This window comes from Streptomyces sp. SP17BM10 (genome assembly GCF_036322405.1).
Lineage (GTDB): Bacteria > Actinomycetota > Actinomycetes > Streptomycetales > Streptomycetaceae > Kitasatospora.
In genome coordinates this window covers 1-57,395 of the sequence record NZ_JAQYXB010000430.1, presented here as the reverse complement: position 1 = coordinate 57,395, position 57,395 = coordinate 1, and the positions used below count along the sequence as shown (strand labels likewise).

General features: G+C 74.8%; 44 protein-coding genes and 1 pseudogene. 18 read left to right on the top strand and 27 right to left on the bottom strand.

What is annotated here, in order from left to right:
* Together PUR71_RS04785 and PUR71_RS04780 are read left to right on the top strand one after the other, a co-directional pair.
* Positions 1–3,292: type I polyketide synthase (locus PUR71_RS04785; protein ID WP_329925051.1), on the top strand; the 3,292-nt coding region annotated here is incomplete at its 5' end.
* 460 nt (positions 3,293–3,752) lie between these two features.
* The gene (locus PUR71_RS04780; protein WP_329925050.1) at positions 3,753–4,622 is read left to right on the top strand and encodes a N5-glutamine methyltransferase family protein; all 870 of its coding nucleotides are present in this window, start codon (positions 3,753–3,755) and stop codon (positions 4,620–4,622) included.
* Positions 4,623–4,918: 296 nt separating this feature from the next.
* Here the strand turns inward: PUR71_RS04780 and PUR71_RS04775 are convergent, their stop codons facing one another.
* Positions 4,919–5,365, bottom strand: coding sequence for a MarR family winged helix-turn-helix transcriptional regulator (locus tag PUR71_RS04775; RefSeq protein WP_329925049.1), 447 nt, complete (start codon positions 5,363–5,365; stop codon positions 4,919–4,921).
* A 140-nt stretch (positions 5,366–5,505) separates the two neighbouring features.
* Here PUR71_RS04775 and PUR71_RS04770 point away from each other — a divergent pair, with 140 nt between their 5' ends.
* Complete coding sequence (locus PUR71_RS04770) at positions 5,506–5,823, top strand: MBL fold metallo-hydrolase (protein WP_443077356.1); 318 nt, start codon at positions 5,506–5,508, stop codon at positions 5,821–5,823.
* 65 nt (positions 5,824–5,888) lie between these two features.
* Here PUR71_RS04770 and PUR71_RS04765 read toward each other — a convergent pair whose 3' ends face one another.
* The 9 genes from PUR71_RS04765 to PUR71_RS04725 all read right to left on the bottom strand — a co-directional run bounded on the left by PUR71_RS04765 (position 5,889) and on the right by PUR71_RS04725 (position 20,069).
* Positions 5,889–6,737 carry an ABC transporter permease gene (locus PUR71_RS04765; RefSeq protein WP_329925048.1) on the bottom strand — a complete coding sequence of 283 codons (849 nt, stop codon included), beginning with the start codon at positions 6,735–6,737 and terminating at the stop codon, positions 5,889–5,891.
* On the bottom strand, positions 6,734–7,753 hold the full coding sequence (locus tag PUR71_RS04760) for an ATP-binding cassette domain-containing protein (RefSeq protein WP_329925047.1): 1,020 nt from the start codon (positions 7,751–7,753) through the stop codon (positions 6,734–6,736). The genes PUR71_RS04765 and PUR71_RS04760 overlap by 4 nt, the downstream gene beginning before the upstream one ends.
* A 67-nt stretch (positions 7,754–7,820) precedes the next feature.
* The gene (locus PUR71_RS04755; protein WP_329925046.1) at positions 7,821–12,986 is read right to left on the bottom strand and encodes a polyketide synthase; all 5,166 of its coding nucleotides are present in this window, start codon (positions 12,984–12,986) and stop codon (positions 7,821–7,823) included.
* 102 nt (positions 12,987–13,088) lie between these two features.
* Positions 13,089–15,221, bottom strand: a complete 2,133-nt coding sequence (pabB, locus tag PUR71_RS04750; protein ID WP_329925045.1) for an aminodeoxychorismate synthase component I — start codon at positions 15,219–15,221, stop codon at positions 13,089–13,091.
* A 29-nt stretch (positions 15,222–15,250) separates the two neighbouring features.
* Complete coding sequence (locus tag PUR71_RS04745) at positions 15,251–16,009, bottom strand: thioesterase II family protein (protein WP_329925044.1); 759 nt, start codon at positions 16,007–16,009, stop codon at positions 15,251–15,253.
* A gap of 76 nt (positions 16,010–16,085) precedes the next feature.
* On the bottom strand, positions 16,086–16,280 hold the full coding sequence (locus PUR71_RS04740) for a ferredoxin (RefSeq protein ID WP_329925043.1): 195 nt from the start codon (positions 16,278–16,280) through the stop codon (positions 16,086–16,088).
* A gap of 35 nt (positions 16,281–16,315) precedes the next feature.
* Positions 16,316–17,536: a cytochrome P450 gene (locus PUR71_RS04735; protein ID WP_329925042.1), complete on the bottom strand. Its 1,221-nt coding sequence runs from the start codon at positions 17,534–17,536 to the stop codon at positions 16,316–16,318.
* 28 nt (positions 17,537–17,564) lie between these two features.
* Complete coding sequence (locus tag PUR71_RS04730; protein WP_329925041.1) at positions 17,565–18,623, bottom strand: DegT/DnrJ/EryC1/StrS family aminotransferase; 1,059 nt, start codon at positions 18,621–18,623, stop codon at positions 17,565–17,567.
* Positions 18,624–18,683: 60 nt separating this feature from the next.
* Positions 18,684–20,069, bottom strand: coding sequence for a glycosyltransferase (locus tag PUR71_RS04725; protein WP_329925040.1), 1,386 nt, complete (start codon positions 20,067–20,069; stop codon positions 18,684–18,686).
* Positions 20,070–20,458: 389 nt separating this feature from the next.
* Between PUR71_RS04725 and PUR71_RS04720 the strand changes: the two genes are divergently transcribed.
* The 4 genes from PUR71_RS04720 (at position 20,459) to PUR71_RS04705 (ending at position 30,551) form a co-directional block, all read left to right on the top strand.
* Positions 20,459–23,323: a LuxR family transcriptional regulator gene (locus PUR71_RS04720; protein ID WP_329925039.1), complete on the top strand. Its 2,865-nt coding sequence runs from the start codon at positions 20,459–20,461 to the stop codon at positions 23,321–23,323.
* Between the two features lie 74 nt (positions 23,324–23,397).
* Positions 23,398–26,601 carry a helix-turn-helix transcriptional regulator gene (locus tag PUR71_RS04715; protein WP_329925038.1) on the top strand — a complete coding sequence of 1,068 codons (3,204 nt, stop codon included), beginning with the start codon at positions 23,398–23,400 and terminating at the stop codon, positions 26,599–26,601.
* 3 nt (positions 26,602–26,604) lie between these two features.
* Positions 26,605–29,505, top strand: a complete 2,901-nt coding sequence (locus tag PUR71_RS04710) for a helix-turn-helix transcriptional regulator (protein WP_329925037.1) — start codon at positions 26,605–26,607, stop codon at positions 29,503–29,505.
* Positions 29,506–29,897: 392 nt separating this feature from the next.
* The gene (locus PUR71_RS04705; protein ID WP_329925054.1) at positions 29,898–30,551 is read left to right on the top strand and encodes a LuxR C-terminal-related transcriptional regulator; all 654 of its coding nucleotides are present in this window, start codon (positions 29,898–29,900) and stop codon (positions 30,549–30,551) included.
* A 163-nt stretch (positions 30,552–30,714) separates the two neighbouring features.
* Here PUR71_RS04705 and PUR71_RS04700 read toward each other — a convergent pair whose 3' ends face one another.
* Both PUR71_RS04700 and PUR71_RS04695 read right to left on the bottom strand, forming a co-directional pair.
* Positions 30,715–31,107: an effector-associated constant component EACC1 gene (locus PUR71_RS04700; protein WP_329925036.1), complete on the bottom strand. Its 393-nt coding sequence runs from the start codon at positions 31,105–31,107 to the stop codon at positions 30,715–30,717.
* Positions 31,104–31,331 carry a hypothetical protein gene (locus tag PUR71_RS04695; RefSeq protein ID WP_329925035.1) on the bottom strand — a complete coding sequence of 76 codons (228 nt, stop codon included), beginning with the start codon at positions 31,329–31,331 and terminating at the stop codon, positions 31,104–31,106. Before PUR71_RS04695 ends, PUR71_RS04700 begins: the two co-directional genes overlap by 4 nt.
* A 192-nt stretch (positions 31,332–31,523) precedes the next feature.
* Here PUR71_RS04695 and PUR71_RS04690 point away from each other — a divergent pair, with 192 nt between their 5' ends.
* The gene (locus tag PUR71_RS04690; protein ID WP_329925034.1) at positions 31,524–33,944 is read left to right on the top strand and encodes a helix-turn-helix domain-containing protein; all 2,421 of its coding nucleotides are present in this window, start codon (positions 31,524–31,526) and stop codon (positions 33,942–33,944) included.
* Between the two features lies 1 nt (position 33,945).
* On the opposite strand, the gene PUR71_RS04685 is transcribed toward PUR71_RS04690, so the two are convergent.
* Both PUR71_RS04685 and PUR71_RS04680 read right to left on the bottom strand, forming a co-directional pair.
* Complete coding sequence (locus tag PUR71_RS04685) at positions 33,946–35,178, bottom strand: threonine synthase (protein ID WP_329925033.1); 1,233 nt, start codon at positions 35,176–35,178, stop codon at positions 33,946–33,948.
* Positions 35,179–35,235: 57 nt separating this feature from the next.
* Positions 35,236–36,147: a glutaminase gene (locus tag PUR71_RS04680; protein ID WP_443077358.1), complete on the bottom strand. Its 912-nt coding sequence runs from the start codon at positions 36,145–36,147 to the stop codon at positions 35,236–35,238.
* A gap of 248 nt (positions 36,148–36,395) precedes the next feature.
* Here PUR71_RS04680 and PUR71_RS04675 point away from each other — a divergent pair, with 248 nt between their 5' ends.
* The 3 genes from PUR71_RS04675 (at position 36,396) to PUR71_RS04665 (ending at position 39,872) form a co-directional block, all read left to right on the top strand.
* Positions 36,396–37,835, top strand: a complete 1,440-nt coding sequence (locus tag PUR71_RS04675) for a hypothetical protein (RefSeq protein WP_329925032.1) — start codon at positions 36,396–36,398, stop codon at positions 37,833–37,835.
* Complete coding sequence (locus PUR71_RS04670) at positions 37,832–38,989, top strand: ARPP-2 domain-containing protein (RefSeq protein ID WP_329925031.1); 1,158 nt, start codon at positions 37,832–37,834, stop codon at positions 38,987–38,989. The genes PUR71_RS04675 and PUR71_RS04670 overlap by 4 nt, the downstream gene beginning before the upstream one ends.
* 193 nt (positions 38,990–39,182) lie before the next feature.
* Positions 39,183–39,872 carry a TetR-like C-terminal domain-containing protein gene (locus PUR71_RS04665; RefSeq protein WP_329925030.1) on the top strand — a complete coding sequence of 230 codons (690 nt, stop codon included), beginning with the start codon at positions 39,183–39,185 and terminating at the stop codon, positions 39,870–39,872.
* A gap of 67 nt (positions 39,873–39,939) precedes the next feature.
* Here the strand turns inward: PUR71_RS04665 and tsaA are convergent, their stop codons facing one another.
* Positions 39,940–40,356, bottom strand: a complete 417-nt coding sequence (gene tsaA, locus PUR71_RS04660) for a tRNA (N6-threonylcarbamoyladenosine(37)-N6)-methyltransferase TrmO (RefSeq protein WP_329925029.1) — start codon at positions 40,354–40,356, stop codon at positions 39,940–39,942.
* 61 nt (positions 40,357–40,417) lie between these two features.
* Positions 40,418–41,173, bottom strand: a complete 756-nt coding sequence (locus tag PUR71_RS04655) for an alpha/beta fold hydrolase (protein WP_329925028.1) — start codon at positions 41,171–41,173, stop codon at positions 40,418–40,420.
* A gap of 365 nt (positions 41,174–41,538) precedes the next feature.
* Here PUR71_RS04655 and PUR71_RS04650 point away from each other — a divergent pair, with 365 nt between their 5' ends.
* On the top strand, positions 41,539–41,865 hold the full coding sequence (locus PUR71_RS04650; protein WP_329925027.1) for a putative quinol monooxygenase: 327 nt from the start codon (positions 41,539–41,541) through the stop codon (positions 41,863–41,865).
* Between the two features lie 41 nt (positions 41,866–41,906).
* Here PUR71_RS04650 and PUR71_RS04645 read toward each other — a convergent pair whose 3' ends face one another.
* The 3 genes from PUR71_RS04645 to PUR71_RS04635 all read right to left on the bottom strand — a co-directional run bounded on the left by PUR71_RS04645 (position 41,907) and on the right by PUR71_RS04635 (position 44,458).
* Entirely contained in the window at positions 41,907–42,254 is a 348-nt protein-coding gene (locus tag PUR71_RS04645) for a VOC family protein (protein WP_329925026.1), read from the bottom strand.
* A 26-nt stretch (positions 42,255–42,280) separates the two neighbouring features.
* Positions 42,281–43,882, bottom strand: a complete 1,602-nt coding sequence (locus PUR71_RS04640; RefSeq protein WP_329925025.1) for a serine/threonine-protein kinase — start codon at positions 43,880–43,882, stop codon at positions 42,281–42,283.
* Positions 43,883–43,990: 108 nt separating this feature from the next.
* A complete protein-coding gene (locus PUR71_RS04635; protein WP_329925024.1) occupies positions 43,991–44,458 on the bottom strand; it encodes an anthrone oxygenase family protein in 468 nt (155 codons plus the stop codon).
* A 298-nt stretch (positions 44,459–44,756) separates the two neighbouring features.
* Here PUR71_RS04635 and PUR71_RS04630 point away from each other — a divergent pair, with 298 nt between their 5' ends.
* The 3 genes from PUR71_RS04630 (at position 44,757) to PUR71_RS04620 (ending at position 47,650) form a co-directional block, all read left to right on the top strand.
* On the top strand, positions 44,757–45,164 hold the full coding sequence (locus PUR71_RS04630) for a YciI family protein (RefSeq protein ID WP_329925023.1): 408 nt from the start codon (positions 44,757–44,759) through the stop codon (positions 45,162–45,164).
* A gap of 23 nt (positions 45,165–45,187) precedes the next feature.
* Positions 45,188–46,333 (top strand): RNA polymerase sigma factor, encoded by a 1,146-nt coding sequence (locus tag PUR71_RS04625; RefSeq protein WP_329925052.1) that lies wholly within the window; start codon positions 45,188–45,190, stop codon positions 46,331–46,333.
* A gap of 102 nt (positions 46,334–46,435) precedes the next feature.
* The gene (locus PUR71_RS04620; RefSeq protein WP_329925022.1) at positions 46,436–47,650 is read left to right on the top strand and encodes a GNAT family N-acetyltransferase; all 1,215 of its coding nucleotides are present in this window, start codon (positions 46,436–46,438) and stop codon (positions 47,648–47,650) included.
* A 274-nt stretch (positions 47,651–47,924) separates the two neighbouring features.
* Here the strand turns inward: PUR71_RS04620 and PUR71_RS04615 are convergent, their stop codons facing one another.
* From PUR71_RS04615 to PUR71_RS04600, 3 genes are all read right to left on the bottom strand, one after another.
* The gene (locus tag PUR71_RS04615; protein ID WP_329925021.1) at positions 47,925–48,374 is read right to left on the bottom strand and encodes a helix-turn-helix transcriptional regulator; all 450 of its coding nucleotides are present in this window, start codon (positions 48,372–48,374) and stop codon (positions 47,925–47,927) included.
* Between the two features lie 331 nt (positions 48,375–48,705).
* The gene (locus PUR71_RS04605; protein WP_329925020.1) at positions 48,706–49,113 is read right to left on the bottom strand and encodes a hypothetical protein; all 408 of its coding nucleotides are present in this window, start codon (positions 49,111–49,113) and stop codon (positions 48,706–48,708) included.
* Positions 49,114–49,430: 317 nt separating this feature from the next.
* Positions 49,431–50,771: a Tim44 domain-containing protein gene (locus tag PUR71_RS04600; protein ID WP_329925019.1), complete on the bottom strand. Its 1,341-nt coding sequence runs from the start codon at positions 50,769–50,771 to the stop codon at positions 49,431–49,433.
* 471 nt (positions 50,772–51,242) lie between these two features.
* Here PUR71_RS04600 and PUR71_RS04595 point away from each other — a divergent pair, with 471 nt between their 5' ends.
* Positions 51,243–51,557: a hypothetical protein gene (locus PUR71_RS04595; protein WP_329925018.1), complete on the top strand. Its 315-nt coding sequence runs from the start codon at positions 51,243–51,245 to the stop codon at positions 51,555–51,557.
* Between the two features lie 371 nt (positions 51,558–51,928).
* On the opposite strand, the gene PUR71_RS04590 is transcribed toward PUR71_RS04595, so the two are convergent.
* The 3 genes from PUR71_RS04590 to PUR71_RS04580 all read right to left on the bottom strand — a co-directional run bounded on the left by PUR71_RS04590 (position 51,929) and on the right by PUR71_RS04580 (position 54,559).
* A complete protein-coding gene (locus PUR71_RS04590) occupies positions 51,929–52,324 on the bottom strand; it encodes an ArsR/SmtB family transcription factor (RefSeq protein ID WP_329925017.1) in 396 nt (131 codons plus the stop codon).
* A 459-nt stretch (positions 52,325–52,783) separates the two neighbouring features.
* The gene (locus PUR71_RS04585; RefSeq protein ID WP_329925016.1) at positions 52,784–53,110 is read right to left on the bottom strand and encodes a hypothetical protein; all 327 of its coding nucleotides are present in this window, start codon (positions 53,108–53,110) and stop codon (positions 52,784–52,786) included.
* 744 nt (positions 53,111–53,854) lie between these two features.
* Positions 53,855–54,559, bottom strand: coding sequence for a TetR/AcrR family transcriptional regulator C-terminal domain-containing protein (locus tag PUR71_RS04580; RefSeq protein WP_329925015.1), 705 nt, complete (start codon positions 54,557–54,559; stop codon positions 53,855–53,857).
* Between the two features lie 124 nt (positions 54,560–54,683).
* Here PUR71_RS04580 and PUR71_RS04575 point away from each other — a divergent pair, with 124 nt between their 5' ends.
* Complete coding sequence (locus PUR71_RS04575; protein WP_329925014.1) at positions 54,684–55,925, top strand: FAD-dependent monooxygenase; 1,242 nt, start codon at positions 54,684–54,686, stop codon at positions 55,923–55,925.
* Between the two features lie 451 nt (positions 55,926–56,376).
* Here PUR71_RS04575 and PUR71_RS41085 read toward each other — a convergent pair whose 3' ends face one another.
* Both PUR71_RS41085 and PUR71_RS41080 read right to left on the bottom strand, forming a co-directional pair.
* The gene (locus PUR71_RS41085) at positions 56,377–57,021 is read right to left on the bottom strand and encodes a hypothetical protein (RefSeq protein WP_443077351.1); all 645 of its coding nucleotides are present in this window, start codon (positions 57,019–57,021) and stop codon (positions 56,377–56,379) included.
* Positions 56,925–57,206 carry a helix-turn-helix domain-containing protein gene (locus tag PUR71_RS41080; protein ID WP_443077357.1) on the bottom strand — a complete coding sequence of 94 codons (282 nt, stop codon included), beginning with the start codon at positions 57,204–57,206 and terminating at the stop codon, positions 56,925–56,927. Before PUR71_RS41080 ends, PUR71_RS41085 begins: the two co-directional genes overlap by 97 nt.
* 49 nt (positions 57,207–57,255) lie before the next feature.
* Between PUR71_RS41080 and PUR71_RS04565 the strand changes: the two are divergent.
* Positions 57,256–57,395, top strand: a pseudogene (locus PUR71_RS04565) (neutral zinc metallopeptidase); the annotation flags it as partial.

Here is a 57,395-nt window from a genome sequence, read left to right as displayed (position 1 = left end):
GTCGATCGCCGCGATCAACGGTCCGCGGTCGGTCGTCGTGTCCGGGGCGGAGGAGGCTGTCGCGGCGATCGAGGCGCACTTCGCCGAGCGCAGGACGACGCGGCTTCGGGTCTCGCACGCGTTCCACTCGCCGCTGATGGACCCGATGCTGGAGGACTTCCGTGAGGTCCTCGATGGGCTGACGTACAACGCGCCGTCGATCCCGCTGGTCTCCAACCTGACCGGCGCGCCCGCCGAGGGTCTGACAGAGCCCGAGTACTGGGTGCGCCACGTGCGTGAGGCGGTCCGCTTCGCCGACGGCGTCCGCACCCTCCACGAGGCCGGCGTCCGCCGCTACCTCGAACTCGGCCCCGACGCCGTCCTCACCGCCCTCACCGCGAACGCCCTGCCCGAGGACGCCGACACCGTCGCCGCCCCGGCGCTCCGCAAGGACCGCCCCGAGGAGGCGAGCCTCCTCCAGGCCCTCGCCGGCCTGCACGTCCACGGCGCCAAGGTCGACTGGCGGGCCCTGCTCGCCGGTGCCGGCCGGCACCTCGCCGAGCTGCCGACCTACCCGTTCGAGCACCGGGACTACTGGCCGAGCGGCCTGCCCGCCGGCCGCGGCGCCGAGTCCGCCGGGCTCCGCAACGCCCAGCACCCGCTGCTCACCGGCTCGCTGGAGCTGGCCGACAGCGATGGCCTCCTGTTCACCGGCCGGCTCTCGGCGCGGTCCCACCCGTGGGCGGCGGACCACGTCGTCATGGGCTCGGTCCTGGTGCCGGGCACGGCGCTGGTCGAGCTGGCGGTGCGCGCGGGCGACGAGGTCGGCTGCGACGTCGTCGAGGAGCTGACGCTCGCCGCGCCGCTGGTCCTGCCGGGGACGGGCGCGGTCCAGCTCCAGGTGGCCGTCGGGGCGCCGGACGGCGCGGGTCGCCGGCCCGTGAGCGTGCACTCCCGGCCCGGCTCGGGCGGCCTGCACCCGTGGACGCTGCACGCCGGCGGCGTGCTCGGTACGGGCGCGGCGCCGGCGGCCTTCGACGCCTCGGTGTGGCCGCCGGCCGACGCCGAGCCCGTCGACCTGACCGGCCTCTACGACGGCCTGGCGGAGGCCGGGTTCGGGTACGGCCCGGCGTTCCAGGGCCTGCGTACGGTCTGGCGGCGCGGGGACGAGCTCTTCGCCGAGGTTTCTCTGCCCGAGGGCGTCGAGGGTGGCGCCTACGGACTGCACCCGGCCCTGTTCGACGCCTGCCTGCACACGCTCGCCGTGGGCGGCGGGCTCGGCGAGGGCGCGGCCGGGGTGCCCTTCGCGTGGGAGGACGTCGCGCTGCACGCCTCCGGGGCGTCCGCGCTGCGGATCCGGCTGGCGCCGTCGGGGTCCGGTGGGCTGACGCTCGCCGCGGCCGACACGGCGGGGCGGCCGGTCGCGTCGGTGGGCTCGCTCACCGTCCGGCCGATCGCCGCCGAGCAGCTCGGCACGGCCGCCCGCCCGGCGGGCCACGACGCGCTGTTCCGCCTCGACTGGGTGCCCGTGCAGGTGCCCGCCGACGCGGACGTGGCGTTCGTCGCCGTCGAGCCGACCGCGCAGGCGCTGGCCTCGCTCGCCGCGACGTCCGACGTGCCGCCGGTGGTGCTGGCCGAACTCCCGTCCGGCGGAGCCGATTCGGTGCACCTCACGGTGACCTCCGTCCTGGAGCTGGTCCGGACGTGGCTCGCGGAGGACACGTTCGCCGCCTCGCGACTGGTGTTCGTCACGCGGGGCGCGGTGTCCGGCGCGGACCTCGCCGGTGCGGCGGCCTGGGGCCTCGTCCGCTCGGCGGCCTCGGAGGAGCCCGGCCGGTTCGGCCTGCTCGACCTGGCCACGGCCGAGTCGGAGCTCCTGCCCGCCGCGCTCGCCGTCGACGAGCCGCAACTGCTGCTACGGGAAGGCGAGTTGTTCGCCGCCCGCCTCGCGCGGGCGGAGCTCGTGGCCGAGGCCCCGAGCTGGCCCACCGAGGGTGCGGTGCTGATCACCGGCGGCACCGGCGGCCTGGGCCGCCTGGTGGCCAGGCACCTCGCCGCCGAGCACGGCGTGCGCAGCCTGCTGCTCGTCAGCCGCAGCGGCGCCGCCGCCGACGGCGTGGCCGAGCTGGTCGCCGAACTGGCCGACCTCGGCGCGGAGACGGCCGTCGAGGCCTGCGACGTCGCCGACGAGGCCGCCGTCACCGGGCTGTTCGCCCGCCACGACGTCCGCGCGGTGGTCCACACCGCGGGAGTCCTGGACGACGGGACGATCGGTTCGCTCACACCTGCGCGCGTCTCGGCCGTCCTGCGGCCGAAGGCGGACGCGGCCTGGAACCTCCACCGGGCCGCAGAAGGGGTCCAGGCGTTCGTCCTGTTCTCCTCGGCGGCCGGCACGCTCGGCAACCCCGGCCAGGGCAACTACGCGGCCGCCAACGCCTTCCTCGACGCCCTGGCGGTCCACCGCCGCTCGCTCGGCCTGCCCGCCGTCTCCCTGGCGTGGGGCCCGTGGACCGGCACCGGCGGCATGACCGGCACCCTCACCGAGGCCGAGGCCGAACGACTGGCCCGGGCCGGCATGCCGCCGCTGACGCCCGAACTGGGCCTCGCCCTGTTCGACGCGACCACGGCCGGCACGGCACCCGCCGTCCTGCCGCTGCGCCTCGACCCGGCCGCCCTCGCCCGGCGCGGCGAGGTCCCGCCGCTCCTGCGGGGCCTGGTGCGCGTGCCGGTCCGGCGCGGTTCGGCCGCGGGCGCGGACGGCGGGACGGGCGGCGGCGCCCAGTTCGTGCGCCGGCTGTCCGAACTGCCGGGCGCCGAACGGCGCGAGGCGCTGCTGGAGGCGGTCCGCCGCCAGGTGGCCGCCGTCCTCGGCCACGCCGACGCCTCCGGGGTGGACCCGCGGCGGGCCTTCCAGGACCTCGGCCTCGACTCCCTCACGGCGGTCGAACTGCGCAACCGCCTGGGCGCGTTGGTGGCCCTGCGGCTGCCGGCCACCCTGGTCTTCGACCACCCGACGGTGGCCGAGCTGGCCGACCACCTCTTCGACCGCCTCGGCCTCCGGCCCGCACCCACGGAGGGTCCGGCCGCCCTGCTGGCCGAACTCGACCGCCTGGAGCAGGCGTTCGGCACGACGGAGGTGGACGGCTCGGACGAGGAACTGTTCGCCCAGGTCACCGCCCGACTGGAGGTCCTGCGCACCAAGTGGCTCGCCTCGCGGGCCGCCGCCTGCGAGGCCGGTGCCTTCGACTTCGAGTCGGCGTCGGACGACGAGATGTTCGACCTCCTGGACAACGAGCTGGGCCTCTCCGACTGACCCACATCCCGAGACGTCGCGGGAGCCCGTTCTTGGGCTCCCGCGACGTCTCCGTGCTTGCAGGGCGCACGTGGAGCCGGCGCCAGGACCCGGCCGTTCGGCGCATCGACCGTGCCCGGTTCACCGCGCACTCCCGATCCCGCGGTGGCGAAGCCGTTCGACGGCGCCGGCCGTCACGCGGCCCGGCCGATGGCGCTGGACGCGGTGCGTCGGCCCCTCCCGACCTGCCCGTGGTCGGACACGAACACGTTGGGGCCCTGAGCGCGGCCGTCCGTCACGGGTCGAGGCGATCGGTCCGCTGTGCGTCTGGCAGCAGGGCCGATCCGTCGAACACGAAGCGCCGGACTATCCAACTACCCTTCAGGAAAAGCGCTTTGGGCTCTTGATTAGCCACCGTAGCCCCACAGTTGGCGGTAGCGTGCGGTCGTGGGCGCCGCGCCGTGGAGCCGGGAGGCGAGGGATGGGGACGACGATGCTCGGGGACCTGATCGACGAGGCCGTGCTGATACTCGAGAGCGCCGTGCAGGCTGACGCACGGCGGGAAGCGGAGGAACTGGCCGCGCGCGTTCTCGGGGTGGAGCCGGGCGGGCTGGATCCGCGGCGGGAACTCGACGCGAGATCGGTGCGGCGCCTGCGGGACCTCGTCGGCAGGAGAGCGGACGGCGTGCCGCTCGGCCACCTGACCGGGCGGGCCCTGTTCGGCGGGATCGAACTCCTCGTCGGGCCGGGCGTGTTCGTGCCGCGGGTGCACAGCGAGCTCGTGCTGGCGGCCGGCCTGGCGGCCCTCGCGCAGACGCGGGCGCCGACGGTGGTCGACCTGTGCGCCGGCTCCGGCGCGATCGGGCTGGCCCTCGGGCACGCCCGACCGGACGCCCGGGTGCACGCGGTCGAGTTCGACCCGATCGCCGCGGACTTCGCCCGCCGCAACGCGGCCCGCCGCGCCGCCCTCGGGGACACCGAGGTGACGGTCCACGAGGGCCCGGCTGACCGGGCGGGCGCCCTCACGGGGGTGGCCGCCGAGGCCGACCTGGTGCTCGCGAACCCCCCGTTCATGCCGGACGCGGCCTCCGTGCCGGACGAGTTCGGCCGCTACCAGCCCCGCCAGGCCGTCTTCGGCGGCGCCGACGGCCTGCGGGTCGTGCGCCAGGTGGTGGAGGCGGCGGCCGGGATGCTGCGACCGGGCGGCGCACTCGTGGTCGAGCACGGCCACCTGCACGGCGCGACCGTCCCGGCACTGCTGCGGGAGACCGGCCACTTCGTCGAGGTGACATGCCGCCCGGACCAGGACGGCTGGCCCCTGTACACCTCAGCCGTCCGCACCGCCACCTGAGCCCGCCGACGGCCGACCCCTCCCGTGCCGCGCGGGGGGGCCTGGGGTCGACCCGGGCTGGTGCCGGTACTGCGGGCTCCCTCTACGAGCGTGCCGGAGCAGGTCGTCCGGGACGGACGGCTCTCCTGGCGAAACAGCCGGAGACCAGTGGTCTTGCAGCAGTTGACGCCGCAGCGGCAGAGAACCGGCCTGGTCACGGTGGGAGCAGAGGAACTCCATGACCTGTGGTCCCTCATGCCCGTGCACAGGAGGTCGGCCCGGTCGACCTCCTGTGCACGGCGCTGGCCCCAGTGCCGTTACGACGGCTCCTGGGCGAGGTTGTCGGTGATGCGCCGGAGCACGGAGACCGCAGCCGCGTACTCCTCCTCGGTGATGTCGCCGAGGAACTCCGCGTGCACCCGGTCCATGTGTTCCGTCGCCGTCGTCAGGCCCTCGTGGCCCTGTTCCGTGAGGGTCAGCCGGCCGTCCGCGTCCATGCCGAGCCAGCCCCGGTGCGCGAGGGCGTCGGCGGCATGGACGATCGCCTCGGGGCCCATCCCGTAGGGAACGGCCACGGCGCGGACCTCCTCCCGGGTGAGGCCCTGCTCGGACCGGACGACGGTGTTGAGCGCCCACCACTGGGGCTGGGTCAGGTCGATGCGGGCCAGGGCGGCCTGCGAGTGCCGCAGGATCACCTCGGTGGCACTCCAGGCGGCCAGGGCGATGGGTCGTGTGCGGTTCTGCGGGGCGTTCGCGGTCGTCATGATCGCCAAGCTAGGACCTCACGTGCGGTTGAGGTCAAGGCGCCCTCACGGCCGCATCGCCCGCGCCTGGTGAGCCGTCGGCGAACAAGGGTGCGAAGGCGGGTCCTGTCGCGCAGGCTGACGGAAGGGATCTGATCGAGGTGCCGCCCGACCTCCGGATGCTCCGCTTCCCGGTGGGTTCGGCCTGTCCGTGGCGGGACGGCTCGGAGCTGACCCTGATCGACACCGGGACGGCGGACCGCGCGGCGGAGATCGAAGAGGCGCTGGACGGCGAACTGCGGCGAATCGTGCTCACGCACTGGCACGAGGACCACACCGGCTCGGCCGCCGAACGCGCCGGTCGGCACGGCGCGGAGGTGGTGGCGCACGTCGAAACGCCGGTCTTCGGGCACGGCGACCCGATCGCGCTGCGAGCGGCTTCGGCCCTGAGGGAAGCGGCCGACGCAACCGCGCTGTGAAGGTCGGAGCCGTGCGGCGCGCGGGAAGTCGGCCACTGCGACTTCCGGCGCACCGGCCGCGGGGCTCAGCGCGGGACGAGGGGCCTGCGGAAGCCTGTCGCGGCCAGCCATGCGCCGATGGCCGCCACGGCGGTGCCGAGCAGGACGGCCGGTATCGCCGTGCCCGTGCCCGGGAGGCCCAGGGCGAGGGCTCGGGTCGAGTCGATGGCGTAGGTCAGGGGGTTGACGTGGGCGACGGCGGCCAGCCAGTCGGGGAGGTCGGCGGTCGGGACGTAGGCGCTGGAGGCGAACATCAGGGGGAGTACGGCGATGATCGCCAGGTTCTGGATCGGCTCGGCGCGGCGCAGCCAGGCGGCCGCCGCGATGAACAGCCAGCCGAGCGCCCAGCTCATGAACAGCGTCAGCCCGATCGAGGCGGCGACCGCGCCGGCGCCGCCGCGTGGGTTGTAGCCGAGGACGAGGGTGCCGAGTGCCAGGATGATCACGGCCTGGACGGCGGCGCGTACGAGCGTGGTGAGGCTGCGGGCGACGAGCAGGGAGCTCGGGGCGACGGGCAGGCAGCGCAGGCGGGCGACGATGCCGTTCTGGAGGTCCTCGACGAGGCCGACCCCGGACTGGACGGCGGACTGCACCGCGTTGTCGACCAGGACGGCGGGCAGGACGAAGTCCAGGTAGGTGACGTCCGGCGGGAAGTGCGGCGGGAGTCCCATCCGGCTGAACACCTGGGAGAGCACCACGAGTGTGATGACGGGCTGGAGCAGGCCGAAGAGCAGCACCGCCGGGTCCGTCACGAGGGCGCGCAGCGACCGGCCGGTGAGGATGCGGATCTGGGTGAGCCGCGAACTGCCCCGCCAGACGGGCGCGGTGACCGTCGGGGTGCGGGGCGGTCGGCCGGTGTCGAGCGTGGTGGTCACCGAAGGGGTCCTTCCGGGCTGTCGAGGTTGTCGAGGCTGTCGGGGTGGTGGGCGAGGGCGAGGTAGACGTCGTCCAGGCCGGGTTCGCCGAAGGTGAGTTCCGCGGCCTCGATCCCGACCCCGTCGAGCGCCCGGACGACGGCCGCGATGTCGCGGGTGGCCTCGATGGGGACCACCAGGGCGGCTCCCTCACGGCTGGTGACGGGGGCGAGCCCGGCGCGGCGCAGCGCGTCGGAGGCGCGTTCGGGATCGCCCACGGCGGGTCCGTCGAGGACGACGGTGACGGTGCGCCGGCCCACCCGGGACTTGAGCTCGGCCGGGGTGCCGTGGGCGACGACGCTGCCGCCGGAGAGCACGGTGATGGCGTCGGCGAGGCGGTCGGCCTCGTCGAGGTACTGGGTGGTGAGCAGGACGGTGGTGCCCTCCGCGACGAGGCCCTCGACGATCTCCCAGAGGCCGAGCCGGCTCACCGGGTCGAGCCCGGTGGTGGGTTCGTCGAGGAACACCACCTCGGGCCGGCCGACCAGGCTCGCGGCGAGGTCGAGGCGCCGGCGCAGGCCGCCGGAGTAGCCGCGGGCGGGCCGGTCGGCGACGTGGCCGAGGTCGAACAGGTCGAGGAGCTCGTCGGCACGGGCGCGGGCGGCGCGGCGCCCGGCGCCCAGCAGCCCGGCGAGCAGGAGGAGGTTGTCGCGGCCGCTGAGCCGCCCGTCGACGGTGGCGTACTGGCCGGTGAGGCCGATCCGGCGGCGGACCTCGGCGGGGCGGCGCCGGACGTCGAAGCCGGCGACGCTGGCCCGGCCGGTGGTGGGCGCGAGGGCGGTGGTGAGGACTCCGACGAGGGTGGTCTTGCCGGCGCCGTTGTGGCCGAGCAGGGCGAGCACGCTGCTGCGGGGGACGGCGAGGCTGACGGAGTCGAGCGCTCGGACGTCGCCGAAGGTCATGCCGACGTCGACCGCCTCGATCACGAGGTCGTCGTCGGCCGCGGCGTGCGGGGGCGGGGCGGTGCGGGCGGGCATGGTCGGGTCTCCGTAAGGGGATCGGGAGGGGATCGGGAGGCTCGCGCGGGGCTTCGCGGGCACGGCGTCAGTCCACGGCGTCCATCAGGCGGAAGAGCTCCTCGTCGGTGGCCGCGTCGAGATCGGGCCCGGGAGCCGGGCGGGCCGGGCCGGTGGGCGCGGCGCAGCGCCGGGCGAGGTCGCGCAGCCGGGTGGCGGTGGCCGGGTCGAGGACGGTGCCGGCGGTGACCAGCGCGGTGAGCCGGTCGACCAGGTCGGCGGCGGTGGGCTCCGGCCCGGCGCCCCGGTCGAGGCGGTCGCGGAGGGCACCGATGGCGCGGACGACGGCGGCCGGGGAGGGGTGGTCGAAGACGAGGGTCGCGGGGAGCGGCGTGCCGGTGGCGGCGGCGATGCGTTCGCGCAGCTCGATCGCGTTGACGGAGTTGACTCCGAGGTCGGAGAACGCGTGGGCGGCGTCGAGGTCGTCGGCGCCGCGCCCGAGGACGGAGGCCGTCTCGGCGAGGACGAGCTTGAGGAGCAGGGCGTCGCGCTCCTCGGGGCTCGCCGTGTCGAGTCGGTCGTCGAGGCGATCGTCGGGTCGGTCGCCGAGGCGATCGTCGAATGGTGGCGCCTCGGCAGCAGCTGCGGCCGACAGCGCCGGTGCGGCGGGCGCGAGCCAGTACGTCTGCCGCTGGAACGCGTACGTCGGCAGCGGCACGGGCCGGGCGCCGGGCAGGACGGCGTGCCAGTCCACCGGCACGCCGTGCAGCTGGAGCCGACCGGCGGCGGCGAGCAGAGCGCGTGTCCCGTCCGCCTGGCCGGCCGGGCCGGTCGCGATGACGGCGGCCGACGTTCCGGCGGCCCCCTCGGCCAGGCACTCGCCGAGCATGGGCACGAGTGCGGAGGCGGGACCGAGTTCGAGGTAGGCGTCGACGCGCTCCGAGCCCAGGTGGGAGACGGCGTCCCGGAAGCGGACCGGTTCCCGGGCCTGCCGCACCCAGTGGCCGGGGTCACGGGCCTCGTCGGCGGTCAGCGGGCGGCCGGTGACGCCGGTGACCAGCGGTACGGAGGGTGCGCCGAAGGCCAGCCCCTCCAGGACGGTGCGGAATTCCGCCAGCATCGGTTCCAGCAGCGGCGAGTGGAAGGCGTGCGAGACGCGCAGCCGGGTCGTCCGCCGGCCGGCGAAGTGGTCCTCGATCGCCGCGACCGCGTCCTCGGTGCCCGAGACGACGACGGACGACGGCCCGTTGACGGCCGCGAGCGAGACGGACTCGCCCAGCAGCGGCAGGACTTCGTCCTCCGTCGCCCGGACGGCGAGCATCGCGCCACCGGCCGGGAGGGCCTGCATGAGCCGGCCCCGGGCGGCGATCAGCGTGCACGCGTCCGGCAGCGACAGCACGCCGGCGACGTGCGCGGCCGCGACCTCGCCGACCGAGTGACCGGCCAGCAGGTCGGGGCGCACGCCCCAGGACTCCAGCAGCCGGTAGAGCGCGACCTCGTGGGCGAACAGCGCGGGCTGGGCGAACTCCGTCCGGTCGAGGAGCTCTTCCGGGGAGTCCCACAGGACGGATCGCAGCGGCCGCTCGAGCAGCGGGTCGAGGACGCTGCACACCTCGTCCAGGGCGGCCGCGAACTCGGGGAAGGCGGCGGCGAGTTCGCGTCCCATGCCGGGTCGCTGGCTGCCCTGTCCGGCGAAGACGAAGGCGAGCCGCCCGCCACCGTCGCGCCGGCCCGTCGCGGGGGCGACCGGCGAGGGCTCTCCGGCGGCGAAGTGCCGCAGCGCGGCCACGAGTTCGGTTCGGTCGGTGCCGGTCAGCACGGCCCGGTGGCCGTGGACGGCCCGGGTGGTGGCCAGCGCGAGGGCGAGGTCCGCCAGGGCGTACGAGGGGTGGGCGGCGACGTGCTCGGCCAGCCGCCCGGCCTGGGCCCGCAGCGCCGGCTCACTGCGGGCGGAGAGCAGCAGCGGCACGGGCCGGTCGTCGGCGCGTCCGTCCGCGGTCCGGCCGGAGCCCTGCCCGTCCCCGGCGGCCACCACCGGCGCCTCCTCCAGCACCACGTGCGCGTTCGTCCCGCTGATGCCGAACGACGACACGCCCGCCCGCCGCGCTCGCCCGTCCTCCCGGGGCCAGGGCTGCGCCTGCGTCAGCAGCCGGACGTCGCCCGAGGACCAGTCGACCCGACCGGTCGGCTCGGTGACGTGCAGGGTCCGCGGCAGCACGCCGTGCCGCAGCGCCTGTACCGTCTTGATCACCCCGGCCACCCCGGCGGCCGCCTGGGCGTGCCCGATGTTCGACTTGACGGACCCCAGCCACAGCGGCCGGTCCGCCGGGCGTGCGCCGCCGTGGACGGCCAGGAGCGCCTGCGCCTCGATCGGGTCGCCGAGCGAGGTCCCGGTGCCGTGCGCCTCGACGGCGTCGACGTCGCCGGGGGTGAGTCCTGCGTCGGCGAGTGCGCGGCGGATGACGCGCTGCTGCGCGGGCCCGTTGGGCGCGGTGATGCCGTTCGAGGCGCCGTCCTGGTTGACGGCCGAGCCGCGGACGACGGTGAGCACCGGGTGCCCGTTGCGGCGCGCGTCGCTCAACCGCTCCAGCACGAGCAGGCCCACGCCCTCCGCCCACGCGGCGCCGTCGGCGTCGTCCGAGAAGGACTTGCAGCGGCCGTCGGCAGCGAGGCCGCGCAGCCGGGAGAACTCGACGAACGACGTCGGTGTGGCCATCACCGCGACGCCGCCGGCCAGCGCGAGCGAGGACTCGCCCGAGCGCAGTGACCGGCACGCGAGGTGCAGGGCGACGAGCGACGAGGAGCACGCGGTGTCGACGGTGAGCGCCGGGCCCTCCAGGCCGAAGCAGTACGAGATCCGCCCGGCCAGCGCGCTGCCGGCGGTGCCGATCCCGAGCAGGCCATCCAACTCCGCCGGAGCGCCCACACCGTAGTCGTGGTACATCGCCCCGGTGAAGACGCCGGTGCGGCTGCCACGCAGCCCGGTCGGGTCGATCCCGGCGTGCTCCAGCGCTTCCCAGGCGGTCTCCAGGAGCAGCCGCTGCTGCGGGTCGGCGGCCAGGGCCTCGCGCGGGGAGAAGCCGAAGAAGGCGGCGTCGAACCGGCCCGCGCCGTCCAGGAACCCGCCCCGGCGGACGTAGGACGTCCCGGGGTGTTCGGGGTCCTCGTGGAAGAGGCCGTCGAGGTCCCAGCCGCGGTCGGCGGGGAACGCGGAGTCGGTGTGGGTGCCGTCGGCGACGAGCGCCCAGAGGTCGTCGGGGGAGGAGACCCCGCCCGGCAGGCGGCAGGCCATGCCGACGATCGCGATGGGTTCCCCGGAAGCCTGGTACGGGTCCTCGTCCGGCCGGGCCGACGGCGCGCCCGACAACAACGCGGCGACGGCCGACGGAGTCGGGTGGTCGAAGCCGAGGCTCACCGGCAGGGGACGGCCGGTCGCCTCCGCCAGCAGGTTGCGCAGCCGGATGGTGCGCACGGAGTCCAGCCCGTACGCGCGGAACGCGGTGTCGGCGCCGATCGGCTCGTCCTCCGGGCCGCGGTCCATGACCTCGGCCGCGCACGAGCGCACGAGGTCAAGCGCGTCGCCGTAGTCCACCGCGTCGACGTCGTCGAGCGCGTCGCCGTCATCGAGCGAGCGTGAAGCCGGAACGACCGCCTCACCGGCCACCAGCTCCTCCAACGACCGCCGGTGCAGCTTCCCGGCGGGGGTGCGCGGGAGGTCGTCGACGGTCACCAGTTCCAGCGGCACCTTGTAGTCGGCGACCTCCCGCTCCCGCAGGAAGCCGGTCACCGCCCGCAGCCCGATCGCCGGGTCCGCCGCGCGGGTCAGCACCAGGCACGGGATCTCGCCGAGCCGCGCGTCCGCCCGCCCGACGACGGCGAGCGGGCCGATGCCCGGCATCGCCGCCAGCAGCTCCTGGACCTCGGTCGCGTCGAACTTCCGCCCGCCCACGTTGATCAGCTCGGCAGCGCGCCCGTGGAAGCGCAGCAGCCCGTCCGCCCCGAGGCTCGCCCGGTCGCCCGTGCGCAGCCAGCCGTCCGGCGTGACGGCGGCGGCGGTGAGGTCGGGCTCGCGGTAGTAACCGCGGAACATGCTCGGGCTGCGGTACTGGAGTTCGCCCGGTTCGCCCGGCGGCAGTCCTCGCCCGTCCTCGCCGACGACCCGCACGCGCGCCCCGCTGGTGGGCCGGCCGACGCTGCGCACGGCGGCGCCGACCGGGTCGGTGGCGGAGGTCCGGGTGCCGGTGCCCAGTTCGGACATGCCCCAGACGACGACGAGTTCGCCGCCGAGCACCGTGCGGACGTCGGCGGCCAGCGCGGCGGGGATCGCCGCGCCGGCGGTGCGCACCTCGTGCGGCCGGAAACCGGCCGGCTGCCCGCTGCGGGCGAGGGCGGCGACGACGTCGTGGAGCTGCGCCGGGACGGCGAAGACGGCGCTCGGCGCGGTGGCGCGGGCGAGGGCGAGGAAGCGCTCCGGGTCCCAGCCGCGCAGGAGCACCTGCCGGCAGGCGCGGAACAGCGCGGTGTGCAGCGACTGCAGGCCGAAGAGGTGGGTGAGCGGGCAGGCCGTCAGGATGGCGTCGGCGAAGGCCGGGCCGCCCTCCTCGGCGACGGACGCCGTGTTGGAGAGCAGCCCCTCGTGGCTGTGCAGGCAGATCTTGGGCCGGGCCGAGGTGGTGCCGGAGGACGGGATCAGGACGAGCGGGTCCTCGGGCCGTACCTCGACGGGGTGCGGAGCGTGGCCCGCCCACTGGGCGAGGAGCCCGTCCAGCGCGTGGACGCCGGCCGACGCCACGGCCCCGCCCCCGCCGACCAGCACCGCCCGCAGGGACGGCACGGCGGCCAGGAGGTCCGACGCGGTGGCCGAGGCCTCCGCCGGGAGCAGCACGGCCACCGGGTCCACCCGGGCCAGCAGCGCCCGCACGTCGGCGGCGCCGTGCCCGGCGTGGACGGGCAGGAGGACGGCACCCGCGGTGGCGATGGCGACGTGCGCTGTCTGGTACTCCCGGCAGTTGGGCAGCTGGACGGCGACGACGTCGCCCGGTGCGACGCCCAGCTCCTGGAGGGCCCGGGCCAGCGCGGCGGACTCGTCCGCCCACTGGCGCCAGGTCAGCTCCCGCTCGCCGTCGACCAGGGCGACGGCGTCCGGCGCGCGGCGCACCGCCGCCGCGAACACGGCGGGCAGGGTGTGGCCGCCCAGCGCCCCGGGGGAGCCGGCGGCCGGATCGATCGCGTAGTCATCGCTGTGGACGGACACCTTGGCTCCTGACGGGGTCGCTGGGCGGCTGCGGCGGCCGTCCCCGGCCGGGATCGCGGGGAGGGCTCCCGGCCCGCCCAGCCCGAATTGCGGGGAGGGCTCTCAGCCCGAGACGGCTGGGAAGGCCTTGGACGGACGGCGCCGGCGCGCGGTGGCCGGCGGGTTGCGCAGCGGGAGCGCGGTGTCGAGCAGCGCGAGCAGCGGGCGGGCCTTGACCACCGTCTCGTCGAACTCGCCCTCGGCGTCGGACAGCGCGATGATCGCCCCGCCGACCCCGTAGCGCAGCCGCCCGCCGCTGAGCACGGCGGTGCGGATCACGATGCTGAGGTCGGCGGCGCCGCTGAGCGAGAAGTAGCCGATCGCGCCCGAGTAGATGCCGCGCGGCCCGTTCTCCAGCCGGTCGATGATCTGCATCGTGCGCAGCTTCGGTGTGCCGGTCATCGAGCCGCCGGGGAACGCCGAGCGGACGCCGTCGACGGCGCTGCACTCGGGGCGCAGCCGGGCCCGCACGGTGCTGACGAGCTGGTGCACGGTGGCGTACGTCTCGACGGCGAACAGCGGGTCGGCGACGACGGAACCGGTCCGGGCGCAGCGCCCGAGGTCGTGGCGCACGAGGTCGACGACCATGAGGTTCTCGGCCCGGTCCTTCTCGCTGCCGGCGAGGTCGGCGACGAGCAGGGCGTCCTCCTCGCGGGTGGCGCCGCGCGGCCGGGTGCCCTTGATGGGCTTGGACTCCATGAGGCCGTCCGGGCCGATCCGCAGGAAGCGCTCGGGGGAGGAGCTGAGCACGGCGAGGTCGCCGAAGGAGAGGAAGGCGGCGAACGGGGCCGGGCTGATCCGCCGCAGGGCGCGGTAGGCCTGCCAGGGGTCGAGGTCGGTGGGGGCGTCGATCATGTTGGTGAGGCAGACCTCGTAGGTCTCGCCGGCCGCGATCTCGTCCTGGCACGCGTCGATGAGCTTGAGGTAGGCGTCGCGGGGGTGGCGCAGCCGCAGCCGGGCGTCCTCGCCGGGCGGCGTGTGCGCGGGCGGATCGGTGTGCGGGGCGGGCGCGGTGAGCAGGGCGGCGGTGCCGTCCAGCCAGGCGAGGGCGTCGTCGTCGTGGCCGTCCTCGGTGAGGGCGAGCAGGTGGGCGGCGCCGGTGTGGTGGTCGACGACGACGGCGCGGTCGGCGAAGACCATGACGGCGTCGGGGTCGGGCGAGCGGTGGACGCGGTCGCCGCCGCACTCGGCCTTGAGCTCGTAGCCGAGGCAGCCGACCCAGCCGAGCGCGAAGTCGAAGGGCAGCTCGGGCACGTCGACGTCGAGCGTGCGCAGGTCGTCGTCCAGCCAGGCCAGGAACTCGCCCTCGACGACCTGCGCGGTGTCGCCCGCGGTCACGGTGACGGTGCCGTCCTGGACGTCGGCGGTGGCGACGCGGGCGAGCGGCCCGGCGGCGTTGCCCATCGCGGAGACGTGCCCGAGGCGGCCGCCGGCGAGGCTGCTGTCGAGCCAGAACGGGTGGCTGCCGGTGCGGAAGACGCGGTCGAAGACGGTCTCGGCGTCCCACGCGGTCTCGACCTGCCGGGTCAGGACCGCCAGGCGGCGCGTGGCCGGTCGTGGCCCGGTTTTCACGGCCGAGGCCGGCCGCGGCGCGGTGGTGGTGCGGCGGCGGCGACCGTGTTGCTCGGTGAGGTCGCGGAAGTTGGACAGCAGCCGCTTGCCGGCCTCGGTGCCGATCGACTCGGGGTGGAACTGTACGCCCCACATGGGCAGTTCCCGGTGCCGCAGGGCCATCACCACGCCGTCGTCGGTGGCCCACGCGATCGGTTCGAGCGCGGGTGCGAGGGAGGTGACCGCGAGCGAGTGGTAGCGGACGACCTCCAGCGGGTTCGGCAGGTGGTGGAAGAGCCCGGTGCCGGTGTGCCGCACGGCCGAGGTCCGCCCGTGCCGGGGTGCGGGCGCCCGGCCCACGGTGGCGCCGTGCGCGAGGGCGAGGCCCTGGTGGCCGAGGCAGACGCCGAGGACGGGCAGCCGGCCCTCGCGGGCTATGCCGGCGCAGTGGCCGAAGTCGGCGGGGTTGTGCGGGGTGCCGGGGCCGGGGGAGAGCACGACGTTGTCGAACGCGTCGAGCAGCTCGGGCCGGAACGCCGGGTCGTCGTTGCTGATGACCTCCGGCTCCCGGCCGTTGGCCTCGGCGAGGTAGTGGAAGAGGTTGTAGGTGAAGGAGTCGTAGTTGTCGACCAGGAGTGTGCGCATCAGGGGTCCTTGTCCGGGCCGGCGGTCCGTCAGCGGAGCGCGGCGAGTTCGGCGGAGATCTCCCGGAGCACCGCCGCCTGCTGGTCGGCGAGGAAGAAGTGGCCGCCGGGCAGGACCTGGAGGCGGAAGTCACCGGCGGTGTGGGCCTGCCAGGCGCGGGCCTCGGCGATGGTGGTGCGCGGGTCGGCGTCGCCGGTGAGCGCGACGACCGGGCAGCCGAGCACGCGGTCGGTCCCGCAGGTGTAGCGCTCGATGGCGCGGTAGTCGGCGCGGATCGCCGGCATCGCCATCCGCAGGATCTCCTCGTCGCCGAGCAGCTGGGCGTTGGTGCCGTTGAGCAGCTTGAGCTCGGCGATGACGCCGTTGTCGTCCTGCCGGTGCACCGTCTCGGTGCGGGTGGTGGAGGGCGCGCGGCGGCCGGAGGCGATCACCGCCCCGGGCGCGTGGGTGCCCTTCTGTTCCAGCCGCCACGCGGTCTCGAACGCGAGGACGGCGCCCATGCTGTGGCCGAAGTACACGGTGGGCCGGTCGTCGAGGGTGAGCAGTTCGTCGGTGATCCGGTCGGCGAGGGTCGCGATGTCCTCGACGCAGGGCTCCAGGCGGCGGTCCTGCCGGCCGGGGTACTGGAGGGCGATCACCTCGGCCTCGGCGGACAGGGCCGTGGAGACGGGGTGGAAGAAGCTCGCGGAGCCGCCGGCGTGCGGGAAGCACACCAGCCGTACCGCGCGGCCCTCGCCGGGGTGGAAGCGGCGCAGCCACAGCGTGCTCGCCGTGCCGGGACTGGTCATGGGGGTCGGTCCTCTCGTCGGGCCCGTCAGCGGGCTCGTCAACGGGCTCGTCTTCGGGCCCATCGCGGGGTGGGGATCAGCCCCGGTGGACGGTGATGGCGCCGGACGGGCAGAGCGTGGCGGCGGTGTCGACCGCGTCGCGGTCCTCGGGGGTGACGGCGGGGTCCTGGATCTCGACCACGCCGTCGTCGTCCTGGTCGAACACGGCCGGGGCGTTGAGCACGCACTGGCCCGCGCCGACGCAGCGGTCGGTGTCGACGGTGATGCGCATGATGGTGTCTCCTGGGACGGGTCTGGTGGGAGGCGCTACCAGCGGACCGGCAGCGCGTGCAGGCCGCAGAGCACGCCGTCGTACTTGAGCGGCAGCTCCTCGACGGGCACCGCGAGGCGCAGGCCCGGGATGCGCTCGAAGAGCCGGCGGTAGGCGATCTCCATCTCGATGCGGACCAGGTTCTGGCCCAGGCACTGGTGGACGCCGTAGCCGAAGGCGACGTGGTGGCGCTCGGTGCGGGAGGGGTCGAACGCGTACGGGCAGGAGAAGGCCTTCGCGTCGTGGTTGGCGGCGGCCACCAGCGGCACGATGCCCTCGCCGGCCCGCACCAGTTGCCCGGAGATCTCGACGTCCTCGACCGCGACCCGCAGGGAGACGAGGTCGGCCACCGAGTGGAAGCGCAGCGTCTCCTCCACCACGCGGTCGTCGCCGATCCACTCGGGGTGCTGGAGCAGCGTGACCACGCCGAGCGCGATGTTGTTGGCCGTCGTCTCGTGCCCGGCGATGAGCAGCAGCATCAGCACGCCGGACATCTCGTGGGGCTCGATCGCGCCGGTCGCCAGCAGCCGGCTGATCAGGTCGTCGCCGGGCCACTTCTGCTTGATCGCCACCAGCCGGTTGATGTAGCGCAGCAGTTCGCGCGAGGCGGTGTCGCGCTGCTGGTCGGTGGAGGCCTGGATCGCGACCAGGGTGCGGGTGCGGGACTCGAAGAAGTCCCGGTCCACCGGCGGCACGCCGAGCAGGGCGGAGATGACGAGCGAGGGGACGGGCAGCGCGAAGTCGGCCACCAGGTCGGCCTGGTCGCCCGCCGCCAGCATCGCGTCGATGCACCGGTCGACGGTCTGCTCGACCGCGGGCCGCAGTTCGCGCACCCGCCGGACGGTGAACTCCGGGATGAGCGCCTTGCGGAAGCGGTCGTGCTCGGGCGAGTCGAGGCCGACGAACCAGCCGGGGATCTGCTCCTGGCGGGGCACGCCCATCGTCTCGCTGACGTTCGGGAAGCCGGGGTGGTCCGGGTTGGAGCTGATCTTCTTGTTGGTGAGGACGGAGCGGACGTCCTCGTGGCGGGTGACGAGCCAGACCTTGCGGCCGTTCGGCAGGTAGGAGACCACCAGGCCCGGCCGGTCCCGGTAGTCCTGGTAGCGCGGCGGGGGGAAGGACTCGCCGGGCACGCGCAGCGGGAAGTCGACCACCGGCGGTTCGGTGCTCGTGGTGCCCCCCGTCACGTGGTCGGGCGGCGCGGTGTCGGGCGTCATGGGTTCGGATCTCCTCCGGCGGGCCGGTTCAGGACGCGCCGTAGAACGCGCGGACCGCGCCGATCACGCGGTCCTGGTCGGCGGGGGTCAGGTCGGTGTAGGTGGGCAGGTAGAGGCCGTCGGCGGCGAAGCGGGCCGCGTTGAGGCCGGGCCAGGCCGGGTCGGCGTAGCCGGGCTGACGGCTCATCGGCTGGAAGAACAGCCGGGTCTCGATCCCCTCGGCGGCGAGGAACTCGCGCAGCTCGGCGCGGCGTTCGGCCCGCAGGTCGTACATCCACAGCACGTCGCGGGGCGGCATGAGGGTGATCCCGGGGACGTCCTTGAGGCCCTGGTCGTAGCGCTGCTCGATCTCGCGTCGGGTGGCGAGGATCGCGTCGAGGCGCTCGGTCTGGGCGAGGGCGACGGCGGCCTGCATGGCCGTCATGCGGAAGTTGTAGGCGAGCTTCTTGTGGACGAAGCTGTGGTCGGTGGTGAAGGCCATGGCGCGCAGGTGGTCCAGCTGGGCGGCCAGGCGGGGGTCGTCGGTGAGGCAGATGCCGCCCTCGCCGGCCGTGATGATCTTGTTGGCGAACAGCGAGTAGCACGCGATGTCGCCGGTGGGGCGGATGCCGTGGGCCTCGGCCGAGTCCTCGACGACGCGCAGGTTGTACTGGTGCGCGATGTCCAGGACGGCCGCCATGTCGCAGCGCCGGCCGTAGACGTGCACCGGCATGATCACCTTGGTGCGCGGGGTGATCTTCTCCTCGATCCGCGCGACGTCGATGTTCAGGTCGTCCGCGCAGTCGACGAACACCGGGGTCGCGCCGGTGTAGGTGACCGCCCAGGCGGTGGCGATCATCGTGAACTCGGGGACGATCACCTCGTCGCCGGGGCCCACGCCGAGGGCACGCAGCGCCAGCGTGAGCGCCGCCGTGCCGGAGGAACAGGCCACGCCGTGGGCGGAGCCGTTGTAGTCGGCGAAGGCCCGCTCGAAGCGCCGGACGTACGGGCCCTGGGAGGAGATCCAGCCGTCGCCGATCGTGCTCGTGACGTACTCCAGCTCGCGCCCGTCCAGGCTGGGCCGGGACACGGGGATGGTGAAGGGCATGAAGGGGTCCTCGCTCGGGAGTGGGTCGGGGGGTGCGCGGGACGGGCGTTGCAGAGGGGGTCAGGCGAGGGCGGGAAGGCCGAGCAGCAGGTCCGCCGCGGTCGTGCGGCCGCCGGCGGCGCGCTGCAGGGCGCCGATGCGCTCGGCGCGCTCGCGGAAGGAACCGTCGCCGAGCACACGGGTGAGCTTGTCGACGACATCGGCCGGGTCGAGGTCCTGCGGGCGGTCCAGGGTCAGGCTGATCCCGAAGTCCCGGCCGCGGACGGCCTGGTCGTAGCAGTCCACCCACAGCGGACGCACCACGAGCGGCTTGCCGAAGTACACGCCCTCGTGGAAGCCGTTGCCGCCGCCGTGGGTGAAGAACACCCCGACCTTGGGGTGCGCCAGCACGTCCAGCTGGGACGGCAGCCAGCTCTCGATCCGCAGGTTGCCCGGGAGTCGGTCCTGCGGCGGGAGCAGGTGCTGCTGCTCGGCCGGCAGCCGCCACAGCACCTGGTGGCGTCCGTCCAACCGGCGGGCCACCTCGACGAGCGCGGCCACCTGGGGCCGGGTCAGCCGGGTGATCGTGCCGAAACCCATGTAGACGACCGAGGACTGCGCGTCGAGCCAGTCCATCACGCCGGTGTCGTCCGCGGCCCGCGTGGACTCCGGCAGCGGCGGCACCATCGCGCCGACCAGCTTGACCTTCTCCGGCACCTCGAACGGGTAGTCGAGCTCCCGCACGGAATTGCACAGGACCATTTCGGCCCGGTCGATCCGGGTCATCGGGCTGGGCTTGGGCAGCCCGAGTTCCTTGCGCAGCCGGGCGTCCTCGGAAAGCACCTTCCCCATGGCCGGGTTGAAGAAGAGCGCGAGCGTGCGCAGCTTGAACAGCCGGTTGGCCAGGCGCTGGCCGAAACTCATCGGGTACGGCAGGCCGGAATGCGGGACGGGGAAATCCTTGGGCGTGTACGAGCTGCCGAATGGGCTGTGCGAGGTGAGCACATTGCTGGGCAGGAACGGTACGCTGAGTACGAACGGTATGCCCCGGGTCAGGGCGAGGTCGATGGCGAAGGAGCTGACGCAGTCGATGACCATCAGGGCCGGATTGCACTTGTCGACCACGGCCGCGAGCCGGCGGTATTTCTCGGCCTGCAGATCGGGCCGGTAGGACTGGTGGATGACGGCCCGGTGGGCGCGGAAGCGGTCCGGCTGGGTCACCTCGCGGTAGACCTCGTCGCTCCAGCTGACGGCGGACAGCTCGGAGAACACCTCGCCGAGCGAGGCGAACTCCACCGCCGACTCGTCGGCGAGGGCCAGCACGTCGGCGCGCCGGGGCTCGTCGGTGGCGAACCAGAGATCCGGCACGCCCCGGCGGGCCAGCTCACCGGCCAGCACCAGCAGCGGGTTGAGCAGTCCGCTCTCCGGCAGGCTGACGAACAGGATCGGACGCTGCGGGGCGGTCATCGGACTCCCTCGGGGCGGGACGGCTGGGGTGCACCCCACCTTGGTCTCACGCCCCGCGCCGGGAATTCCTTAGTCCTGCCCCGGGCCGGCCCGCGGCCCGGCCCGATCGTCCGGGTGTGCGCGGGTTTGGGCCGGGGCCCGGTGGTAAAGACAAACCAACGGGAGCTTCAACATTCCTTGGGGGACGCGGCCGTGGGCCGAGGGGGAGGACGGCCACCGGCAGGGACGGCGCGACGGCGCCGCCGCGGCCGGAAGTCGTTCGGGCACCCGTGCCGTTCTTGACGGGTCCCATACATATTTGATCGTATGACCCGGGGTACTGTTGCACCTGTCAACCGCAATTGTCCTGCGGTCCGGGCGTGGTGTCGGAATAGCGGTATCGTCCGCGCTTGGGGGTTGAAGGTTCCGTGCTGCCTACGGCAGGAATTCCCGACCAGGGGAACATTATCGGTCGCGCAGGTGAACTGGCGGCGCTTTCCGGACACGCCGGGGCCGGCCGCCGCGGGAACGCCGGCTGCGTCGTCCTGACCGGCCCGGCCGGAATCGGGAAAACCCGGCTGCTCGCCGAGCTGCGGGCGGAATCCGCCCGGCACGGCGCGCTCGTCCTGCACGGCGAACGGCCCGACGGCACGGGCTACTCGGGCCTGCGCGCCCTGTTCGCCGCGGGTGGCACCCCCTCAGGTGACGGGACATCGGGCGGCGAGGCCCTGGCCGCACACCTGCCCGGACCGATGGACACCCGTGCCTTCGACCCCGCGGACGCCTGCCCGGTCTTCCACGCCCTCTACCGCTCCGCGGCACGCCTCATGACGGACCGTCCGCTCGTCCTCGCCCTCGACGACGCCGAGGCCTGCGACGAACACACCCTGCGCTGGCTGGACTTCCTGCTCCGGCGCTCGGCCGGGCTCCCGCTGCTCGTCGCCCTCGCCCGCCGCGACGGCGCCCGCCCGGCCGCCCCCGCGGCCTGGCTCGACCTCACCACCGATCCGTTCGTCAGCCAGTTGCCGCTCGCCCCGCTCGACCGCACCGCCGTCGCCGGGCTCGTCGGCCGCTGGTCGCCCGCCGAGGTCGAGCCCGCGTTCGTCGACCGCCTCGCCGGGGTGTGCGGCGGCAACCCGCGCACCACCCTCCACGTCCTCGACGAACTGGCCGCCCTCGGCCACGGACCGGACACCGCCGGCGCCGACCGCGTCGCCGAACTCGGCGCCCGCACCCTCGCCCGCGCCGTGCGCGCCGCGCTCGACGCCGCACCCGCGACCGTCCGCGCCGCCGCGGCCGCCATCGCGGTGCTCGGCACCGCCCGCACCGACCTCGTCGCCGCCCTCGCCGGCGTCCCCGGTCCCCGCGCCGACGAGACCGTCGCGATGCTGCGGCAGTGCGGCGCGCTCGGCCCCGACGACGACGTCCACCCGGCCGCGCGCACCGCCCTCCTCCCCCCGGGCGACGGCCGTGGGATCGCCGAACTGCACGCCAGGGCAGCCCTGTTACTCAGCGACGCGGGCTGCCCGGCCGAACAGGTCGCCCGACACCTGATGGAGGTCCCCGGCATCCCGCAGCCGTGGATGGCCGCCGTCCTGTGCGACGCCGCCACCGCCGCCGAGCAGCGGGGTGCCTTCGCCCTCGCCGCCGGCTACCTCCACCGCGCCCTGGACACCACCCCCGAGGACGACCGCCTGCGCCTGCGCCTGGCCGTCGCCCTCGCCCAGACCGACCCGCTCGCCGCCGTCCCGATGTTCCGCGCCGCCCTCGCCCTGGCCGCCGACCCCGCCGACCGGGCCCGGATCGCCGTCGAGTGCGCCATGGCCTGCCTCGCCGTACCGCTCACGCCGACCCACCGGGCCGAACTCGCCGAGGCCCTCGAACGGGCCCTCGACGGACCGGACGGCAGCTGGGGCCCCCGCCTGCGCTGGCAGGTCCGCACCGCCCTGCTCGTCACCGGGCGCAGCCGGGCGGCGGCCGTGGCCACCGTCCCCGTGCCCGGCGCCACCGCCTTCACCGTGGCCCGCGACGACGCCGCCAACGTCCGGGAACAGGCCCTCGCAGGCCTGCGCGCCGCCCTCGCCGGGCACTCCCGCGAACTCGCCGTCGCGGCCGCCCGCCGCGCCGTCGCCGCCGCCGGCCCCTCCTGCCCCGGCTGGCCGCTGATCACCGCCGCGGCCGCGCTCGCCCTCGCCGACGAGACGGACGCCGCGACCGCCGCCCTCGACCGCGCCGTACGCGGTGCCGGTCCGTGGGCCGGCACCCTCGCCCGCACCGGCCGCGCCCTCGTGCTGCACCGCGCCGGCGCCGTCGCCGAAGCCGAGGCGACCGTCCGAGCCGCCATCGACGACTTCGGGGCGGCCGGCTCGGACGCCTGCCTGACGGCCCCCCGCGCCGTCCTCGCCGCCATCCTCGTCGACCGCGGCGAGGCGCAGCGGGCGGAGGCGCTGCTGGCCGGCGCCGACCGCTCCGAAGCCGGCGGCACCGGCTTGGAGGAGCAGCTCTACCTGCTCGCCCGCGGCCGCGCCCGCTGGGCCTACGGGGACGCCGACGAGGCCCTTCGACTGCTGCGGGCCTGCGGCCGCGTCCAGCACGAAGCGGGCGTCACCAACCCCGTCTTCGCGCCCTGGTGGGCCGACTCCTGCCTCGTCCTCGCCGCCGTCCGTCGCCCCACCGAGGGCCGCGCCCTCGCCGAGCACGGCGCCGAACTCGCCGCCCGCTGGGGCACCGCGCGCGCCCTCGGCCTCGCCGCCCTCGCCGAGGGCGCCGTCACCCCCGGCCGGGCCGGCCTCGAGCGCCTCGCCGAGGCCGTCCACCTCCTCGCCGCCTCGCCCGCCCGGGCCGAGCACGCACGGGCCGGGTTCAGCCTCGGCCGCGCCCTCCTCCTCGCGGGCGACCCGGCCGGCGCCCGCGAACACCTGCGGGCCGCCACCGCCCTCGCCGGCGGCTGCGGCGCCCTCGCCCTCGCCAGGGCCGCGCGCCGCCTGCTGATCACCGCCGGCGGCCGCATGCCCGAAGTCGCCACCTCCGCCGCCGACCTGCTCACCGGCGCCGAACTCAGAGTCGCCGGCCTCGCCGTCGACGGCGCGAGCAACCGGCAGATCGCCAGCGCCCTCTTCGTCACCGTGCGCACCGTCGAGTCCCACCTGACCAGCGTCTACCGCAAACTCGGCGTCACCCGCCGGGACGGACTCGCACCCGCCCTGGGCGGCGCCCGCCGCGGCACCGTCCGGGCCGCCGAAGAACCGCCCCCGGCCGGCGGGCCGACCGGCTGACGACCACCACGTCCACACCGCGCCGACCCGGCGCACCTCATACGGCAAGGGAGCCCGAGACCCGGGTGAGCTGGATGAACGACGTTCCTGTGAGCCCGTGGGGCGAGACCTGCGACCCCACGGCGACCCCGTTGGACGCCCGGCCGGCCAGGCCCGGGACCCCGGACGAACCCCGGGTGCCGCCCCAGGGCGAGGCCGCTGAGGACACGCGCTTCGCCGATCGGTCGGAGAGAACCGGGGCCGCCCTCCCGGCACCCGCTCCCGACGCCGCTCCCGCACGCTCCGGTACCGGACCCGGGACGTGGGACGCGAGCGGGCGGCAGCGCGAGCGGGCCTTCCTCGCCTCCGTCCTCGACGAGGCCTTCGCTCCCGCCACGGCCGCCGCCCGCCCGGTCGTCCTGGCCGTCACCGGTGCCCCCGGCTACGGGCAGAACGCGCTGGTCCGGTGGGGCGCCACCCGCGCGGAGCGGGCCGGGCTGCGGGTCCTGCGGGCCCGCGCCGCCCACGCCGAGTCCGCACTGGCCCTCGGGGCCGTCGCCCAGTGGCTCGGCTCCCTCGACGGACCGCACGACCGCCCCCTTGCCGGTCCGCTCGCCGGCCTCGCCGAGGTGCTGGCCGCCGCCAGGGCGCGGCCGACCGTCCTCGCCCTGGAGGACGCCCAGTGGCTCGACGCCGGCTCCCTGCACTGGCTGGGCGCGCTGTCCCGGCGCTGGGCCGGCGTCCCGCTCGTCCTCCTGTGCGGCGGCAGCCGCCTCGGAACACCCGACCCCGACTGGTACGACCTGCTGACCGGGACCTCCGGCACGGCCACCGTGCACCGGCTCGCCCTCGGACCGCTGGACGGCACCGACGTCGCCCGCGCCGTTCGGCGGGCCTGCGGCGGACCGGGGGAGGAGGGGTTCGTCACGGCGGCGGGCCGGATCTCCGCCGGACACCCCGAGGTCCTGGACGACATCCTGCGGCGCTTCGCCGGCGACGGCCACCACCCCGTCCTCGCCCGGGTGCCCGAACTCGCCGCCCTCGGCGGCACCGTGACCGGCGACCACCTGATGCGGGCGCTGCGCGGGCAGAGCGCCGAGGTCGTGGCCGTGGTGCGGGCGCTGGCCGTCTGCGGCGACCTCCTCGACTTCCCGCTCACGTGCCTCCTCGCCGGCCTCGACACCCTGAACGAGACCCGGCTGCGCGCCGTCCTCGCCGAGCTGCCCGGCGTCGTCACCGGCCCCGGCCTCGAGCCGCTGCTCGTCCCTGCGATGCGCTCCCGCGTCCTGGCCGCGGCGACGGCGGCCGAGCGCGCCGAGCTGCACACCCGGGCGGCGGAACTGGCCCACCGGGCCGCCGCGGACGACCTCGCGGTGGCCGCGCTGCTCCTCGGCGCGGGCCCCGCCGGTCACCCCTGGGCGGTCCGGGCCCTGCGGACCGCGGCCGAGGCCGCCGCCCAGCGCCAGAACCAGCGGCATGCCGCGGCCCTGCTCGGCCGCGCCCTCGCCGAGCACCCGGCCCCCGCCGACCACGCCCGCCTCACCCTCGAACTCGCCGCCACCCACCTGATCGCCGAACCCGAAGCCGGCGACCACACCCTGGACGCCATCCTCCGCCGCCCCGCCGCCGTCGGGTCCGCCGCCGGTTCGTACGCTGCCCCCGCCGGCTCCGCCGCCGGTTCGTACGCTGCCCCCGCCGGCTCCGCCTCGGGTTCGTACGCGGCTGCCGCCGAGGCGAACCCGTATCCGGCGCTCACCTCCGGGCTCCCGCACGCCACTGACGCGGACTCGCCCCCGTACCCCCCGGCCCCCGACGCCGTCCCCCGCCCCCGCTCCGTCACCCCCACGACCCCATCCACCCCGACCCCCGCCCTGCGCGTCCGCGCCGCCGACCTCGGGATCACCGGGGGCGCCGCCACCGTCGTGCGGCGGGCCGTCGCCGAGACGCTGCCCCGGCCGGAGGAGCCGTACCACGACGAGCTGCTCGCGCTCTTCTGGTGCGCCGACCCTTCCGACGACGGCGAGTCCGCCCTGCCGCTGCCCGAGCTGCCGCAGCTGCCGGCGTGTCCGACGGTGCCCGCTCAGGCGGCGGTGCGGGCCTGGCAGCTCGCCGTCGGCGGCCGTCGGCTCGACCTCGCCGGTGCGCTCGCGAGGACAGCTCTCGCCGCGGCCGGCTCCGCGGGGGACGACGCCTGCGACGGCCCGCTCGTCCAGCCGTGGCTGGCCGCCTGCCGGACGCTGTGCCTCGCCGACGCCAACGACGAGGCGCAAGCGGGCCTGGACCGTCTCCTACGCAGTCTGTCCGGCAACAGGCTGCGCCTGGCCGCCCCGCACGTACTCGCCCTCCGGGCCGAACTCAACCTGCGGCGCGGCCGGTTGGAGCCCGCGGACCGTGACGTCGCCGAGGGCGAGCGGGCGCTGCGCCTGCTCGGCCGGCCCGACGCCGTCGCGCCGTACCTCCGTGCCGTCGGGATCCTCGTCGACCTCGAGAGCGGCCGCCGCGAGCGTGCCCGCGAACGGGCGGTGGCTGCGCTGCCCGCGGGAGCCGAGGCGAGCGAGCACTGGGCGCACCTGCTGTTCGCGCGGGCCACCGTCGCGCTCGGTTCGGGCCGCCCGGCCGAGGCCGTCGAGCTCCTGCGGGAGTGCGGCCGACGGCTGCTCAGCCGGCACCGGCTCAACCCGGCGCTGCTGCCGTGGCGTTCGGTCGCGGCACTGGCCCACCACGCCCTGGGCGATCCGGACGAGGCCGTCCGCCTGAGCGAGCAGGAGCTGCGGCTGGCCCGCCGCTGGGGCGCCCCGATCGCGATCGGCTGGGCCGAGCTGAGCGCCCAGCGGGTGGCGGACCGGCCCGGCCGGCTGGCCGGGATCCGCTCGGCCGCCACGGACGCGCTGCGCTCCGGCGCGGCCGGCCCCGGCTACGTTCGGGCGCTCGCCGAGCTCGCCGCCGTCGAGCTCGCCGAGGGCGGCGACCGGCATGCCGCCGAGCGTTCCCTCGCCGAGCTCTGCGTGCTGACGGCGAGGCACCCGGCCGGCCCGATGGCGTCCCGCGCCCGCGACCTGGCCGGGACCCTGGACCACCGCGTCGTCCACCCCGCTGACCCGCGCTGGGACAGCCTCACGCCCACCGAGCGGCACACCGCCGAACTGGCGGGCCGGGGCCACAGCAACCGGGACATCGCCGCGCTGCTGGCCGTCTCCAGCCGCGCCGTCGAACTCCGGCTCAAACGGGCCTACGCCAAGCTCGGCATCCACGGCCGCCCCGAACTGCGGGCGCTGGTCCTGGCCATGGAAGGACACTGAACGATGCTCCACGACCGGGACACCGAACTCGCCGCGGTACGCCGGGCCCTGTGCGACGCCGACGGGGGCCGCTCGTCGCACCTGCTGCTCACCGGTCCGTTCGGCATCGGACGCTCGGCCTTACTGCGCGCGCTGCCCGGCCGGGCCGACGGGCTCCGCGTGCGCGTCCTGCGGGCGGACGCCGCCCCGATGGAGCAGGACTTCGCGTTCGGTGTCGTCCGCCAGCTGTTCGACAGCCTCCTCACCGTCCTGCCCGCCGACGCCCGGGAGCGGTGGCTCGCTCGCGCCGGGGCGGCCCGCACGGTCCTCGACGATCACGTCCTCGGTGCGCAGGACCCCGCCGGCGCCGGGCCGGCCGCCACCGTCCTCGCCGACCTGCGCCGCCTGCTCGCCGAACTCAGCGCCGACACGCCCCTGTTGCTGCTCGTCGACGACCTCCAGTGGGCCGACGGCCCGTCGCTGCGCTGGCTGGCCCACCTCACCGCCCGCCTCGAGGGCCTGCGCGTCGTCGTGGTCTGCACGCTGCGCGACGGCGATGAGGGCTCGTGGCACCCGCTGGTCCGCGAGGTGGCCGACACCGCGCGCGAACTGCGGCTCACGGCGCTGTCGCCCACCGCCACCCGGGCCCTGGTCCGCGACCGCTTCACCGACCCGGCCCACCCGGACACCGCGGAAGCGGATCCCGCCAGAGCGCAAGCCACCGCCGACGCTGAGTTCGCCGACGCTGAGTTCGCCGACGCCGAGTTCGCCGAGGCCGAGTTCGCCGACGCCTGCCACCGGGCCGCCGCCGGAAACCCGCTCTTCCTGGTCTCCCTGCTCGACGTCCTCGCCGCCTCCACCGCCCGCCCGACCGCCGCCCACGCCGAGACCGCCCGCACCCTGCGCCCCGGACGCCTGCGCGACCGCATCGTGACCTGCCTGCGCACCCAGAGCACGCCCGTGCGTGACCTCGCCGCCGCGATCGCCACCCTCGGCGAGCCCGGCGACACCGCGCCCGCCGGGCGCCTCGCCGGCCTGGACCCGGTCGGCTGCGCCGCCGCCCTGCGAGCCCTGCACCACCTCGGCCTGCTGCCCGACCCGCACCGCGCCGCCTTCGTCCACCCCGTCGTCCGGGACGCCGTCGAGGCCTCGATGAGCGCCGGGGAGCGCCAGCGCCGTCACGAGGGCGCCGCCGCCGTCCTGTACGACGCGGGGCGTCCGGCCGAGGAGGTCGCGGCGCAGCTGATGGCCGTCGCCGCCTCCCGGCACCCGTGGTCGGGCGCGGTCCTGCGCGGCGCCGCCGACACCGCGCTGCGCCGCGGGGAAGCCGTCCTGGCCGCCCGCTACCTGCGCCGCGCGCTGCTGGACGTCCCCGACGGCGATCCCGAGCGCGCCCGCCTGCTGGTCGAACTGGCCGTCGCCGAGCGGCCCTTCGACCGGGCCGCGTGTGAGCGGCACATCGCCCAGGCGATCCCGCTGCTCGCCACCGCCCGGGAGCGCGCCGCCGCCGCGCTCCAGCTGCCGGCCAACTTCCTGCGCGCCGCCAGCCCGGCTTCGGCCGCCCTGCTGCGCCGGGTCGCCGGCGAGCTCGGCGACCCGGACACCCTCGACGGCGCCGCCCGCGAGGCCGCGCTGCGACTGGAGGCCCGGCTGCGCCACGCGGACTGCCGCGACCCCGCCCGGCTCGCCGACTCCATCGGCCGCCTCGGCGTCATGGAGCCGGCGGTGTGCTCGCGCGGCGAGCGCGAACTGCTGGCGGTCCTCCTGCACGCGGCCACGCTCGGCGCGGGCCGTCCGGCCGGCGAACTGGCCGGGCTGGCCGAGCGGATCCTCGAACGCGAGCCGGCCACCGTCCGCAGCCCGCACTCCGTCGTGCCGCTGCTGGTGACCACGCTGGTCGGCGCGGACGCCCCGGGAGCGCTGGAGTCCTGGCTCTCGGCGGGCGAGCGGGGGCGGCATCCGGCCGGTCCGGCCGAGGACTCCGCGCCGGGCCACGCCGAGCAGGCCCTCGTCCACCTCGCCCGTGGCCGGCTCGGCCTCGCGCGGGAGCACGCCGAGCGCGCCCGGCTGCGTGCCGAGGCCGGTGGGCCCGAGGGCGACGGCCTCGCCACGGCGGCCCTCGCCGCAGTCGCGCTCGCGGCCCGTGACCTGCCGCTCGGCACCAAGGTGCTGGCCGACGCGGACCGGCGCTGGCCCACCGGCGCGGCCCCCGCGGCGATGCTCGGACTGCTGCGCGCCCGTCAGCAGGCGCACCGCGGCGACCCGTCCGCCGCCCTGGACACCGTCCTCGCCTGCGGCCGTGAGCTGGAGTCCGCGGGCTGGCGCAACCCGGTGCTCTTCCCGTGGCGCCCGTGGGCGGTCGGGCTGGCCCGCCAGCTCGGCGACGCCTTCGCCGCCAGGGCGCTGATCACCGAGGAGCTCGCCCGCGCCGAGGCGTGGGGAGCCCCGGTGGCGCTGGGCCGCGCCCTGCGGCTCCAGGCGGCCCTGGCGGGCGGCGCCCGGGCCGTCGACCTGCTGCGGGAGTCGGTCGAGGTGCTGCGGCGCTCGGCCGACGAGCTCGAACGCGCCCGCGCGCTGCGGGATCTGGGCCGCCGTCTCGGCGGCGGGGCCGAGGCGGCCGCGGTGCGCAGGGAGGCCGCCCGGCTGGCCGCCGCGTGCGGCGCCGGCTGGTCCGACGACCGGCCCGCGACCGCGCCCGGACGCGAGTCCGGGGTGCCGGTGGACGTGGTGCTGACCCCGTCCGAGCGCCGCGTGGCGGACCTCGTCGGGCACGGTCTGACGAACCAGGAGATCGCGGCCGAATTGCGGGTGAGCGCACGGGCCGTGGAGAAACATTTGACGAATTCCTATCGCAAGCTCGGTATTTCCGGCCGCCGGGAACTTGTGACGGTTCTGTGCGAGGCGGAACCGACTGTTCGTGTCTGATCCGGACGACCACGCCGGAAAGCCCGTTCGACCGGTCACCCAAGGAATCGAACTCATGCTCGCCGAACCCTGACCGAACCTCACCGAACCAGCTCTGACCTGCGAGGACGTGCACCGTACCGAACGACCGGCCGAACCCCCCGACCCCACACCGAACCACCGGCCGTACGCCCACAGAATTGGACCGGACCAGCCCGGACGCCGTTGACCTGCCGGATCGGCGGTCCCTAGAGTCGAAGCAGAGTTCACCGCGAATCAGGCCGTTCGAGTCAGTCCGCCTCGAAAGAAAAGGCCGGGATTCTGCGCGGGAATCAGAACCGCACACGCGCCCCCGAAGGGATCCGACTGCCGTGGTCATCTCCTCTTCCGCCCTGGCCGATACCGCTCGGACCATCGTGTGCGATCGAGAGCCAGGTCACGACGCGGCGCCGCAAACCCGTCCCGTCACCGATCAGGCCGGCCTCAACATGGCCCAGCTCGACCGCACCCTCACCATCCGGCAGGCCAACGAGGCCTTCTTCTGGCAGTTCGGACGTTCCTCGTCCGAGCTCTGCGGCCGGACGTTCAGCGAGCTCGTCCACCCGAGCGTCCACCAGCCCCTGCTGCGCCAGTTCTCCGGCCTCATCGAGGGCCGCCGGGACCGCTTCGCCACCGATGTCATAGCGATAGGCCCGGACGAGGAGACGTTCACCGTCCCGCTCACCGCCGTGATGGTCCGCGGCGGCCTGCCCGACGAGTCCTCGATCATGGTGATGATGCCCAACCGCGACGGCGAGGCGGGCGAGTCCGAGATCGTCGCCGGTCGCAAGAAGCTCCTCAGCGAGATCGACGCCCGGATCCTGGAGGGCATCGCGGCCGGCGTCTCCACCGTCCCGCTCGCCGCCCGGCTCTACCTCAGCCGCCAGGGCGTCGAATACCACGTCACCTGCCTGCTGCGGAAGTTGCGGGTCCCGAACCGCGCCGCGCTCGTCTCCCGCGCCTACTCGATGGGCGCCCTCAAGGTCGGCGTCTGGCCGCCGAAGGTCGTGGAGAGCTTCGTGAAGTAGCGGCACCGCAGGAGCACCGCCCGCGGACGGCGGGGCGAGGCCGGGCCGCCGGCCGCGCCCCGCCGTCCGCGTTCTCCGCCCCGTCCCCGGCCCCGTCCCGCCCGTCCCGCCCGTCCCGCCCGTCCCGCCCGGGCCGCACTCACCGGGCGGGCACTGCCCGCGTTCACGCCCGTGCGTCCCGTGCCTCCCGTGCCTCCTCCCGTGCGTCCCGCGCGGCCCTCAGCGCGCGGAGGGCGGCGGCGAGTTCCGTGACGGTGGGCCCGCCGGCGGTGGAACGCTCGGGGTGCAGGGTCACCGTCCAGTCCAGGGTCCGGACGGTGACGGAGACGGCGCCACGGCGGGTGCGGAGGAAGGCGGGCAGCGTCCGCACCGCCCGTCCGAGGGCGCCGCGGCCGACGGCCAGCACCCGGAGCGCGCAAGCCGCCCCGGTCCTCCCGGCGGCCGCGGCCGCGTCGGTCTCCTCGACCTCCAGCCCCGGGACCCGGCGCAGGTGCTTGCGCAGCGGGCGCAGCTCGCCCGGATCCGAGACCGACACCTCGGCGCGTCCCGCGCTCAACGGCGGCACGACGCGGCCAGCACGAGAAGCAGGACCAGGACGCCGAGGAGGGCCGCGCAGCCGGACGAACCCTGCGGGCTCTTGCGGTTGACCTCCACCGTGCCGCCGGGTGGCACCCCCGGGTGCCGTCTCGTGTAGTGGTCGATCTGCTGTTCCTCGGCCCGTGGCTCCGCGAGCCAGGGTGTGCGGTAGCCGCACTCGCCGCACCAGTAGCGGTACGCCATGTCGTTCCCTTCGAGTCGTCGTTCATGGTCGTCGCTGTCGTCGTCGTCCGCCGTCGTCGTCCCGGGCGGACCTTTCGAGCGTGACGTCCGCGCAGGTCGGGGGACAGGACACGGCACCGGCCATATGTGACCGGCCGTCACGGTAGGCTCACCGATGGACATGAGCATGCAAGACCATGGGGGTTTGCCGGAGTGACGGACGAACTCGGCGCGCTGTTGCGGCGATTGCGGAAGGAGGCGGGGCTGACGCAGGAGCAGCTCGCGGAGAAGGCCGAGGTGAGTGTGCGCACGATCCGCCGGCTGGAGCGCGGCGGCTCCACCGACCACCGGCTCGGGACGGTCCTCCTGATCGCGGACGCGCTGGACGCCTCACCCGAGGACCGGCAGCGGCTGGCGGCGATCATCACCGACGGGAGCGAGCGCGGGTCCGTCCCGCCGCCGGGGCACCAGCCGCCGCTCGTGCCCCGGTCACCCCGAGCGCCCGGCCCGCCTCCCGTGCCGCCGGTCCCCGCCGCCCTCGCCGAGGCCGTCGACGAGCTCGCCCGTGAGGTCCGCCGGCGCTGGCGCCGCGAGGAGGAGCAGCGTCGCGTCCACGACCCGTTCCCGCTGCCGGTGCGCTGGCGGCCCGCACCCGACGACCTCATGGACGGCCCGGAGAACGTCCAGCGCCTTCCACCCGGTGAACGGGCGGAGCCCCTGGACCTCGACGGCGACCTCCGCTCGGTGGCCGAGGTGTACGGCCAGATCCCCTCGGGCCGGCTCGTGGTCCTCGGCCGGGCCGGCTCGGGCAAGTCGATCCTGACGATCCGCTTCGTCCTGGACCAGCTCCGGGACCGGGCCGTCCCGTCCCGCGTGCCGGTGGTCTTCAGCCTCGGATCCTGGGACCCGACCACCACCACGCTGCGCGACTGGCAGATCGACCTGCTCCTGCGCGACCACCCGCACCTCGTCGGCCGCGGCCCCGGCGGCGGCACGCTCGCCGCCGCGCTGGTCGACGCGGACCTCGTCCTGCCCGTCCTGGACGGCTTCGACGAGATCGCGGAGGGCCTGCGCCGGGACGCGCTCGACGCACTCAACGACACCTCCCAGCCGCTCGTCCTCACCAGCCGCCGGGCCGAGTTCGCCGAGGCGGTCGAGGCGGCGAGCACGCCGCTCGTGTGGGCCGCCGGGATCGAGCTCACCGACCTCACCCCCGAGGACCTCGCCGACTACCTGCCCCGCACGGCCCGCCCGGTGACGGCCGGCCCCGGCGGGCCCGAACCCCTGTGGGACGCCGTCCTCGCCGAGCTGCGCACCCGGCGCACGGACCGGGCCGCGCGCCTCGCCCGCGTCCTGAGCACCCCGCTGATGGTCATCCTGGCCCGGACGATGTACAGCGACGCCCCCGACCGCAGACCCGCCGAACTCCTCGACGGCGAGCTCTTCCCCACCGAACACGCCCTGGAGGAGCACCTCCTCGCCGGCTTCGTCCCCGCCCTCTACCGCCGCCGCGCCCCCGAGCGCGAACCCGTCGCCGGGCGCCCGCCCCGCACGTGGGACGCCCGGCGGGCCGAGCGCTGGCTCGGTTACCTCGCCGACCACCTCGTCCGCCACGACCGACCCGACCTCGCCTGGTGGCAGATCGGCGGCTCGGTGCGCCGCCCGGCCCGGATCCTCGCGACCGTGCTGGCCGCCGCGCTGTCCGTCACCGTGGCGGAGTGGACGGTCGGCGTGGTCCTCGTCGTGCTCTACGGGAACGACCCGATGGTCAAGTGGGAACGGTTCCTCCTGGAGGGCGCCCTCGTCGGGCCCATCGCCGGACTCGCCGTCGGCGCGGTCTACGCGATCATGACGGTCTTCGGCGGCCTGGCACTGCAACCCACCTACGTCCGGCTGCGGCTGTTCGCCCGTCACCACGGCGGCGGCCCGCGCACGGTCCGGGTGTTCACCGGCCGCTTCGGGGCCATCATGCTGGGTGGCACGGTGCTCGGGATCGGCGTCGCGCCCGCCCAGACGCTCCAGCACGCGCTCTACTTCGGCACGCCGCTGACCAACGCCGACGTCATCGTGGGCATGCTCATCAACATGCTGGTCTACGGGCTGATCTTCGGTTCGTCGGCCGGCCTGGTCTTCGGGCTCACGAGCATGCTCGAAGCGCCGCTGGACACCGCCTCGGCGGCCACCCCGGTGTCCCTGCTGGCCTCGAACCGCACCACCGTCAGCCGGCAGGCGCTGGTGCTCGTCCCGGCGTTCACGCTCGCGATCGCCCTCGGCGGGCGGGTGATCGTGGTCGCGCTGCGCGGCCCGCTCGGCGTCCTGTACTGGCCGCTCGCGGACGGGCTCTACATCGGCGCGATCGGCGGCATCGGCGGCAGCCTCGCCTACGCGCTCGGCTTCACCGCCTGGGGGCAGTGGATCGTCCTGAGCCGCGTCTGGCTCCCGCTGACCGGCCGCCTGCCGTGGAACGTCGCGGCCTTCCTGGACGACGCCTACCGGCGCGGCGTGCTGCGCCAGACCGGCGCCGTCTACCAGTTCCGCCACCTGCGGCTGCAGTACCACCTCGGCCACACGTTCCGCAGGGAGCACGCCCACTACCGGCAGGCCACCTTCCCCGGGGCGGCCACCGCCGTGTGAATCAGCGGATCCCGGCCGCCGCGAGCCTGCGCTCCACCTCGTCCCACTCGGGCGGGACGAGCGCGGTCGGCCGGGATCCGACGCCGAGGTCCTTGAAGCCGCTGGACGTCGACACGCAGACCACCGGTCCCTCGACGTCGCCCACGGCGCGCAGCCCGGCCAGCCCGGCGGCGGAGGACAGTTCCGTCCACAGCCCGGCCCCGGCCAGCTCCCGCTGGGCGGCGGCCAGTCGGGCGTCCTCCAGGGCCAGCGCCCGCCCGCCGCTGCCGCGCACGGCGAGCACGCCGCGGTAGCCGCTGACCGTGCTGACGATCGAGTACGCGTCCGTCGCCGTCCGGTCGGCGTGCGCCACCGGCAGCCCCTCGCGCAAGGCCCGGGCGAGCGGCGCGGCGGCGGCCGGCTCGCACGCGAAGATCCGCGGCACCCGGTCCGTCACGCCGAGCCGCCGCAGCTCGACGAAGCCCTTCCACACGCCGTACAGCAGCTCGGCGTACCCGGTCGGCACGAACACCGCGCCCGGCACTCCGAGGTCCCGGTGGATCTCGTACGCGATGGTCTTGTAGCCCTCCGGCCCGTACGCGTGCCCGGTGTGCGTCGTGGTGAGGTTGCTGACCGGGTGCAGGCCCAGGCGCTCGACGACCTGCCGCATCAGCGGCCACCGCGCCTCCCACGGCACCGGCAGCACCACCGCGCCGTACGCGTGGAGGAACGAGTCGACGGCGGGCGGCAGGCTCGGCCCCGTGAACACCACGCACGGCAGCCCGGCCCGCGCGGCGTAGGCGGCGGCGGACGCGCCGTGGTTGCCGGAGGACGCGACGACGATCCCGGGCGCCCCGGCGGCCACCGCGGCGCTCGTCGTGCAGCGGTTCAGCCGGTCCTTGTGGCTCCAGGTCGGGTTGCGCGACTCGTCCTTGACGTACACCCCCGGCTCCAGCTCCACCAGCGGCGTGCCGCCCTCGCCGAGGCCCGGCGCGAGCAGCGGCGGCAGCAGCGGCGCCCAGCGGTCCAGCCCCGCCCGCCCGGCCGGCCCCCCGTCCCGCGCCGACGGGCCGAACAGCGCCTCGACGTCCACCTTGTCGTAGGCGTAGTCGACCTCGGCCGGGTACGAGACCTCCGGCGTGCTCGTCCGCGGGCAGCCCTGCGTCAGCGGCGGCAGCAGCGGGTAGCCGAGGGCCGGATCGCCCAGGGAGCGCTGACCGGTGGCGAGGGAGGGGAAGTAAGCGTCAGTGGCCATGAGCCGACCTTACGGCGGTGGCTGACCTGCTGTCAGAGGAATCCGGCAGAGGACCGCTCAGAAGATCGAGAAGCCCGACAGCGTCGTCATCGCGTCCAGCGCGGCCACCGCCGCCACCGAGTTGCCCGCCTGGTCCAGCCGCGGCCCCCACGCGCACACCGCCGCCCGCCCCGGAAGTATCGCGAGGATGCCCCCGCCCACGCCGCTCTTGCCCGGCAGCCCGACCCGGAACGCGAACTCGCCCGCCGCGTCGTACGTCCCGCACGTCACCAGCACCGCGTTGACGCGCTTGGCCTCGCTGCGCGACATCATCCGCGAGCCGTCCGCCCGCACGCCGTACCGGGCCAGGACGGACCCCGCCAGCACGAGGTCCCGGCAGCTGGCCGCGATCGCGCAGTGCGCGTAGTAGTGGTCGAGGACGTCCTCGACCGGGTTCTCCAGGTTGCCGTGGCTGGCGATGAAGTGCGCCAGCGCGGCGTTGCGGTGGCCGTGCTCGGCCTCCGACGCCGCCACCACCGGGTCGGTGCCCAGCAGCGGGTTGCCCGCCTCGCGGCGCAGGAACTCGCGCACCGCTCCAGCCGCGTCGCCGGTCAGGCTCTGCAGCCGGTCGGTGACCACGAGCGCGCCCGCGTTGATGAACGGGTTGCGCGGGATCCCGTGCTCCGTCTCCAGCTGCACCAGCGAGTTGAACGGGTTGCCGGACGGCTCGCGCCCCACCCCGCGCCACAGCCCGTCCCCGCCGTGCGACAGCGCCAGCAGCAGACTGAACAGCTTCGAGACGCTCTGGATCGAGAACGGACTCTCCCAGTCCCCGACCCCGAACAGCTCCCCGTCCACCGTCGCGACGGCCATCCCGAACGCCTCCGGATCGGCCGCCGCCAGCGCCGGGATGTAGTCCGCGACCTGTCCCTGACCCGTCGTCGCCCGCGCGGCGATCTCCGCCGCCTCCAGCAGCCCCCGATAGTCCAGGCTCTCCCCGACGGGCACACCGTTCACCGCTGTTCCTCCACATACGCGCGTTTCGGCCCCGATTATCCCTGCCCGGGGACCGGCCCCGGCGCCGGGGCCCCCGGGCGCGTCCTGATAGCGTCGGCGGGCCGGCCGCGGGACTCCGGTGCGACTTCCGGAACCTGCCTCTACCGCAATGATTCGCAGCTCGCGCCCCCATTCCCCGGCCGGCACCCCCTCACCGGACGGCTGGAAGGCTCGGGAAGGCCATGGACGCGTACGCCGACCTGATCGCCGCGGACGACGTGCTGCTGTTCGTCAACGCCGCCATCACCGCGACCGGCCAGCGCGAGTTCCACGCCGGCGCCGACCGACAGCAGCTCTCCCTCGGCTTCCTCCACGAGTACGTGCGCGTCAACTACCGCGAGCCGTACGCCGCCGCGCTCGCCCTCGACATCAACGACCACAACGCCGCGCTCATCATCCGCCACCTGCTGGAGACCACCCGCGACGCCACCCCCGAGCAGCGCCGCACCGAAGGCCGGCTCATCGCCCGCCGCCTCGCCCTGCTGCCGCCGCAGCGCGTCTACCGGCTCATCGCCGACCTGCGCCGCCGCAAGGTCAACAACCGCCGCACCCGCGCCATCCTCCGCGACTGGCTCGCCGCCCGCCCCGACCAGGCCCTCGACGCCGTCAAGTACCGCGCCGGCCTCAAGCGCGCCGTGCGCCACGCCCACCTGCGCCCCGGCCACGACGAGGTCGGCGCCTTCCTCTTCACACCCGTGGCCCAAGCCGCGCCGTACCGCACCCCGCTCCTCGACGCCTGGCGCCGCGCCCACTACGAGAAGGGCGCCATCTACGAACTGCCCTACACCGTCGCCGAGGGCTTCGCGCACCGCCACGGCATCCCGCGCGGCTGGTTCCTGGAGCGCATCGCCCCCCGCATGACCGCCCTCGAACGGCTGCGCCTCCAGGAGTCCGCCCGCGGCCACGGGGCCACCGTCGCCACCGACCTCGCCCGCATGCCGCTCACCCGCCTCGCCACCTACGCGCTCGCCCTGCCCGCCGAGGACCGCATCGCCCGCCGCACCGAACTCACCGACGCCCTGCGGGCCGCCGCCCGCCGCGCCGCCGGAGCCCAGGCCGGCACGTGGGGGCGGGTCGCGGCCGTCCTCGACGACTCCTTCTCGGCGTCCGGCTCGGGCGTCAAGCGCCGCCGCCCGCTGGCCGTCGCCCTCGCCTGCCACTTCCTCCTCGACGCCCTCGCCGCCGACTACACCGCCCACTGGACCAGCGGCCGCACCGACGCCCTCCTCGCCCACCCGCACGGGCCCACCCCGCTCGGCCGCCGCATCCTCGACGCCCTGGACGCCGCCCCCGAACCGCCGCAGCGCCTCGTGATCGTCTCCGACGGCTGGGACAACGCCCCGCCCGGCCTCGCCGCCGAGGTCCTGCGCGTCTGGCGCACCCGCCTCGACCCTGAGCGGCGCACCGGCATCGTCCACCTCAACCCGGTCTACGACGCCGACGGCTTCGACGTCCGCCGCCTCGCGCCGACCGTCCCCACCGCCGGCCTGCGCGACGCCGAGGACCTGCCCGCCCTCGTCGAGTTCGCCCGCTTCGCCGAGGGCCGCACCGACCTCGCCGAACTCACCGCCCACCTCGCGGCGTGCACCGCCCGCTTCCTCGCGGCCGGGGAGGCCCGATGACCACCGCCTTCCGACTCGACCTGGCGGGCCTCGACACCCGCCCCGCCCAGGTGTGGGGCGGCGTGCGGCTCGTCCCGCTCGTGCGCGACGAGCCGATCGCCGACCTGCGCCTGCACGAGGAGCTGTACGACCGCGAGCACGCCACGGTCGGCATCGACCGGCGCACCGCCTACACCTCCTACATCCCGCACGGCTTCGTCGCCGACTGGACCCGCGACGGCACTCCCGCCGCCGCGTACGGCACCCAGCTGTCCGACGCCCGGTCGGCCTCCGGCGCCCCCGAACGCCTCCGGCTGCAGCCGCCCCGCCGCATGGCCAAGCGCGAGAGCCGCACCCGGCTGCGCTTCCTGCCCCTGCACCTCGCCCTGGAGGGCTACCTGGCCCTGCACTTCGGCGGCCCCACCATCGCGTGGGAGCAGTGGTCCCAGCAGGCCCTGCGCCGCGGCCTGTCACCGCGCGCCGAGGAGGCCTACAGCGGCGACCAGGTACGCGGACTCGCCGACGCGCTGCGGGTGTTCGAGATCCACCCCGGCCAGTGCGGCGTCGCCGTGTACGTCGCCGACGCCCTCGCCGCCGCGTTCGTGCTGCCGCACCCGGACGACTACCGCGCCCTGCACCGCAGCCTCCTCCTCGACCTGTACGGCGAACTCGTCCACCACTACGCCACCTACGCCGGCCCCGTCGCGGACTTCCGCGCCGACCTGAGCACGACCTCCGTCCGTTCCCTCGCCGACCTGCGCACCGCCGTCGACGAGCAGGAGCGCGCCTGGTCCCGCTTCCACACGACGACCATGGCCGGCGGCCTCCTCGACGCCGACTACCGGGCGCAGACCGTCCACCGGATGTCCCGCTTCACCCTCTCCCGCTTCCTCCCGGACTTCCGCCCGAAGCAGGAGAACCACATCGGCGAGGCCGTCACCGACGACACCGGCGGCCTGGCCTACCTGAAGACCTTCCGCCTCTCCGAGACCCAGGTCCGCCGCGGCCACCTCCTGACCCGCCTGGCCGCCCACGACTGGCACCTCGCGAACACCGCCACCACCCTGGGTCTCACCACCGTCCAACTCGCCCTGCGCCTCGAAGGCGCCGGCTTCGCCCACCTGCTGCGCCAGGACATCCTCGACCACTACCGCAAGCGGGCCCGGAACGCGTGACCCCGAGCCGTGCCCGCCGGCCGACTCACGACCGGGCCCGGGCCGGCGATCACACCGCCGGTCATCGATGCGGCGATGACGAGGGCGTCGGCGCGGTGGGTGGTGGGCGGCGGGCGGTGGGGGCGGCCACCCGCCCGCTCCCGTCACCGACCCGGCCGGCGTCCGCCCGGTGACCGCCGGATAGGGTGCGGCAATGGTTGATTCCGCATCACACGCCGTCACCGCCAAGGCCGTCGCGCGCCGCCTCCTCGGAGAACTCGGCGCCGCAGCGCTGACCCTGGAGGCCGTCGCCACCGGAGCCGGACTGGCCCTGGCGGAGGTCCAGGCGGTGTACCCGCACCGGGACGACCTGCTCACCGCGCTGATCCTCGACGCCTACAACGCCTCCGGCGCCGCGATGGAGGACGCCGACCGCGCCGCCCGCGACGCCGGGCAGTCCGCGGGCGCGAGGCTCCTCGCCGTGACGCGCGCCCTGCGCGGCTGGTCCTTCGCCCACCCCGAGGAGTTCACCCTCGTCTACGGCTCGCCCGTCCCCGGCTACCACGCCCCGTGGGAGACCGTCCCCGCCGCCTCCCGCACCCCCGCCGTCCTGGCCGCGATCGTGCGCGGGGCCCTGGAGGCCGGCGAACTGACCCCGCCCGCACGGAAGGTCCCCGGCCCGCCGCTGCTGCGCCCGGAGGCGCTGGAGCTCTTCGGCGGCGCGCCGGGGGAGCCGTTCCCGGACCTCGTCGAGCGCGGCATCGTCCTGTGGAGCGGCCTGATCGGCCTGCTGGTCTTCCAGGTGTTCAGCCGCACCCACGACAGCGTCCGGGACGAGGCCGCGTTCTTCGACTACGCGGTCGCCGTCGCGGCCGAGGGCGTCGGCCTCGTCGTGCCGCTCTGACCCTTGACGGTCCGGTGCCGGTGCCGTGGCCGGACGGCTCCACCGTTCGGCGACGCCCGCCACTGCCCTAGCGTTCGTCCCGCCGGGCCAGGACGGGCTTGACGTCCAGGACCGGTGTGCCGTCGACGGCTTCGAGGTCGCTCACGCGGATCCGCAGGCCGTCGACGGCGAGGATGGTGACGCGGTGCAGGCCGATCGGGTTGGGCCGGTCGGGGGAGCGGGTGGCGAAGACGCCGGTCTCCGGGCGGGAGCGGTCCCCGCGGGGGCGGACGGCGAGCACGTCGCGGTCCGCCCGGTCGAGCCAGGTCAGCAGCAGGACCTCCTGCCCGACTGCCAGGTCGGCGAGGGCCCGTTCCACCGCGGGGTCGAACGCCAGCCAGGCGTCCGGCCCGCCCTCGTCGCCCTGTCTCGGGGCGCCCGACCGGTCCAGGAGCGGTGATTCCACCCGGCCGATCGCCCGTACCTCGAAGTGCCCGTCCGCCATCGCCCGCTCCCCGCTCGGTGGTCGTCGCTCCCGGTCCTTCCGATCATGCCGTTCGGTGCGGTCAGGCGCGCAGGAACGCCTCGAGGGCGCTCGCGAAGGCCACCGGGACCTCGTACATCGGGTAGTGGCCGGAATTGGCCAGGACCTCCAGCTCGGCCTGCGGGTAGTGGGCGAGCCAGGTGCCGCGCATCGCGTCGGCGGTGAGGGCGAGGTCGTACTCGCCGACGAAGACCTTGACCGGCAGCGGGCTGCCGGCGATCGTGGCCGCGAAGTCCTGGGTGGTCCAGTCGGTCAGGTAGGCGGCGACGGCCTCCGGCCGGGAGCCGGCCACGGAGCGGGCCGTCATCGCGTCGAGCCAGCGGGCGCCGGCCCGCTGCCCGGTGACGAGGTCGAGGATCGCCCGCCGGTTCGCCGGGTTCCGGGCGGCGCCGTGGAAGAGGTGGTACGCGTCGCCGTCGAGCGGGTAGGTGCTCGCGGGCACGGGTGCCACGCCGACCAGCTTGCGCACCCGGCCCGGTGCCTCGGCGAGGACGCGCTGCGCGGCCTTGCCGCCCATCGAGTGGCCGACCACGGAGAAGGTGTCCCACCCGAGCCGGTCGGCCAGCGCGAGCGCGTCCGAGGCGATCTCGGCGAGCGTGAACTCGCCCTCCACGTCCAGCCGTTCGCCGTATCCCCGGTAGTCGAGGAAGGCGTAGCCGAAGGACTCCGGGTCCAGGTAGTCGAGGAACGGGCCCCAGGCGGCGCTGGTGCCGAACCAGTCGTGCAGGACCAGGACCTTGTGCTCGCCGCTGCCGAGGGTGCGGTGGGCGATCGTCATCAGGACTCCCGTGGGGTGGGGGTGGCTCGTGGTGGCGGGCCGTTACCTTCCCACCACGGGCCGAAGTACTCCTGCGTGCCGCCAGGGCTCCTCCGCCGTTCCGCGCGGCCCGGCCGAGGAGCCGTCCGGCGAGGTCCATGCCGGTGATCGCCCCGTCGGCGTCGCGGCTGAGGAAGCCGCGCCGCCCCTTGAGGCCGCCCTCGGTGAGGATGTACTCGTCGCCGTCGCCGGTCAGGAGGCCTCGCGGGGGGCTGACGGGGCCGCCGGGCTCCACTCGTTCGGTGGTCACGGCTTTTGCCCTCCCGGCGGGCGCCCGCAAGGTGGAGGCAGGAAGACCGTCCCCGAGGAGCGACAGGCGGAACGCCATGCCGATCTACCAGACCGCGCACTACCGAGTGAACCCCGAGGCCGTCGACCGGGTCCTGGCGGCGATCGAGGAGTTCGTCGGCTACGTCGCCGCGCACGAGCCCGACACCTGGATGTACACGGCCTGGCAGGAGAAGGACGACCCGACCCGCTTCGTCCACCTCTTCACCTTCGCCGACGAGGCCGCCCACCGGGCGCACGGCGAATCGGAGGCGGTGCGCCGGTTCCAGGCGGCCTACGCGCCCGAACTCTCCGAGGGGCCCGTGGTGTTCACCGACTACCGGCTGGTCGCGACCAACGCGGGCCGGCGGGTGGCCGCGCCCTGACCGGCCGCGCTCTGACCCGCCGCGCCCGGGGGCGGGCGGGGTCACAGCCTGCGGGCCACCGGGTGGCGGGGCTGGTAGAGGCCGACCTCCCCGCCGCCCGGCAGGCGCAGGGCGGTCTTCAGCCCCCAGCCGACGGAGGTGACCGGCTCGGTGAACTCCACACCGCGCGCGGTGAGTTCGCGGACGGTGGCGTCGACGTCGTCGCACATCAGGAACAGCTCGTGCGCGGGCGATCCGCCCGGGTGGACGGCGATCTCGGCCGGGGGCAGCGTGAAGATCAGCCACCCGCCGCCCGCGTCGACGTGCGGCCAGCCCAGCACGTCGCGCAGGAAGACGCGGTCGGCCTCCGCGTCGCGGCTGTGGATGACCAGGTGGGCACCGGTGATCATGTACTCACGGTAACCGGTGGCGGCCCTCACTGCCTCCGCAGATCGCCGGAGAAGCCCGCGACGACGAGGTGCAGACCGCCGTCCTCGGTGCGCGTGTACACCTGGTCGTACGGGTCGGCCACGCAGCCGCTGACGGGGCTCAGGGGCGTCGTGCGCAGGACGATGCGGTCGGCGGTGGCCGAGGTCAGGTTCGCGGTGGCGTCGCAGCTGAGGGTGCCGGCGCCGGTGTTGTTGGTGATCTCGGCGACCGGCTCGCCCTTCTGGCCCTGCCGGATGGTGATCTTGAAGTCCGCCTTGGTGCGGACCGCCGGGCTGCCGAGCTGGCCCGCCCACGTGCCCAGGAAGTCCGCGGGTATCGCGCCCGCGGGCGTCCGTGTGGGCACCGGTGTGGGCGCCGGTGCCGAACCCGGCGTGGTCTGCGCGGCCGGAGTCGCGGGCTGACCGGCGGGGGAGGTGTTGCCGCCGCTCGCGGTGGTGCCGTCGGGCCGGGCCCAGAGGTAGACGCCGGTGCCCAGCAGCGCGGTGGCCAGCACGGCGGCGACGGCGACGCCGCTGCGCCCGAGGCCCCGGCCGGTGGGCTGCCGGGGCGGCGGCGGGTAGGGCGAGGGCGGGGTGGTGGCCGACGGCGGGGGCGGACCGAAGTGCCCGGTCGGGGGCCCGAAGGCCGACGGGGCGGGCGCTGCGGCCGGCGGTGGCGCAGCGGGCGTCCCGGCGGCGACGTCCAGGTCCAGCAGCTCGACCGCCAGCGCCGCGAGCGACCCGGCGACGGCCGGCGGCAGCCAGGCCCGCTGCTCCAGCCGTTCGCCCGCCCCGGGGTCGTCAGAGGCCAGCCACGCCCGCAGCCGCTCGGGGGACGGCCGGTCCGCGGGGTCCTTCGCGAGGCAGGCCGCCACGATCGCGCGCAGCCGCGGGTCCACGGCGTCGAGTGGCCCGAGGTCGGGGTCCTCGTGCAGCACCCGGTAGAGCATGACGTGCGCGCTCACACCGGAGCCGAACGGCGCCTCGCCGGTCGCCGCGTACGCGAGCACCGCGCCGAGCGAGAACACGTCCGTCGCGGGCCCTGCCTGGGCGCCCCCGGCCTGTTCGGGAGAGAGGTAGCCGGGGGAGCCGACGACGAAGCCGGACTGCGTGAGCGCCGTCGCGTCCAGGGCCCGGGCGATCCCGAAGTCGATCAGCCGTGGCCCGTCCAGCGCCAGCAGCACGTTCGACGGCTTGACGTCCCGGTGCACGAGCCCGCGCCCGTGCACGGCGGCCAGCGCCTCGGCGAGCCCCACCCCGAGGGAACGGACGGCCGCGGCGGGCAGCGGCCCGGAGTCCCGCACCGCCGTGCTCAGCGCGGGCCCGGCCACGTACCCGGTGGCCACCCACGGCCGCTCGCCCTCGGTGTCCGCGTCCAGCACCGGCGCCGTCCACTTCCCGCCGACGAGCCGGGCCGCGGCCACCTCCTGCCGGAACCGCACCCGGAACTCCGGGTCGGCCGCGAACTGCGCGTGCACCGTCTTGACGGCCACCGTCCGCCCGCCGGCCGTCCGGCCCAGGTAGACCAGGCCCATCCCGCCCGCCCCCAGGCGTCGCAGCAGCCGGTACTCGCCCATCTGCCGCGGATCCCCGGCCCCCAGTGCCTCCACGCCGCCGCTCCCCTCGTCGCCCCCGCCCACCGTCACGTCACGGCAGACGGTACCGGTGCGGCACCCGGTTGCGGGCCGGAGATCCCGACTCGGTCCAGCCGATCGGAGTCACGCGTTCCCGTCCAGCACGAGCGCCCACGCGAGGAAACCAGCGCGACCGTGCACAGCACCGCCCGCAGCACCGTTGAACCGCACCCCGCGCTCCTCGAACGCGCGCCGCACGGCCGCCGGACCGGCGATCAGCTCCGGCGAACCGGCCTTCCCCAACTCGTCGTTGAGGGGGATGTTCACCGCCCGGGTCACGCCGATGTTCCCCGCGTACAGCACCAGCGCCGCGATCGTCGCGGGCAGCGCGTCGCGCCCCTCCTCGGGCAGGTGCAACGCCACCGCCGCCGCGCCGAACAGCAGCGCGCCGAGGTAGCCGAGCACGAACCAGCCGTTCAGGATCGCGACGTCGACCTTCTGCATCACGTCGATGAACGTGCGGTCGTCGACCCGCCGCAGCGCGGGCATGACGGAGCACGAGGAGGCGTAGAACAGGCCCGCGGTCAGCCCGTAGGTGATCGTCGCCGCCACGAGCACGAGTGTGCGCGACAGTCCCATTTCGAAGGGCCCCTCACTGTGCGTCTCGGAGCCCCGGCGTCCCGATCCCTCGGTCCCCGCTGACTCGGTCCGTGCCCGTGCCCGTCGATCATCGGGCCCGACCGGGTGGCGGGGCCACCGCGCCGATCCTCCTGGTGATCCGGCGGACCGTGTGAGAAGTCTCCGCGATTTCTCGAAAAATCCTCGCGCGGGATGTCGAGAACGCGCGCCCGGCTCCGTCCCCGGGGTGGAAGCGGCCACAATGGGCCGCACCGCACCGAGGAGAGACACCATGGCCAAGTACCTGCTGCTGAAGTACTACCGGGGCGCGCCGGAGCCGGTCAACTGCGTCCCCATGGACCAGTGGACGCCGGAGGAGATCTCGGACCACATCCGCTTCATGCACGACTTCGCCGCCCGGCTGGAGAAGACCGGCGAGTTCGTCGACGGCCAGGGCCTCGCCCCCGAGGGCCTGTGGGTCCGCTACGACGGCGAGGGCCGTCCGGCGGTCACCGACGGCCCGTTCCCCGAGACCAAGGACCTCATCGCCGGCTGGATGATCATCGACGTCGACAGCCGCGAGCGCGCGGTCGAACTCGCCGGCGAACTCTCCGCCGCCCCCGGCGCGGGCGGCAGGCCGATCCACGAGTGGCTGGAGGTCCGCGAGGTCATGGCCGCGCCGCCCACCATCACGGAGTAGCCTCCCGGGACGTGACCACCCCCATGGACGACGCACTGCTCAGGAGCCTCACGCCGGGCGTGCTCGGCGTCCTCGTCCGCCGCGGAGCCGACTTCGCGGCGGCCGAGGACGCCGTCCAGGACGCCCTCGTCGAGGCCCTCCGGGTCTGGCCGGCCGACGCTCCGCACGACCCGAAGGGCTGGCTGGTCACCGCGGCCTGGCGCAAGTTCCTCGACGCGACCCGGGCGGACGCCGCCCGCCGCCGGCGCGAGGACCGCGTCGAGGAGGAGCCGCCGCCCGGCCCGGCGCCCGCCGCGGACGACACGCTCCAGCTCTACTTCCTGTGCGCCCACCCGTCGTTGAGCCCCGCCTCGGCCGCCGCCCTCACCCTGCGCGCCGTCGGCGGACTGACCACCTGTCAGATCGCGCAGGCCTACCTCGTCCCCGAGGCGACCATGGCCCAGCGCATCAGCCGCGCCAAGCGCACCGTCTCCGGCGTGCGCCTCGACCGGCCCGGCGACGTCGCCACCGTGCTGCGCGTCCTCTACCTGGTGTTCAACGAGGGCTACTCCGGCGACGTCGACCTCGCTGCGGAGGCCGTCCGGCTCACCCGGCAGCTCGCCGCCGTGATCGACCACCCCGAGGTGGCCGGGCTGCTCGCCCTCATGCTGCTCCACCACGCCCGCCGCGCCTCCCGGACGGCGCCCGACGGCGGTCTCGTGCCGCTCGCCGAGCAGGACCGCACCCTGTGGGACACCGGCCTGATCGCCGAGGGCGTCGGGATCCTCCAGGCGGCGCTCGCCCGCGACCGGCTGGGCGAGTTCCAGGCCCAGGCCGCCATCGCGGCGCTCCACGCCGACGCGCGGACCGTCGAGGAGACGGACTGGGTGCAGATCGTCGAGTGGTACGACGAGTTGGTGCGCCTGACCGACAGCCCGGTTGTCCGCCTCAACCGGGCGGTCGCCGTGGGGGAGGCGGACGGCGCGCGCGCCGGCCTGGCGGCCCTCGCGGCGCTGGACGACGCCCTGCCCCGGCACACGGCGGCGTCCGCGTACCTCCACGAGCGCGACGGCGACCTGGCGACGGCGGCCCGGCTGTACGCCGAGGCCGCGCACAAGGCGCCCAACCTGGCGGAGCGCGACTACCTGACGCGGCGGGCGGCGCGGCTCAACGCCCGCCTGCGGGGATGAGGGCCCCGGAAATTCGGTTGACCTCGTCGTGCGGGAACGATCCACTGTGGCACGGGACATCACGCGCCGTGAGTCCGCCGGCCAGGGGAGGCAGCAGCACCGATGGAGATCCGTTCCACGAGCCAGGAGGACCACGGCGTCTTCCTCGACACGCTCTTCGCCGCGTTCGGACGCTTCCCGCAGACGCCGGCCGAGGACGGCGGCGGGGTCTGGTGGTCGGCCCTGGAGCTGGACCGCGGCGTCCTCGCCGAGACGGCGGACGGCCGGCCCGTCGGCACCGCCATCGCGTACTCCTTCGAACTCACCCTGCCCGGTGGGATCGTCGTCCCGGCCCCGGGGGTGTCCGGGGTCGGCGTCCTGCCCTCGCACCGCCGACAGGGGGTGCTCACCGCGATGATGCGGCACCAACTCGACGACTTCCGCGCCCGCGGCGAGTTCCTCGCCGTCCTGCTCGCCTCTGAGGCCGGGATCTACGGCCGGTTCGGCTACGGCCCGGCGACGTACACGGGCCGCCTGACGGTGCCGCGCCACCAGGGCGCCTTCGCCGCACCCCGGGCGGGCGCCGCCGCCGAGCCCGGCTCGGTCGAGCTGCTCCGGCGCGCCGAGTGCGTCGGGATCCTGGAGGACGTCTACGACCGGTACCGCCGCGCCCAGCCCGGCGCGGTGTCCCGGCCGCCCCGGTGGTGGGCCCGGGGAGCCGGCCATGCGCCGATCGCCCCGACGCCGCGCTACGTCGCCGTCCACCGGGACGCCGACGGCGTGCCGGACGGGTACGCCAGCTACTCGGTGGGCGACCCCGACATCCTCACCGTCGACGAGATCATCGCCACCGACGACGTGGCCTTCACCGCCCTCGCCAAGTACCTGCTCGGCCACGACCTCGTCAGCCAGGTCGTGTTCAAGCACGTCCCGCCGGACCACCCGCTGCGCTGGCAGCTCGCGGACTTCGACGCCGGCCAGGTGACCAACCACACCGAGTGGCTGTGGGTGCGCCTGCTCGACGTCCCGCGCGCGCTCACCTCGCGCGGCTGGTTCGCCGACGGCGAGCTCGTCCTCGACGTCGACGACCCCTTCCTCGGCGAGCGGGCCCGCCACCTGCTCACCGTCCGCGACGGCAAGGCCGAGTGCGTCCCGACGGACCGCGAGCCCGACCTGACCCTGGACGTCCGCGACCTCGGGGCCGTCTACCTCGGCGGCACCGCCCCGAGCACGCTCGTGCGCGCCGGACACGTCCGGGCACACCACCCGGGCGCGGCCGCCCTGGCCGACGCCCTCTTCCGCGCGGAGCGGCCGCCGCACTGCCTGCACTGGTTCTGACCGTTCGGACGGAAGACGTTCACGGGGTCGGAGCGGGCCGGTCCGCGGGCAGGGTGTCGTGCCAACCCGGCCGCCAGGCGGGCGGATCGGCCAGCACGCCCGCCAGCGGCACTCCGGTCAGGAGGTGGTCCGCCGCGCCGCCGTACGCCCAGCTCCGCGGCCTGCCGCCGGCCGTTCGCCGACAGGCGGCCCGGGAGGCGGCCGGTGGCGATCCCGGCCTCGTTGTCCGTGGTGGGGGAGTGGGTCTCGTAGAGGAGCTCGACCGCTTCGGCGGCTACTCCTCGCCGGCCGGCTTCGCCCCGCCGGCCTTGACCGGTCGGGTGTGGATCTTCGAGATGCAGGCCGGCAGCGCACCGCCGTCCTCGTGCTCCCGGGCCCGGTACGCGCTCGGCGTCTCGCCGACCAGCTCGGTGAACCGCGAGCTGAACGACCCCAGCGACGTACAGCCCACCTCCATGCAGACCTCCGTCACCGTGAGGTCGCCCCGCCGCAGCAGCGCCTTCGCCCGCTCGATCCGCCGCGTCATGAGGTAGCTGTACGGCGTCTCCCCGTACGCGGCGCGGAAGCTGCGCGAGAAGTGACCCGGTGACATGAGGGCGGTGTGCGCGAGCGCCGTGACGTCCAGCGGCTGCGCGTAGTCGCGGTCCATCATGTCCCGGGCCCTGCGGAGCCGGACGAGGTCGTCGAGCGGTACGCGGGACCCGCTACCGGCGGCTCTGCTCATCGATGACCTCTCCCCGGTCGGGCCACAGCGTCACGGCCGAGGGTACCCGTGGGGGCGGCGGTCCGGGCGGCGATCAGCGAGGAGAACGGTGTCACGGCGGTGATGGCCAGGAGTAGCGCGGCCGCGGGCCCGATGAAGGCGGCCGGACACCCGCGTGGCCGGCCCGGCGCGATCGACCTCCCGCCCGGTCGGTGCGGCCACCTTTCGCCTCCAGCCCCCGCCCGCGGTCGGGCCGTTCACCGCGCGGGCGACCCGGCAGCCCGACGTTCCGCGCGACCGTCGTCGCGGGCGTCAGGTTGAACGCCTGGAAGGCGAATCCGAATGACCGGCTTCAGGCCAGGTGGGGATTCCACTCCCGGAGCAGGAGCCTGGCCTGGGCACGCGCCGTCTCGTCGGGTTCCGCGTCCGAGGCCAGGTCCGTCGCGAGGCCCTCGAAGTGCTCCTGATCCTCGTCGGACTGGCGGCAGACGTTGAGGATCGCGTCGCCGAGGTGGTCGGTGGTGTCGAAGTCGGCCCCGGCGAAGGCGCCGAGGACCAGCCGCAGGCCCTGGAGGTCGCGGCGCTCGAGCAGCGCCTCCGCCGTCTTCTGCGTGACGGCCGTGTCGTGTCCGTCCTGCAGGAGACGGCGGAGGACTTCCGCGACGGCGGGGACGTCCGCGTGGGCGGCGAGCTGCCGGCCGGCGTCCGCCCGGTCCGACCAGATCGGCGATGTGGAGGCGCGCAGCGCCGCGTTCAGCATGGGGCCATCCTGGCACGGGCTCACGGGCTCACGGGAGCACGATGGTGGTGATCAGGATGCCGTCGGTGTGGTGTCGGCGGTCGGGAACGCCTTGCCGTCCCGGCGGGTGGCGAAGGTCCCGTGGGGTGCGCCGTCACGGGCACCTGGGCGAGCGGCACCCGCTGCCGGGCCAGGGGGCACCACGCGTTGTAGAGGGCTTCACTGGTGCTGATCGCCGGGCTGGCGCTGCTGGCGGGCCCGCTCGCGTGGGCCGTCCTGGCACTGCTGGTGGCGGGCTTCGGGCGTGTGGGCCCTCGTGGTCCCGGGGTGGGTTGGGCCTATTCGACGGTGGTGGCGACCACGGTCCACGCGTTGGCGTTGGTGTCCAGGCGCAGGTCGAAGGTGAAGGCGAGGGGCCTGGGCTTGTGCGGGTCTCCGCGCAGTACCTGTTCGCTGCGGCGGTCGACCTCGTAGTAGACGCCCTCGGCGTGGACGGCGACGCGGAAGACGATCGGGTCGCGGGACAGCAGCGAGCGCACCGTGACGGAGGTGACGGAGGCCTGGCGCATGACGGTGCGGTGGGCGGTGCGCACGGGCGTGAAGTCGAGGCTGCCGTCGTTCATGACCCATTCCTCGAGGAACCGCTCGACGGCGACCTCGAGGACGGATTTGTCGAACCGGGCGTCGAGGACGCTCAGGTCGCCGGCGGCGGTGTCGGCGTCGGCGGTCCACGAGATGGTGGTGAGCGACAGGATGTCGCCGGCCCCGGTGATGGTGCTTCTGGCAGCGACCTCGAGCACGGCCTGGCGGGCGACTTCCTTCTGGTCCCAGCCGTCCGTTTCGATGGCGGCGCTCAGGTGGTGGGCGCCTTCGGTGGCCTGTTCCACAGACGACACGATCCACTGTCCGGCGGTGTTCTTGCGCAGTGTCCAGTACTCGACCGGGCGCGTCGAGCCGTCCTTGCGCACGGCCTGCCCGCCGTCGGCGCGGCGCACGTAGTCGTTGAGCGTCGCGGTGATCCGGAACGTGACGGTGTCGTTCACCTCGCCCGCGCGGTTGGCGACGTCGACGAGCTCGACGACCGGGCCGGAGACGATCTCCACGACGTTGACCTCGCCGCGTGAGGCGTAGTCGCGCAGTTCCTCGGCCCACTTGCCGTACAGCACCGGGGACAGGATCTGCTGCAGAGTGGCGTGGTCGTGCCCGGTCCAGGCGCGCTGGGCCGTCTCGTACAGCCATACGGCGCGTTGCTCGAGCGCGGCGCGCTCGAAGGTCGCGTCGGTGTCGGCGATGGCGTCCACCCGGGCCGAGATCTGGGCGGCGCGTTCGCGCGCCTGCGCGTTGGCGCGGTGCGCGGTGCGGTCGGAGACGGTGTTCAGGCCGTCCGCCAGCCGGGCCTTGCGGCGCCGGGACCACAGCCAGAGGATCAGGAGGACGACGGCCACGAGCACCAGCAAGGTGATCAGCCCGCCGCCGCCGGCGCCGAAGCCGGTTCCGAAGCCCGTTCCGAAGCCGCCGCCCGATCCGTGGAAGCCGCCGCCGTGGCCGCCCCCGCTGCCGCCGCTGCTGCCGTGACCTCCGAAGCCGTGACCGCCGCCCCCGCCGCGGGCGTAGGCGGCCGTCGGGCCGCTCAGCGCGACGGCTCCCGCGACCACACCTATCCAGCGGCGGATGCGCACCGGGCTCTCCCTTCACGAACCGCAAATGTTGCTGCTAAGCCTACAAGCCGGGGGTGTCCGGCCGGCGGGGAGGGCGACCGGCCGTCCGGCAGGCGGATGGTGGGCCGTGCGGGCGGGGATTCCGGGCCTGCCCGCATCGCGGCGGCGCTGGCCCTCGGCGGCCGGAGGCGGGCTTGTGCGGGGCGGAGGGGTGGGGAGCGGGCGTGGGCACCCCGCACGCCATCCGGCAAACGCCGGTCTCCGGGAGCAGCTTCGGAGACCGGCGTCACTCACCGCAGCCCATCAGTCACATGCGCCTACAGCGCCTGCTCCGCCGGTACGGGCTGCGCCGGTCGTGCCAGGGTGGGGTCGTGGGGGCCTGGCGCTCTGGCGTGTTCCTGGGACTGTGGTGGTTCTGGTGGTTCTGAGGGTTGGGTGTGTGTCGTGGCAGGGGTGTCTTGCCGGGTTCGAGGTGGGGAAGGGGTTGTGAGGGTGGCGCTGGCGGGGAAGGGCTCGCGGGTGATTGTCGTGGGTGGGGTGCGTTATCGCTGGACGGTGGCGCCGGATGACGAGCCGGGGCTGGCGGTCGTGGTCTCGCATGCGGACGGCGAGGGGCAGCGGCTGGTGGTGTGGGTGGAGCATGGTGTGGTGGTCGCGCCGGGGCTGGTGGCGGGCCTGGTCCGGGAGGCGCTGGCCCGCCATGGCTGGACGCCTGGCCGGCGTGGGCGTCTGCTGACACTGCGCTGCCACGGCGCGAGTCCGGATCCGGCGGGCCCGGGGTTGGTGGCCTGGCCGCCTTCGGGTTGAGCCCGGGGCCAGGGCGGGCCGGCCGGTCCGGGGCCGGAATGCGCGCCACCCCGTGGTGCTCGGCTGTCCTGTGGTGCGCGCGGTGACGGCGTGGCTGGGTGACGGCGTGGCTGGGTGACGGCGGGCCACAGTGCCGGGCAGGGCGGTGGAAAGTTGCCCGCGGCGCCCGTCTGCTGGGCCGGCCCCGTATCCGTCACGCGGGGGCGGGGCCCGGTGGGTGAGGCGGGGCCACGGCCGCTGTGGCTGGTGGCACGGGTCGGGGACCTGACGGTCATGGTGTGCCAACGGGCCCGGGCACCGGCGGGTTTGCCGCCCCGCACCCGCCCGTGCACCGGTGCCCTGACGTCCCGGCGGGTGCGGGGGTGCCAGGGTTAGCGGGGCCGCGCGGCCTTGCGTACGGGGTGGGCCGGCCCGACCGGGTGCGGGGCCGGGGTGGTTTCGGCGTGAGTGGCGGTGATGACGGCGGTGAGCAGGCCGGGGAAGCGGTGTTCGAGTTCCTCGGTGCGAAGGGCGTTCATCTTGGTGGTGCCGACGTAGTACTGACGTAGCAGGCCGGCTTCGCGAAGGACGTTGAAGTGGTGGGTCGAGGTGGAGCGGGAGACGGGCAGGTCGAAGGAGCCGCAGCTGAGGTCGGTGTTCTCGCGGGCGAGTCGACAGACCACGGATCTGCGGGCGGGGTCTGCCAGTGCCTCCAGTACCTGTTGGACGTTCAGGTCTTCCACGCCCGGGTGCTCGATCACCCGTGCCGTAGCGCGTGTGCGTCCCACGCCCACCACCTCTTCCCAAGATCCGGGCCCCCGTCCGTTCGATCCGTCGTCGTGAACCGCCTTGCGCGGCGCGCGACTTCGGGTCACGACGCTACTACGTCCACCCTCCCGCACGGGGCCGGCCCGCCCACCGCGACGGCCGCGCGACACGCCGGAGACAACCCGCGGGCAACCCGGAGGCCGCCCTTCTTGCGCCCCAGGGGGCAGGCCGCGCGGACCGGGGAAGCGGACCTGCTCCAGCGCCCCAGCGGCAGCGGCCCGAGGGTGGCTACCCGCCGGGGTCCATCGCCGGCACTGGGTCCACCACCCGAGCCGTCCCCGCCGGCTCGCGGAACCCGCTCACACCGCCCAGGCAGCAGAGGGCCGTGGGGGAGTGGGAAGTCGGCAGGCCCGACTTCCGGTTTGTCTCCGAATTGACTGTGGGATGGGGGTGTTGTGTCGCGGTAGCTTCTTTCGCGTCTACTGGTCTGTCGTCGTTTCGAGGGTGCGCAGCGCGGCCGTCACTCGCTGGAGGATCTTCGGCTGGTGGGGGTGGTGTGCCGGGACGAGGGCCAAGGCTGCCAGTGCTTCCTGGAGCAGTGCCCGGCGCTGGGCGGGCAGGCGTGCGACGTGTGCCGAGCGGCTGGACTCTTCCAGGACGTACGCCAGCCGTGAGGCGTACACCTGCGGGCTCACCGCGAACAGCAGTCGGTAGACGGCCAGTCCGTCGGGTGCGTGCAGGATCTGCCGGTCGTGGCTCAGCAGCCGCATCCGTGCCCTGAGTACCAGATCCCGGTCCGTGTTCATCTCCGTCGGGTCCCCTCGTCATCGTCGTTGACTCCACCCCGCTCCCGGCCCGGCGCGGCACGAAGCACGCGCCGGCCCCCGAAGGCGGGAGCCGGCACGGGGCCGCGGAGGTGGATGCGGATGAGTCTGCGCCCCGTTCGTCGGCACGCACAAGGCGAAACCCGGGTGCTGTGCGTCCCACCGCAACCACCCGACGACCTGGCAGGATTGGACTCGCCACACACCCCGGACGGCCCCCGCGACGGTTGGTGGCCCCCCTCCCGTGCGGACGCGGCGCAGTGATTCCCGGCGACGCGATCAGCCGCGCGCGGCGAATGACGAAGGGGGACTTGGCGACCTGCCGGTGTCTGGCGGGGTCCCCCGTGCTACCCCGGGGGCCGTCCCGCCGCGCGCTGGAGCCGTTGCCGGGCCGTTCCGCGTCCGCGCTTTGTTCTCGCGCTTGCCTCCCCGTCTGCGCGTTCCCGCTCGTCTGCGCATCTCCTCGGTTCCCCGGGTGCCGCGTACCGCGGTAAGGACCCGTTTCTCGTCTCCGGGGGCGGCCTGGGCACTGGCGAGCCTGGATGCGTCGCTCACCGTCTTCACGACAGCGTTGAGGCGAAGCGCCCAGCGGTCGTGAATCTCGGCCACCGTTGTCGCCACCCGGGTGGTCGCGGTAGCGGCGGGGGTGGTCGTGCCGGGCGACTTGGTCGAGCCGGCCTCTACAGCGCGGCCGAGGGCGCCCGGTTGCGGCTGATCTTCCCCGAGTTAGCCGGTGCGGCGTGTGATCAGGGCCTCCAGGCCGTCGAGGATGCGCTCGAGGCCGAAGTCCAGGGCCTGGTCCCGGCCGTCCTGCGAGACCATGGCTGCGGCGAGCGCGGGGAAGCGGTCGGCGTGCCGGTGCACCAGGGTACCGAGGACGGCCAGGAGTTCCGCCTCGGGTGAGCCGCCCGGCCGGGCCGCGCGGGCTTGCTCGGCGATGCCCCGGACGTGCCCGGCCAGCAGTACCGCAGCGTCCATTCGCTCGGGGCCGGTCAGCCCGTGGCCGTCCAGGGCCGCGACCACCCGCTCCAGCCAGCCGAGTTCCTTGGGGCCCATCACCCGCGGTCCGACGGTGGCGTCGAGCAGCCACGGGTGCTCGGTGAACGACGTCGCCAACTTCCTTGCCCAAGCCGTTAGTTGCTCACGCCACCCGAGCCCGGCCACGGCCTGCGGCGGTTCGCTGACCGCAGCCTCCACCATGAGCGCGACCAGCTCCGCCTTGCCGGGCACATAGCGGTAGAGCGACATCTTGGTGAAATCGAGCAGCCCGGCCACCTTCTGCATCGAGACGGCGCCGAGGCCCTCGGAGTCCGCGATCTCGATGCCCGCCGCGGCGATCCGCGCCAGGCTCAGTGCGGGTTTCGGCCCCCGTGACGGCTTTGCGGGAGGTCCCCAGAGCAGCCGCACCGCCTCGTTCGCTTCTTCGCCCACTTCCCGCTCCGTCCCGTGTTTCCGACTGCCCCTTGCGGGGCGACCTAACTGTGTCTATCGTACACAGCAAGAAATCGCGTCCACCAGACACAGTTATTCGACAGCCTCGGATGGAGTGGTTCACGTGAGCACCAAGGTCCTGATCTCCGGCGCGAGCATCGCCGGCCCCGCACTGGCCTACTGGCTGGGGCGGTACGGCTTCGAGACCACCGTCGTCGAGCTGGCCCCCGCCCTGCGCGGCGGCGGCCAGGCGGTCGACTTCCGTGGCGAGACCCACCTGACCGTGCTGGAGCGGATGGGCTTGCTCGACGAGCTGCGCGCGCTCGGCACCGGCGGCAGCCCGATCACCTTCGTCGACCGGCGCGGCCGTCAACTCCTCCACCTTCCTGCCGACTTCGCGGGCGGGGATGTCGAGGTCCCGCGCGGGGAGCTCGCCCAGGCGCTGTACCGGCACAGCCTCCCCGGCGCCCAGTACCTCTTCGGCGACTCGATCACCGCCATGGAGGAGACGCCCACCGGCGTCCGGGTGGCCTTCCGGCACGGCGCGCCACGCGAGTTCGACCTGGTGATCGGCGCCGACGGGTTGCACTCCAACGTCCGTCGGCTCGCCTTCGGCCCGGAGGAGCGCTACGTCCGCCACCTCGGCTACTACGCGGCCACCTGGCAGCTGCCCAACTCCCTTGGCTTGTCCGCCGGTTCGGTAGGTCTCAACGTCCCCGGCCGGCTTGCCGCAGTCGGCGCCGACCCCCGCGACCCGGCTCGGGCGGGTGCCTTCTTCGTCTTCGCCTCGACCGAACTCCGTTACGACCGCCACGACGTGGCGCAGCAGAAGACGCTGATCCGGGACGCCTTCGCAGGCCTCGGCTGGGAGGTGCCCCGGCTGCTGGAGAGCCTGAGGCAGGCCCCGGAGCTGTACTTCGACTCGATCAGTCGGGCCGACGTCCCCGCCTGGTCCACCGGCCGGATCGCCCTGCTCGGCGACGCGGCCTGCGGAGCCACCATCGGTGGGATGGGCACCGGCACCGCCGTGGTGGCGGCCTACGTCCTGGCGGGCGAGCTGGCCCGGGCCCGCGGCGACCACCGCACCGCCTTTGCCCGCTACGAGCACGCCCTGCGCGACTACGCCCAGGGCTGCCAGAAGGGCGGCGACCGCACCGGCCCGTTCCTGGCGCCGGGCACCGCGACCGGGCTGCGGGTGCGCAACGGGCTGCTGAACCGGCGCTGGATCCTCGACAAGATGCTGGAGATGGGCAAGCGGATCAGCAGCGTCGACCTGCCCGACTACGCGGCCGAGCTGTCCAATCCCGCTGCGTTCAACGTCGTGGGCGGACGGGTCGGCCCTCGGGCAGCACGCCGCTTGCGGTGACCACCTGGTCGCGGGCGGCTCGCGGGGACGACGGTGAAGCTGTGCGCCATCGATCCTTGGCCGCACGGGGCGCTCTCGGTACTCGCCGACGACGCCGCCCGTTGGCCCCACCGTAGGCGGGACGGACCGAATGGTGCACGGTCGGAATAACCCCCTCCCGCCAGTAATCCGCGAGATCACCAAGGGGTCCGTTGTCCACGGTCCCGCTGGCGACGCGCATGTGAGAGTGCTCAGCCACATACTGGTGAATGGGCTCTGACGCAGATCCTGTGATGGCTCGGGTGCTGGACCTGGGCCCGGCATCGGACGGTTGGGCCACGGCTCGCGGGCATGACAGTGCCGTGACCAAGAAGGTTTCACCGGGTTGGGCAGACCACGCCGGGGATCTGGTTCTGCGAGAGCTCTCCTCGGAGCGAACACGGGCGCATTCGCAGCATTGGGCGGCAAGGACTCAAATGATGTTGAAACCTCTGTTGGCGTCATAGATGTCCGCGGCCACGACGTAGATGACGTTCCAAGCAGGGACCACGATGTAATTCACCATGGCGGAGTCGCTCCAACTCGACCGGGTGAGCTCGTCGTTCGTGAACGCGAGGTGGGTGTCGGGACCGTAGGGATCATCGGCAATCCTGCTGACGAGTCTCAACAGTGATCGGCGGTCGTCGGGCGGGAGGTAGTCTCGGAGCCTTCCCGCTTGCTCGGTGAACTCGACACGGAACTTCATGATGGTCGGAGCGTAGACCGGCGCGTGCGATCCGGCATCAGATTTTCGGACGCCAATCGGCTCGAGGTTCACCGGGTTGCCTGATTGCGCGGCGAGGACGGGCCTTCCGGCCCATCGGATGCCCTTTTCGCTGCGGACGCGGGCGCGTTCCTTGCTGGGCGGCCAGGACGTCGGGATGGCGGGCGTTGGTGTTGCGCCAGCGCAGGTAGGCGTGCGGTGCGCGGGTTTGGACCGTGTGGTTGGGGTGGTTCGCGTGGCCTCGCGGCCGATCCGGATCACCCGGCCGTGCACCTTGCGCGGGTAGGCGAGCGGTTTGCGGATGGACCGGCGGGTGAAGGGCTGTCCGAGCTTGGCCGGGCGGGTGGTGGCCATCTGTACGACGAAGTCTCGTCGTCAGTGCTGAGCAGGCGGGGACGGCCTCCCGCCCACTGAGGGTTCAGGCAGGCCAGGCCGATCTCGTTGAACTGGTGAATCACATCCCGTACGGTGTCCTCGTCCGCCTGCGCGAGCTGGGCGATCGCCGGGACCCGGTTACCGCCGGCCGGGGCCAGCAGCATCATCGCCCGCCGATAGCGCACCGTGTTCCTGGTACCCCGGCGCACGATCGACCGCATCCAGAAGCAGGCTGCCGGCAAGGTCAGTCCGGAGAGCTGGACTCACGGTTCCTCCGAGCAGCGCAAGAGCTGGTTCACCACGGGTTACCGCGGCGGTGACATGGCCCAGTGTGACACCTTCTCCGTCACCAG

Coding starts and splice junctions, on each gene's coding strand:
- PUR71_RS04670 (WP_329925031.1), top strand. CDS start 37,832: ATGACCACCGCCTTCCGACTCGACCTGGCGGGCCTCGACACCCGCCCC.
- PUR71_RS04625 (WP_329925052.1), top strand. CDS start 45,188: ATGGACGACGCACTGCTCAGGAGCCTCACGCCGGGCGTGCTCGGCGTC.
- PUR71_RS04585 (WP_329925016.1), bottom strand. CDS start 53,110: ATGAACACGGACCGGGATCTGGTACTCAGGGCACGGATGCGGCTGCTG.
- PUR71_RS04735 (WP_329925042.1), bottom strand. CDS start 17,536: ATGACGCCCGACACCGCGCCGCCCGACCACGTGACGGGGGGCACCACG.
- PUR71_RS04620 (WP_329925022.1), top strand. CDS start 46,436: ATGGAGATCCGTTCCACGAGCCAGGAGGACCACGGCGTCTTCCTCGAC.
- PUR71_RS04665 (WP_329925030.1), top strand. CDS start 39,183: ATGGTTGATTCCGCATCACACGCCGTCACCGCCAAGGCCGTCGCGCGC.
- PUR71_RS04615 (WP_329925021.1), bottom strand. CDS start 48,374: ATGAGCAGAGCCGCCGGTAGCGGGTCCCGCGTACCGCTCGACGACCTC.
- PUR71_RS04605 (WP_329925020.1), bottom strand. CDS start 49,113: ATGCTGAACGCGGCGCTGCGCGCCTCCACATCGCCGATCTGGTCGGAC.
- PUR71_RS04675 (WP_329925032.1), top strand. CDS start 36,396: ATGGACGCGTACGCCGACCTGATCGCCGCGGACGACGTGCTGCTGTTC.
- PUR71_RS04745 (WP_329925044.1), bottom strand. CDS start 16,009: ATGACCAGTCCCGGCACGGCGAGCACGCTGTGGCTGCGCCGCTTCCAC.
- PUR71_RS04650 (WP_329925027.1), top strand. CDS start 41,539: ATGCCGATCTACCAGACCGCGCACTACCGAGTGAACCCCGAGGCCGTC.
- PUR71_RS41085 (WP_443077351.1), bottom strand. CDS start 57,021: ATGGCCACCACCCGCCCGGCCAAGCTCGGACAGCCCTTCACCCGCCGG.
- PUR71_RS04630 (WP_329925023.1), top strand. CDS start 44,757: ATGGCCAAGTACCTGCTGCTGAAGTACTACCGGGGCGCGCCGGAGCCG.
- PUR71_RS04710 (WP_329925037.1), top strand. CDS start 26,605: ATGCTCCACGACCGGGACACCGAACTCGCCGCGGTACGCCGGGCCCTG.
- PUR71_RS04655 (WP_329925028.1), bottom strand. CDS start 41,173: ATGACGATCGCCCACCGCACCCTCGGCAGCGGCGAGCACAAGGTCCTG.
- pabB (WP_329925045.1), bottom strand. CDS start 15,221: ATGCGCACACTCCTGGTCGACAACTACGACTCCTTCACCTACAACCTC.
- PUR71_RS04780 (WP_329925050.1), top strand. CDS start 3,753: ATGGGGACGACGATGCTCGGGGACCTGATCGACGAGGCCGTGCTGATA.
- PUR71_RS04695 (WP_329925035.1), bottom strand. CDS start 31,331: ATGGCGTACCGCTACTGGTGCGGCGAGTGCGGCTACCGCACACCCTGG.
- PUR71_RS04760 (WP_329925047.1), bottom strand. CDS start 7,753: ATGCCCGCCCGCACCGCCCCGCCCCCGCACGCCGCGGCCGACGACGAC.
- PUR71_RS04725 (WP_329925040.1), bottom strand. CDS start 20,069: ATGACCGCCCCGCAGCGTCCGATCCTGTTCGTCAGCCTGCCGGAGAGC.
- PUR71_RS04740 (WP_329925043.1), bottom strand. CDS start 16,280: ATGCGCATCACCGTCGACACCGACCGCTGCGTCGGCGCGGGCCAGTGC.
- PUR71_RS04775 (WP_329925049.1), bottom strand. CDS start 5,365: ATGACGACCGCGAACGCCCCGCAGAACCGCACACGACCCATCGCCCTG.
- PUR71_RS04685 (WP_329925033.1), bottom strand. CDS start 35,178: ATGGCCACTGACGCTTACTTCCCCTCCCTCGCCACCGGTCAGCGCTCC.
- PUR71_RS04715 (WP_329925038.1), top strand. CDS start 23,398: ATGAACGACGTTCCTGTGAGCCCGTGGGGCGAGACCTGCGACCCCACG.
- tsaA (WP_329925029.1), bottom strand. CDS start 40,356: ATGGCGGACGGGCACTTCGAGGTACGGGCGATCGGCCGGGTGGAATCA.
- PUR71_RS04645 (WP_329925026.1), bottom strand. CDS start 42,254: ATGATCACCGGTGCCCACCTGGTCATCCACAGCCGCGACGCGGAGGCC.
- PUR71_RS04730 (WP_329925041.1), bottom strand. CDS start 18,623: ATGCCCTTCACCATCCCCGTGTCCCGGCCCAGCCTGGACGGGCGCGAG.
- PUR71_RS41080 (WP_443077357.1), bottom strand. CDS start 57,206: ATGCTGCTGGCCCCGGCCGGCGGTAACCGGGTCCCGGCGATCGCCCAG.